The sequence below is a fragment of the Sulfitobacter sediminis genome (assembly GCF_040811725.1).
Classification (GTDB): domain Bacteria; phylum Pseudomonadota; class Alphaproteobacteria; order Rhodobacterales; family Rhodobacteraceae; genus Sulfitobacter; species Sulfitobacter sediminis.
In genome coordinates this window covers 389850-443043 of the sequence record NZ_JBFNXX010000001.1, presented here as the reverse complement: position 1 = coordinate 443043, position 53194 = coordinate 389850, and the positions used below count along the sequence as shown (strand labels likewise).

Here is a 53194-nt window from a genome sequence, read left to right as displayed (position 1 = left end):
TGACCGGCCTCGACCAGCGCGTCGAGGACGGGAACGGAGAAATCGGGTGTGCCCATGAAGACGAGGCGCATCGGGTCGGGTTCCTTAAGGCGGGGTGGGCGATGCGCCCACCTTACGTAAGGTGGAGGTGTCCTCCACCCTCAGGCGTTCAGTTTCCGCGCGCGGCGCAGCAGCATGTCGCGCTTTGTCTTGCTCAGGTTGTCGAAATACATGCGCCCGTTCAGGTGATCAATCTGGTGCTGCACGCTGGTCGCCTCGAGCCCCACGAAATCGCGGCGGGTGATCACGCCGTTTTCGTCGAGATAGCGCACCGTGACCGCGCGGGGACGGGTGATTTTCGCCGAGACGCCGGGAAGGCAGGGGCTGGCCTCCTCGTGCACGTTCGGCTTGGCGGAGCTTTCGAGGATTTCGGGGTTGGCGAGGCGGATGCGCTTGTCGCGGTCGGTCGAGGCATCGACCACCGCAAGCCGCATCATAACGCCGATCTGGGGCGCGGCGAGGCCGACGCCGGGCATGGCATCCATCGTGTCGATCATGTCTGCCCAAATCGCGTGCACCTCCTCGGTGATCTCCTCGACCGGCCCGGCGGCCGTGCGCAGGCGCTTGTCGGGCCAGCGAAGGATCGGACGGACGGTCATGCGGCCTCGTAATCGGCGATCAGGCTGGCGCGCGTCTCGGGATCGAGATGGTCGAAGGTGACGATCCCGTCGAGGTGGTCGAGTTCGTGCTGGACGCAGACGGCGGCGAAACCGTCGAAGCCCTGCACGTGGCGGGCGCCATCGAGACCGGTCCAGACCATCCGCACCCGTGCGGGGCGGCTGACCTCGGCGCTGACGCCGGGAATGCTGAGGCAGCCCTCGGTCATCGTGGCGCGCTCGTCGCTGACCTCTTGCAGTACCGGGTTGATGCAGACCAAAGGAGCGGGCGCGCCTTCCTTCCAGGTGGTGTCCATGACGAAGAGGCGTTGCATCGCGCCAACCTGCGGTGCGGCAAGGCCGCGGCCGGGGGCGTCGTACATGGTCTCAAGCATGTCTGCGGCAAGCTTTTCGATTTCGGGTGTGATCCCGTCTACCGGGGCGCAGACCTGCGCAAGGCGCGGGTCGGGCCATTTCAGGATCGGCAGAAGGCTCATCCGCGCGCCAGTTCCCGCTTGAGCTTGACCATCTTGCGGGTCATCAACTGGCGCTTCAGTGGCTTGAGGTAGTCGATGAAGAGCTTACCGTCGAGGTGGTCGATCTCGTGCTGGACGCAGGTGGCCCAGAGACCGTCGAAGGTTTCGGACTGCGGATTGCCCTTCTGGTCCATCCATTCGACATCGACGACCTTGGGGCGCGTCACGTCGGCATAGAGATCGGGCAGCGACAGGCAGCCTTCCTCGTACGTGTTCTGTTCGTCGGAGGCCGCCTTGATCACCGGATTGAACATCACCAGTGGGCGGGGGCTTTCTCCCTCTTCCTTCACGCAATCGAGTACGATCAAACGGTTGAGCACACCGACCTGCGGCGCGGCAAGCCCGATGCCCGGTGCCTCGTACATGGTCTTGAGCATATCGTCGGCCAGCACGCGCAGGTCATCGGTCAGGTCGTCGACCGGTGCGGCGACCTTCTTGAGGCGCGGGTCAGGGTGCAGAAGGATATTGCGTTTCATGCGCCCGATGTAGGTGATGCCCCTGCCCCTTGCAAGCGAGGGCTTGCGGCTGGGACGTATCCCGCTAGCTTGTCGCGCAAGACCGGAAGGAGCATCCTATGAGTTTTGACGAGATCATCGACCGCCGCGGCACCCATTGCGCCAAGTGGGACAAGATGGAGCTGCTTTACGGCGTGCCCGCCGACACGGGCATCGCGATGTGGGTGGCGGACATGGATTTCCGGCCGCCGCAGGTCGTGCAGGATGCGCTTCAGAAGATGCTCGATCACGGGGTCTACGGGTATTTCGGGGATGACAGCGCCTATCTGGACGCGATCCGCTGGTGGATGGAGAACCGCCATGGCTGGAAGGTCGAACCGGAGTGGATATTTACCACGCATGGCTTGGTGAACGGGACGGCGCTGTGCGTCGATACCTACACCGACCCGGGCGACGGTATTGTCCTCTTCACACCGGTCTACCATGCCTTTGCCAAGGTCATTAACGCGGCGGGCCGTAAAGTTGTGGAATGCGAGATGCCCAACGTGGATGGACGCTACGAGATGGATTTCGACGCCTGGGACCCGCAGATGACCGGGGCGGAGAAGATGGTGATCCTCTGTTCGCCCCATAATCCCGGAGGTCGGGTCTGGAGCCGCGCGGAATTGCAGGGTGTGGCGGATTTTGCGAAGCGGCATGATCTGATCCTGGTGTCGGATGAGATTCACCATGACCTTGTCATGCCGGGGCACAGCCACACCCCAATGGCGTTGATCGATGGGATCGAGGACCGGCTGATCATGATGACGGCCACCACTAAGACCTTCAACATCGCGGGCAGCCATTCGGGCAACGTGATCATCCCCGACCCCGATCTGCGGGCGAAATTCGGCGCGCGGATGATGGCGCTGGGGCTGTCGCCGAATTCCTTCGGCCTCTTCATGGCGACAGCGGCTTATTCGCCGGAAGGGGCGGCCTGGGTCGATGAACTGGTGCAGTACCTTGATGGGAACCGCAAGCTGTTCGACCAGGCGGTGAACGCGATACCGGGCCTTGCGTCGATGAACCTTGAGGCCACGTACCTTGCCTGGGTGGATTTCGCGGGCACGGGCATGGCGAAGGATGAATTCACGCGCCGGGTTGAGAAAGACGCCTGCATCGCGGTCAACCATGGCCCGACCTTCGGCAAGGGGGGAGAAAGCTTTCTGCGGTTCAACATCGCGACGCCGCGGGCACGGGTGGAGGAAGCCTGCAACAGGCTGACGGACGCCTTCAGGGACCTGCAGTAACCGCGAGTCAGCCTTTCGAAAGGTCTTGCGCCAGCATCAGCGCGTTGCCATCCGGATCGTAGAAGGTGGCGAGACTGACCATGCCTTCCATCGTCTGCGTTTCGCCGTCGAAGGACACGCCTTCGGCCTCGAGTGCCGCGCGCGCAGCGTGGATGTCTGGCGTGCCAAAGACCGGGACGGAATTGCCCGGCTGCGGCTCTCCCTGTTCGCCGAGTCCAAGGACCACGCCCTCGGTTTTCGTGTTGAGCTCGCTCCAACCGACCTCGTCGAGGTGATGCCTCAAGGTGAAACCGAGCATCCGGTTGTACCATTCGGCACTGGCGTGCCGGTCCCTGACCGAAAGTGCGATGGTGATCTGATCATCGAGGGTGACTACGGCCATGGCACTTTCCTTATCGATTTAAAATATATAGACTATATTTTATGGACATAAAGCTTCTTGTCAAGATTAGCGCAAGGGCCTGGTCGCTGGATATCCTGGCGCAGATGTATCGCGGCGTGCCGGGCCGTCAGGCTGCGCTGCTTTCGGCGACGCAGGCCGGGCGCACCGCTTTTTCGAAAAGCCTTGCGCATCTTGTCGAACTGGGGCTGGTGGAACGCAATCCGGGCCACGGGCACCCTTTGCGACCGGAATATCGGCTGACCGATACGGGCAAGATTGCAGCAGCGATGGCGGACAGGGTGTTGCAGGTGCCCGTGCCTGCTCCTCAGGTGGGTCTGCTGCGTCGTGCGTGGACGCTGCCCGTGCTCGCGGTTAGCGGCAGGCCGAAGTTCTTTTCTGAAATCAAGGTATCCCTGCCCGCGATCACGGACCGTGCGCTCTCGCAGTCGCTGAAAAGTCTGCAAGGGCTGGAATGGCTGCGACGCGATGTTCTGCCTGAGGTCCACCCGCCCCGCGCGATCTACCAAGCTGTCAGCACTGGCGCCGACATCAGTGCTGCCCTTGAAGTAGGACAGATGTAGACGGTTTTCACCTCAAAGGTCAGCGCGCGTCAGTGATCAGCCCGGCAGGCGCATTGTCATCCTGCTCGAAGTCGAGCGGCACACCGTCAGCCACGGCCGTGGCGCGCTTGAATTCGTAGTGCATCTCCCCTGCCTCCTCCTCGCTTGCCACGATAAGGCACTGAAAGAGATGTCGCGCACCGTCGTAAAGATCGACAAGGCCGCGCAGGTGCGGTGCATCTTCGGCGGAGACGGAGAAGCCGGTTTTCGTCATCCTGAGCACCGGAAATATCTGTCCGTCGATATCGAGACGCAGCCGCGACGCCTTGCGCAGGTGTTCCAATCGCGCTGCATCGAGCCCCGCCTGGATTTCTTTTGAAAAGATCGCTTCCATAAGTCTCTTTACCCCTTGTCAGTCTAACTGGCCTAAATGTGGACAAAATCAAGCATTTTTCTTGACGGGGTTTCATGTGCGCCTGTGCAGGGGTGCTGCGCCCCTGCTTCTATGGGCAGTTCGTAACGGTCAGGCTAAACAGCCATCAAAAGAAGGAAGGAGAACAGCATGGGCCTTTTGGTGGACGGCGAATGGAAGAACCAGTGGTACGACACCAAGTCGACCGGTGGGAAATTCGAGCGCTCTGCGGCTAAGTTCCGTAACTGGATCACGGCGGATGGCAGCGCGGGGCCCTCTGGCGAAGGTGGGTTCAAGGCGGAAAGCGGACGCTACCACCTCTATATCAGCTACGCCTGCCCCTGGGCGCATCGCACGCTGATCTTTCGCCAAATCAAGGACCTCTCCGACCACATCACGGTCTCGGCGGTGCATCCCGATATGCTGGACGACGGATGGAGCTTTGACGATGATTTCCCGGGCGCCACAGGCGACACGCTCTTCGGCCTTCCGTTTCTGCGGGACGTCTACACCAAGGCCGATCCGAAATTCTCTGGCCGAGTGACGGTGCCGGTCCTTTGGGACAAGGCACAGGGCACCATCGTTTCGAACGAAAGCTCAGAAATCATCCGGATGCTCAACGGTGCCTTCGATGCCCTGACAGGCAACACCGCGGACTTCTGGCCCGAGGAACTACACGACGCCATCGAACCGGTTAACGAGCGCATCTACGATACATTCAATAACGGCGTTTACCGGGCGGGGTTTGCCACCACTCAGGAGGCCTATGACGAGGCGATCGTGCCGCTGTTCGACAGCCTCGACTGGCTTGAGGAACGGCTTGGCCGGAACCGTTACCTGATGGGAGAGCGTATCACCGAAGCCGACTGGCGGCTCTTTCCGACGCTGATCCGCTTCGATCCGGTCTACCATCAGCATTTCAAATGCAACCGAAGGCGGATCATCGACTACCCGAACCTCTGGGCCTATACGCGTGAGCTATACCAATGGCCAGGCGTGTCGGAGACCGTGCACTTCGATCATTTCATCCGCCACTATCACTACAGCCACGACAGCATCAATCCGAACCGGATCATCCCCATCGGGCCCGAGATCGACTACGCCGAACCGCACCGCCGGGACGCCCTTTAGTGCAGGTGCGCGCCGTAGTGCTCGACCATCGCCGCGAGATCCTCGGGTGGCGTGCTTGACGGCAGGAAGGCGCGCGCGTTCGAGGAATGGGCAAAGATCGAACCGTCCGAGAAAAACGTCGTATTGGTAACGAAGATGACCCGCGCCTCCGGGTGCCGGTAATTGGCGTAGTCCGAGACGGCCAGCGCGGCGCCTTTCTCGAGCACGAGATCAAGGATGATGATATCTACCTCGTTTTGCGCCAGGTGGGCGATGGCCTCGGACTGGGTCCGCGCACAGGCGACGTCCATCATCTGTCGCTGCAGGTGGCGCTGCCAGATCGTGCCAAGCTCTGCCTTGCTTTCAACGATCAGCACACGGGGGCGCTGACGGGAAGGAGAGGCGGTGGCGTGAATTCGGGCAGACATGAGACCGTCGTCTGCTCAAGAGGTTAACAAAGCGTTAACGTGCCCGCTGATTGATTAACGACGCCGGACTCACTTGAAAAACTGGCGCATTTCCGCTTTGTCCGATCTGGCAATCCGGCGTGCTTCCGCCGATGCGCCGTATGGAGGGCGAAGTTGGGTAGCAAGGAAAAGCGCGATCACGGCGGCAATCTCGATGCCGCCATCGCCCGCCATGGCGGGACGCGCGCTGAGTGGATTGATTTGTCGACGGGCATCAACCCGGTCCCCTATGAAATGCCCCGGATACCGCCGCTGGCATGGACGGCCCTACCTGACAGCGCCGCATCTGCGCGGCTGGTCGAGACCGCACGCGCCTTCTGGAATGTGCCTGCGGATGCCGATGTTCTGCCGGTGCCCGGTGCCTCTGCTGCCATTGCGCAAATCCCGCGACTCGCCCCTGCCCGACGCGTGTCGATCCCCGGCCCGACTTATAACGAGCACGCGGCGAGCTTTGCCTTTGCGGGATGGGAGGTCGTGGATGGGATCGCGCAAGTGGAGGCCTCTGTAAGGGTGCATCCCAACAATCCAGACGGCCGCACCTGGGATTCAAATGAGTTGAAAGGCGACCTGCGGGTGATCGACGAAAGCTTCTGCGACGTGGTGCCCGAACGCTCGTTGATTGATCAGGCCAGCATTCCGGGCACGATCATCCTGAAAAGCTTCGGCAAGTTCTGGGGGCTTGCGGGCCTGCGCCTCGGCTTCGTCATCGGCGATCCGGACCTGACCGGGCGTCTCCGCGAGATGTTGGGGCCCTGGGCCGTTGCCGGACCTGCCCTGCACATCGGAACTGCCGCCCTTCGGGATGCCGCATGGGCCGCGGCGACACGTGAGAGACTGCAGAAGGATGCCGCACGTCTCGACGAAATGATGGAACGGGCCGGAGCAGGCGTGGTGGGTGGCACCACGCTTTTCAGGCTCTACGATGTCGACACCGCGAAAACATGGCAGGCTAAGCTCGCGGAAAAGCGTATCTGGAGCCGGGTCTTTCCCTACGATCCTACTTGGCTTCGGCTAGGCCTTCCTGACGGCGAAGGTTGGAGCCGTCTCAACGACGCTTTGGCATGAGCGCTGCATTCGTCCTCATCGCCGCGCTGCTGCTTGACGCGGCGCTGGGCGAACCCGGATGGCTCTGGCGCAGGATGAGCCATCCCGCCGTGCTGATGGGCCGCGTGATTGGCTGGGGGGATCGAAAGCTGAACACCGGCGGACGGCGCCGGCTCAAGGGGATTGCCTTTGTCCTGGCCATCGTGGTTTCCGCGGGCGGTTTGGGCGGCCTGTTGTCCGCTCTGGGAACGTTGGCGGAAATCGTGATCGTCGGCATCCTCTTGGCGCAGAAGTCGCTGGTGGAGCATGTCCGGGCCGTCGCGGACGGGCTTCGCCTTTCCCTGCCGCAAGGACGGCGCGCGGTGTCCTTGATCGTAAGCCGGGACACGGCTGCCATGACCGGCCCTGCGGTCGCCCGCTCCGCAATTGAAAGTGCCTCCGAGAACCTTTCTGACGGGGTGGTCGCCCCTGCCTTCTGGTTCCTGATCGGAGGATTGCCGGGCATCCTGATCTACAAGATCGTCAACACGGCGGACAGCATGATCGGTTACCGCACGGAACGACACGCAGACTTCGGCTGGGCCGCCGCTAGGCTGGACGATGTGCTGAACTATGTCCCTGCACGCCTCACGGCTGCGCTGATCGCCTTGCGTGGCGGTCAGCTGGGTGCCTGGGGCGCGATCCGCGCCGATGCGCGCCAGCACCGCTCCCCGAACGCGGGTTGGCCCGAAGCGGCGATGGCGCGGGCCATTGATGTAGCCCTTGCCGGGCCACGGGCCTACGATGGCCGGATGCAGGAATTCGCCTGGGTCAATCCAGCAGGAAGACGCGAGATCGGCCCGCCCGAGATCGACGCGGCAGCGAGTTATCTCTGGCGGACATGGCAGGCGATGCTAATCTTAATCCTCGCATTGAGCCTGATCGCTGGCTGGTGAACATGATGATGAAGTTCAGAATTCTTTTTGCGATGATCTGTGCGACAGCCGCGAGCCCCGGCTTTGCGGCTTGCGGGGGTCCGTTCGACGTATTCGTCGAAGGATTGAAGAAGGAAGCCGTCTCGACAGGTATCGCCCCGGAGACTGCGGAAGCGTTCTTTGCCGGTGTACGGCAGGACGAGGCCGTGCTGCGCGCGGATCGTCGGCAGGGGGTCTTTCAACTGCCCTTCGTCGATTTTGCGCGGCGGCTGATCTCGAACGACCGGATCGCGCGGGGGCGGGCGAACGCTGAGAGGTACGACGCCGTCTTTGACCGGGTCGAGCGAGAGTATGGTGTGGACCGTGGCGTTCTGCTTGCCTTCTGGGCGTTCGAGACCGACTACGGCGCCTTTCAGGGGGATTACAACACCGCCAATGCGCTGGTCACGCTTGCCCACGATTGCCGGAGGCCCGATCTGTTCCGGCCGCAGGTGCTGGCGGCGGTGGAGCTTTATGCGCAAGGCGGGTTCGATCCCCGGACCACGACCGGGGCCTGGGCCGGTGAAATCGGCATGGTGCAGATGCTGCCGCAGGATATCCTTGAGAATGGCATTGATGGCGATGGGGACGGTCAGGTTTCGCTGAAGACCTCTGCGCCGGATGCGCTGATGTCCGGGGGCAAGATTCTGCAACATCTTGGCTGGCGCGCGGGAGAGCCATGGCTGGCCGAGGTGCGCTTGCCGAATGGGTTCGACTGGGCGCTCACGGGACTGGAGGTGAGCAAGCCGGTGGAAGAGTGGCAGGCGCTGGGGGTCGAGGCGCGCAATGGGCCACTGGCCGGGGGGCTGGAGGCGTCGATACTGCTGCCGCAGGGGCGCGGGGGGCTCGCGTTCCTTGCCTATCCGAATTTCCGGGTCTTTTTCGAGTGGAACCAGAGCTTTACCTACGTTCTGACCGCAGCCTATTTCGCGACCCGGCTGAACGGCGCTCAGGTGTTCGATGCCGGATCGCCCGCGCCCGGTCTGGACGACGGACAGATGAAGGCACTGCAGACCAAACTTCAGGCCTTGGGGCATGATGTGGGCGGGATCGACGGGATCCTTGGTGCAGGGACGCGGGCGGCCGTGCGCGCCGAGCAGGCGCGGCTGGGATTGCCCGTGGACGGCTGGCCCACGGCAGAGCTTTTGTCGAGACTTTGAAGGGGAGGTGTTGAAATGCCATTGAAGAAAACCGCGGCACAAATGGTGGCCGCGGCACGCGCGCGGATCGAGGAGATCGAGACCGGGGACGCGATCGGAATGGTGGATGATCCGAATGTGCAGATCTTCGATCTGCGCGACCCGCGCGAGCGGGAGCGGAATGGATTCATTCCCGGCAGTTTCCATTGCCCGCGCGGGATGCTTGAATTCTGGGTCGATCCCGAGAGCCCCTATTTCAAGGAGGTCTTTGGGCAGGACAAAAAGTTTGTCTTTCACTGCGCTTCGGGCTGACGGTCGGCGATATCGGTGGCGACGCTGCAGGACATGGGGTTCGAGGCGGCGCATCTGAAGGACGGGTTCAGCGGCTGGGAAAAGGCAGGCGGGCCGGTTGAGCGGGTGGCGCCGAAATAGGGATTTGTTAACCGCGATATGCGGTAGTGGGTTTGCAGACTTGGGCGTTTTGGCTTATGTTTGCATTATCGGAATGATGTTTCGTTCAAGGACGTCACCTCAAATACAGACCCCGCAGAGGTACCACTCTGCGGGGCCACTCTTTTTTTCAGGGTATTATGCCCCGATCAAGAGCCGGATGATACCAAGCAGCAATGTCGCCACCGCGATCAGAACCATCCATTTTCGAAACGATTTTTCGTTCAAGTGTCATCACCTCCTGACACCGCAAAGGGTTGCGGCATGGATCAGATTGGCGGTGATTTCTCAAGAAGGTGTTAACCTTCTTTGCAGGGCGCGGAGGCTCAGGCCACCAGCGTTTCGGCCTTCTTCAAATCAACGGACACCAGCTGGCTTACACCCTGTTCGGCCATGGTGACACCGAACAAGCGGTCCATACGCGACATGGTCACCGCGTGGTGGGTGATGATCAGAAAACGCGTGTCGGTCTGGCGGCACATCTCGTCCAAGAGGTCGCAGAACCGGGTGACGTTGGCGTCGTCGAGCGGCGCGTCGACCTCGTCCAGCACGCAGATCGGCGCAGGGTTGGCGAGGAATACGGCAAAGATCAGGGCCATTGCGGTGAGCGTCTGTTCACCGCCTGACAGCAGGCTGAGCGTGCTGAGTTTCTTGCCCGGCGGCTGGCACATGATCTCAAGCCCGGCTTCAAGCGGGTCGTCGGATTCGACCATCACGAGGTTCGCCTCACCTCCGCCAAAGAGGTGGCGGAAGAGCATGGAGAAGTTGGAATTCACCTGCTCGAAGGCGGTCAGCAGACGCTCGCGGCCCTCGCGGTTGAGGCTGGCGATGCCAGAGCGGAGGGTGCGGATGGCTTCTTCGAGATCCGCCTTTTCAGCGACGAGGGTATCGTGCTCGGCCTGGACTTCCTTGGCGTCTTCCTCGGCCCGCAGGTTCACGGCACCCAGCGCGTCGCGCTGGCGCTTGAGGCGGTTGACGTCCGCCTCGAGCCGGTCGGCGCTTGGCATCTGGTCGGGGTTCACGTCAAGCGAGGTAAGCAGCTGGTTCGGGGTGAGCTGGCTGTCTTCGGCGATGCGGTCTGCGGCGGCGGATACGACTTCTTTCGCGGCTTCGGCGCGGGCTTCGGCGCGGGCGCGGGCCTCGCGCGCTTCGGAGGCGTCACGCTCTGCCTCGCGTTCGGCCAGCGTTGCCTCGCGCAGCGCGTTTTCGGCTTTGGACAGGGTGTCCGAGGCTGCCGCTTTGCGGGATTCGGCCTTGGCGATCTCTGTCCCAAGCTCCGCGCGTTGGGCGGCGATCTCGGCAGGGGCGGCGCTGGCGGCTTCAAGCTCGGCCTCCGATGCCGCCTTGCGCTCGACCAGTTCGGCGCTGCGTTTCTCGGCCGTTTCCAAGCGGTGACGCCAGCCGCTGATTTCCTTTGTCACTTCCTGCGCCCGCTTCGTGCGCGCCTCGCCCTCGCGGCGCAATTCGTCATGGGCTGAGCGGCGGGACATCATGGTGATGCGCGCGGCCTCGACCGTCATGCGCAGATCTTCGATGCCTGCGCGGGCCTCGTCCAGATCGCCCAACTCCGCCAAAGCACGCTCGGCCTCGAGCACGCGGCCACGGGCGACCATGGCCTCTTCCTCGTGGCGCTTCACGGCAAGGCCAAGGCTTTCCAGACGCCCTTCGGCAAGGTTGCGGTCGGCTTCCATGCGGCTGAGCGCGCGGCCCGCGTCGGCCACGGCGCGATCCGCCTCGCGGCGCGCTTCTCTGGCGCGTTTGTCGGCCTCGGTCCGTTCGGCCAGCAGCCGGGTGAGGCGATCATGGGCGTCGCGTGCGGCTTCGGCGCGCTGGCTGGCCTGCTCCAACGCCTGCTTGAGCACTTCGAGGCGGTTGAGTTGTTGCAGGCGCAGGGCGGCGGCAGAGGGCGCATCCTCGGCCCAGGCGCGGTAGCCGTCCCAGCGCCAGAGATCACCTTCGAGCGACACCAGCCGCTGACCGGGCAGAAGGGCGGATTGCAGGGCGGCGCCTTCGTCGGCATCGACAAGGCCGATCTGGCTCATCCGGCGGGCCAGCACATCGGGGACGGAGACGTGATGGGTCAGCGGGGTCACGCCACTGGGCAGGGGCTGATCGCTGTCGTAGGCGGGCAGAACGGCCCAGCCGGAGGGGCCGTCCTCGTCCACCTGAGGCGCGCGCAGATCATCGGCGAGGGCCGCGCCGAGCGCTTTTTCGAACCCGTGCTCCACCTGCAGCCGGTCGAGGATCTGGCCGCCCTCGGCGGTGTCGCGTTCGACAAGCTTGGCCAGCGCAGCAACCTCGGCGCGCAGGGCGTTCATTTCGCCCTCGGCCTCGGAGCGTTCGGCGCGCACATCAGCTTCGCGCGCTTGGGTTTCGGCGCGGGCTTCCTCGGCGGTGATGAGGGCGGCTTCGGCTTCGGCGGCGGCGGCGACTGCGACGGCTTCGGTGCGTTTGGCCGCTTCGAAACCTTCGGCGGCTTCGGCAAGCTTCGCGCGGCTCTGGACGACCGCTTCCTGTGCCTTCTGCGCCTCTTCTTCGGATTTTGCCTGCGTCTTGCGGCTGTCTACCAGCAGACGTTCGGCAGAGCCGTGGCGGGCGGCAAGGCGGGCGACGTCCTCGGTCTGTTCGGAAAGGTCGGATTCCTGCTTTTGCAGAACGGCAGCGGCGTCGTGTGCGGCCTCGGAGGCAGCTTCGAGCGCTTCGGCGTGGCCTTCGCTGGCCTTGGCGAGTTCGCGGGCTTCCCATTCCAGCCGCTCGATGGTTTCGCCCGCGTCGCGGTTGAGACCGGTCTCGCGTTCGATGTCGCGGGTCAGCTGTGCGATGCGGCCCGTCAGGGTTTCGATGGTCTGCTGCGCCCGCGCTTCCTGATCGCTCAGTGTATCGCGCTGCACGACAAGGCGCTGGAGCACAGCGGCGGCGATCGCCTCTTCCTCTCGGAGGGGGGGAAGGGCCTCCTCGGCGGACTGGCGGAGCTTGGTGGCCTGTTGCACAACACCCTGGGCCTGCGCGGTTTCAGTGACGCGGTGACGAAGCTCTTCGTCTGCGCGGGCGCGGGCGTCGTCAGCCTCGCGCCAGCGGCGATAGAGCAGCATCCCCTCGCTGCGCCGCAGTTCCGTGCCGATTTCGCGGTAGCGGGCGGCCTGCCGGGCCTGTCGCGCCAGCTGGGCCAGTTGGCTGGCCAGCTGTTCGATCACGTCGTCGACACGTGCAAGGTTGGCCTCGGCGGCGTTCAGTTTGAGTTCCGCCTCGTGGCGGCGCTGGTAGAGACCGGAAATGCCTGCCGCCTCTTCGAGGATGCGGCGGCGGTTCTTGGGCTTGGCGTTGATCAGTTCGGCGATCTGGCCCTGCCGGACAAGTGCGGGGGAATGGGCCCCGGTGGAGGCATCGGCAAAGAGCATCTGCACATCGCGGGCGCGCACGTCCTTGCCGCCTGCCTTGTAAGCGCTGCCCACGTCGCGGGTGATGCGGCGGACGATTTCAAGCTGGTCGCTGTCATTGAAACCGGCGGGCGCGAGGCGGTCGGAGTTGTCGATGTGCAGCGCCACTTCGGCAAAGTTGCGGGCAGGCCGCGTAGCGGCACCGGCAAAGATCACGTCTTCCATCCCGCCGCCGCGCATGGCGGTGGGGCGGTTTTCGCCCATGACCCAGCGGAGCGCTTCCAGCAGGTTTGACTTGCCACAGCCGTTCGGCCCCACGACGCCCGTCAGACCATCGGCGATGATCAGGTCGGTGGGGTCCACGAAGCTTTTGAAGCCCGTCAGTCTGAGTTTGGAAAAGCGCACCTTTGCGGGGCTCCGATGATTCCTGCCTGAGGTTGAAAATGCGGGGGTGAGGGTCGGTGAGTCAAGCAATGACCACAAGGGGAGGGAGAATAGGGCGCTTTATCCACAAGATATTGAGGTTTTTTGGGGGAGGGTGTCAGCCGCAGTCGAGTTCGATGCGGACCTGGCCCACCTCCCTGATTTCGCTGCCACGGACGGGAACGCATTCGATGTCGACCGGTTCGATGACAAGGGGCGGCGGGCCCTTGCCGCAGTCGAGATGGGCTATGGCAAGCGCCTGATCGCCGGTAAGACGCACCACCTTGCAGCCGCTGATGGCCTCCATCGCCATGGCCGCGCGGCCCCGGATGGGGCCGAAGCGGGGGGGCGTATTGGGGGTTGATGCGCAACGCTTCGGCGCGGCGGCCCTGCACACGCACGTCGAAGGTGGAACCGGCGATGGTGACGCGGGTGGGGGCGGCCTGCCGGAAGGGCGGGCTGGGGGTGTTGCAAGCACCAAGGAGGAGCGTGCAGAGAAGGACCGGAGCGAGGGGGCGCATGAGCAGACGGTGGGCCGGGAAGGTTAAGGATTTGCTAAGCGGCACGGGCGGTTTTTGGCGTTCCTCTCCAAGCCGCAGCCGGCAACTTTTGGGCGATACGGGGTATGGATCGTCATTGCGGGCCTTGCGCTTTGGTCATATGATCTAACCAATTTCAGGAGAGACCATGCCCTTTCGCCCCGTGACATCGGAAAAGCTGTCGACCGCCGTGGTCCGCCAGATCGAGCAATTGATCCTGCGCGGCGTGCTGCGTCCGGGCGAGCGGTTGCCGCCTGAACGGGAACTCTCCGAACGGCTCGACGTGTCGCGCCCGTCGCTTCGCGAAGCGATTGCGCAATTGCAGGAGGCGGGGCTGCTGACCGCCCGGCCCGGTGCGGGGGTCTTCGTCGCCGATGTGCTGGGCAGCGCCTTTTCCCCGGCGCTGGTGCAGCTTTTCGCGCGGCACGAGGATGCGGTCTTTGACTACCTCTCTTTCCGCCGGGACATGGAGGGGCTGGCCGCCGAACGTGCGGCAAAATCGGCGTCGGACACCGATCTGGCGGTCGTGCAGACCGTGTTCGACAAGATGGAAGCGACCCATGCCAAGCGGAACCCTGAAGAAGAGGCGCAGCTCGATGCGCAGTTCCATATGGCGATCATCGAGGCGAGCCATAACGTCGTGATGCTGCACATGATGCGGTCGATGTACGAGCTTCTGCGCGAGGGCGTGTTCTATAACCGCCAGATCATGTTCAAACAGCGCACCAGCCGGGCGGCGCTGCTGGATCAGCACCGGGCGATCAACGCAGCGCTTCAGGCGCGGGATCCGGCAGGCGCACGTGCGGCGATCGAGGCGCATCTGGATTTCGTCGAAGCCTCGCTGGAGGACCAGCAAAGGGCGGAGCGGAACGAGGTGATCGCCCAGCAGCGGTTGCAGCACGAGACCGGGGGCTGAGCGGGGCGCCAAGAGTTTTGCAAAACTCTTGGCAATTCTCTTGCAAGAGCCTTGCGTCGCGCGTAGCAAAAAGGCCCCGGATGATCCGAGGCCTTTTCGACATTTCCAAAGAGCTTTGCCCTAGTGCAGCTTGGTATCGACCTGCGCAATCGCGTCGTCGATCAGCTTGTTGCTGTCGGCGGCGGTCATCTGCTTGGCGATCACCTCGCGCGCCGCAGCAACGGCGATCATCGCGGCCTGGTCACGCACTTCCTTGATCGCCGCAGCCTCGGCCGAACCGATCTGGTCCTCGGCGGCGGCCAGACGACGTGCGACGGATTTCTCAAGGTCGATCTTGGCCTGCTCGGCGGCGAGGCGCGCGTCTTCCTTGGCACCGGCGACGATACGCTCGGCCTGCTCCTGCACTTCTTTCTGCTTGCGCTCGTAGCTGGCCAGCAGGGTCTGTGCCTCTTCCCGCAGCTTGCGCGCCTCGTCGAGCTCGGACTTGATGTCGTCGGCGCGCTTGTCCAGCATCTTGCCGATCATGCCGGGCACCTTGAAGTAGAAGAGCACGGCGATGAACAGGATGAACGCCAGAAGCACCACGAAATCGGTGTTCTTGAGCGAGAAGAACGGGCCCTTCGCGGCAAGCGCAGGGGTTGCAAAGAATGCGGTCAGCGTGGCTGTCAGGATATAACGCATGGGCTTAACCTTTCATCCAGGCGGCGACGGCGGCGTCGATCGCCTTGGCATCGGCCTTGCCACCCAGGGCAGCGACGATCTCTTGCGCGGTGTCCTTGGCGACGACCTTCACGTTCTCCATGGCGGAGGCGCGGATTTCGGCAATCGCTTTTTCCGACTCAGCGGATTTCGCGGCGATCTCGGCGTCGGCCTTGGCGATGGCGGCGTCGAGGTCTTTCTTGATGTCGGCCTTCGCCTCGTCAACGATGCGCTGAGCCTCGGTGCGGGCGTCAGCGAGCGCCTTCTTGTAGGCGTCTTCCGCCTCGACCGCCTTGGCCTTGAGGTCCTCGGCAGCGGCGAGATCGTTCGTGATCGTCCCGGCCCGTTCGGCCAGAACGGCACCGATGCGCGGCAGGGCCACGCGCGACAGGATCAGGTAGATCGCGATCAGCGCCAGCACGAGCCAGAAAATCTGGTTTCCCCATGTGGAGAAATCGAGCTGCGGCATGCCTGCGCCGCTTTCGACCACGCCTTCGCTGTGTGTTGTTTCAGTTGCCATGTCGGCTTCTCCTTGGAAACGGGGGCCTTGCTGCGGACAGGGACAGCGCCCTGCCCGCCCGTAAGGATATCGTTACCGGAGGATTAGACGGCGAACATCAGCAGCAGTGCGACGAGGAAGGCGAAGATGCCCAGCGCTTCCGCGAACGCGATGCCGATGAAGAGGGTTGCCGTCTGGGATGCGGCGGCGGAGGGGTTGCGCAGAGCGCCCGCGAGGTAGTTGCCTGCCACGTTGCCCACCCCGATGGCGGCTGCGCCGGAACCGATTGCTGCCAGACCTGCGCCGATGTGTGCGAGTTCGCCTTCCATGTGAATTCTCCTTACGATTGGAAGTTGAGTATGCGGACGGGTTTGTAAGTCGCCCGAATTAGTGATGCGGATGCAGCGCGTCCTTGAGGTAGACGCACGTCAGAATGGTGAAAACGTATGCCTGGATGAAGGACACGAGGACCTCCAGACCGTACATTGCCGTGATGCCCAGAACCGCGACGGGGGACACGGCGGTTAGTGCCGCAAAGCCCGCGAATACCTTGATCACCGCGTGGCCCGCCATGACGTTACCTGCAAGACGGATGGAGTGGCTGACCGGACGCACGAAGTACGAGATCAGCTCGATGATGGCGAGGATCGGGCGCAGTGCCAGCGGTGCAGACGACACCCAGAAGAGGCTGAGGAACCCGGCGCCGTTCTTGACGAAGCCGAGGATCGTCACGGTCAGGAACACGGCAAGCGCCAGCACCACGGTCACCGCAAAGTGCGACGTGGGCGTGAAGGATGTCGGGATCAGCCCGAGGAAGTTGGCGCAGACAATGAACATGAACAGCGTCATGATGTAGGGGAAGTATTTCACCCCTTCCTTGCCGCAGATGTCCTCGACCATCTTGTAGATGAAGCCGTAAGCCAGTTCCGCGATGGATTGCATCCGTGTCGGAACGGTCGCCCGGCCCGAGCTGCCCAGCACCAGAAGCAGGAAGACCGCGATCACCGCGAGGAACATCCAGACGGTCGCGTTGGTCACCGTGTACCACGCCACCTCGGACCCGTCGCCGAAGAACGGCTTGACGATGAACTGATCCATTGGGTGGAAGACCAGACCGCCGCCTTCCCCTGCATCCTGTGGTGTCGCCATCTCAGGCTCCTTCGTCTGTGCCCCTGGTTTGGAGCGTCTTGTTCCCGGCCTCTTGGGCCAATTTCTTGTCCTGGATCTCTTGCGCGGAGCGGAGCATCGTCTTTACCCCGGCCGCAAGGCCCAGCATCGTAAACAGCACCATGAAGATCGGCAGCGTGCCAAACAGCACATCCAGTCCGTACCCCATGCCGAAACCGATCCCGAGACCGGCCACGAGTTCGATCACCATCCGCCAGGCCAGTTGCGCCTGTGAATAATGTTCTTCCTGATGGGGCTTGGGTTCCTTGCGCTGTTTCGCAGCGTTGATCCGTTCCTCAAGCTGGCGCAGGCGCTCTTGCTCAGACGGTTCGGTCACGGCCCATCCCTTTCAGGAATTTCAGGGCGTTTGCTACTTGGTGGTCTGCTCAGAGTCAACTGCGGCCGGAGGGTGCATAATAAATTGATCTAATTGACATTTCTTGCTCGACATTCCGATCAACAACGTGCCCATGCCCGCCGTTAGCGCTATTTTCAATATTCAACTTTCCGGTTGACTATTAACTTCGGCACTCCGCCACGGGCGGCTTTCTTCCAGCAACCAGTCCCTAAAGGCCCGCACCGGTTTGCGCCGCAGCGCCCCGTCCCCCCGCACGAGGTAATAGCCTCCCTCGCTGAAGCCCACGTCCGACACCCTGCGCAACCGTCCTGCCGCAACGTCGGAAGCGACCAATTCTTCAGAGACCAGCAAAATCCCCTGCCCCGCTAATGCTGCCTCTATCGCAAGCGTTGTCCGCAACCGCCAGCCCGCAACCGGCACAGCGTCCATGTCCTCCCACCCTGCCAGAGCGAACCAGCGACGCCACGTGTCATTCCGCCGGTCGCGCAGCAGCGGATAGCGCAGGATCTGTTCTGGCGTGAGCGTCGGCGTATCGCCCAAACCCGGTGCTGCATATGGATGCAGCGGCGCATCGCTCAGCAGCTCAGACCCCGGATAGGCCCCGCCGGGATGCACGAACCGGATCGCAAGGTCCGCCTCATAACGCGCCACGTCCGCCAGATGCCGAGATGCCTCAAGCCGCACCTCGATATCGGGGTGCGCCGCCGTAAACGCCCCAAGGCGCGGCATGACCCACTTGGTCGCGAATAGCGGCTCGGCATTGACCGTCACGGTGCCCTGCGGCGTCTCCGCCAGCCCGTCTGTGGCCGTAGCGATTGCGTCAAGCGCCGGTGAGACCTCCGCCAGATAGACCGCCCCATCGGGGGACAGCGCCACCCCGCGCGACAGCTCGCGGAACAACTGCACGCCAAGACGATCCTCCAGCCCGCGCACATGACGGCTGATCGAGGAATGGCTGACACCAAGTTCTTCGGCGGCCTTAGAAAAGCTCTGATGTCGGCCTGCAGCCTCAAAGGCGCGCAGAGCGTTGAGCGGGGGCAGGTTTCGATACATACAGTATTTGTGCGTTTTCTGCACACAAAGCGTCAAGTAATTGTCTTTGTGGGTTGAGGCCAGAGATGCCATCTTACTGAAAAAGCATCAGAAAGGATACAGAAATGGCTCATATCGAGCATAACGCGCCGTGGCGCGCCGGGATAGTATTTGCAAAAATCAGACAGATTGGGGTGACCCTCAAGCATCTCTTCAAGGCGCTGAAACCGTCCGGCACAATCGGCAGACCTCGTTTCAGCGCCCATATCGCCCGCGATATCGGCCTCACGCCACACGAACTGGAACTGCTGAACCATCGCTGGCCGTCCGAAGAGGCCAGACACCCAAGGCTCTGACACGCTTCCCCTGCCCGGTGACACGCGATACCCTTGATCCATGTCACGCAGTCTCGATCAGGTTTTCGCCGCCCTTTCCGACCCCACGCGGCGCCACATCCTTGCGATGTTGCTGGAGGACGACATGGCCGTCACCGACGTGGCCGAGCCCTTCGAGATGTCGCTCGCCGCGATATCAAAGCATCTCAATGTGCTGACCTCCGCTGGCCTGATCTCTCAGGAAAAGCGGGGGCGCGTGAAATGGTGCAAGCTGGAGCCCGACGCGCTGAGGGAGGCGTCGGTCTGGATGCAGGGGTTCGGACAGTTCGAACCTGTCAATCTCGATGCTTTCGAGCGGTTTCTGGCGGCGGAGTTGCCTTCGGCAGCCGAAGAGGGCTCCTGAAAGGCCTCCCCGCCGACGGTTTCGTCACAGAACGAATTGCACGATGGCCAGAACGATGACCACGAGGCCGACGAGGTAGATGATGCGATTCATGATGGTTCCTTTCCAATGTTGGAGAGGTAACGTCAAAATGTCGCAGGTGGTTCCCGGTTAAGTGTCAGACGCGCTTTGCCTCGTCATCGCGCAAGAGCATCAGCAGGGCGAGAACGGTCAGCGCCACGCCGCCGAGGACCAGCGCGCGGGGCACGCCGTTGCCCAGTACGATCTCCCAGACGATGACCCATGTGGGCACGAGGTAGGTATAGGCCATCACCTTGGCCGAAGGCAGGCGCAGGGTGGCGAATTGCAGCAGGACCACGGTGCAAGCGGTGGCAAAGAAGGCTGTGTAGAACAGCGCGACCCAGACGCGGGCGGGCAAGGCGACCCAGTCGATACGGGCAAGCTCCGGCCAGGTGTAGATCACCAGAAGGATGCCGCCCGCCACCACGGTGCCGAAGGTGAATGTCACGGCGGTTTCGCCCCGGTTCAGACGGCGCACCATGGGCGTGTAGATCGCGTGGCTGACACAGCCGAGGAAATAGATCGCCTCGCCCCGTCCGATGTCGAAGGCCAGCAGCGCGGAGAGATCGGCGCGGAAAATGACCCAGAGGGCACCGATGGCACCGATGATCAGCGCCGCGGCCATGCGGGCGGTGAGGATCTGGCGCAGCAGGACAAAAGCGAAGCCCGCAGCCATGAGGGGGACAAGGGTAAAGACCGCCGCCGCACTCACCGGCGGGGCGGTTTTGAGGCCCTCGAACATCAGGACGAAATAGATGCCAAAGAGCCCGCCGAGGATGGCGTAGCGCCAGGGGGCGGTGAAACTGCCCTTGCCGAAGCCGCCACGCATGCGGGCGAGAGCGCCTACAAAGACCGCCGCAAGCAGGAAGCGCAGCGCGGTGAAGGCGGCCGGGTCGATGTCATTGGCCATGATCGAGCCAAGCGAGAATGATCCCGCCACAAGGGCGGAAAAGGCGAGCATGGCAAGGTGGCCCAATGCGCCGGGGCTCACAAGAATCCCTCTTTGGCGTGATCCTTGAAGAATTTCAGCAGGGTTTGCACCTTGGTCGTGCGGTGCAGGTCGACATGGGTGACCAGCCAGAGGGGCGACATCCATTCCGGGCGCGGCGGGTGGACCTGCACAAGATCGGGGTGCCGGTTGCCTTCGGTTTCGGGCAGAAAGCCGATGCCTGCCCCCGATATGACAGCCGAGGTCTGGGCGATGGGGTCAGAGCTGCGAAAAGTGACGGAGGTCGAGGGTACGTTCTCGCGCAGCCAGATGTAGAAAGGGGCGCGGCTGTCGTCGCGCTCGGGTCCGATGAACCGGTGTTTGGGATAGTCCTGCGGACCTTGCGGCGAACCGTACTCATCGACGTAGTCACGGCTGGCATAGGCGGCGATGGGCATTTCCCAGAATGGCTGGACGACATTGTCCGGCTGATCCGGCGGGCCGCCTGCGCGGATCGCCACATGGGCCTCGGCGTATTCGAGCCGGAACAGGCGGTCGCCTGTGAGATAGCGGACAGTGACGTCCTTGTGCGCGCGCTGGAAGGCGGCAAGTACCGGGGTGATCTGGGCGGCCAGCGTCGAGAGCGAGGTCACGACGAGTTCGCCCGAAACCTCGGAGCCACGGCCCTTGATGCGCCCGGCCAGCTGGCTGAACTGGTCGTCGGTGGCCTGTGCCACGCGCAGCAGGTCCTCGCCCGCCTCGGTCGCGGTATAGCCGCGCGCGTGGCGTTGAAAGAGCTTGACGCCAAGACGCCCTTCGAGGGCGTCGATATGGCGGATGACCGTGGCATGGTGCACACCCAGAACCTCGGCTGCACCGCTGACCGTGCCAAGGCGCGCGACCTGATAGGCGGTCCTGATTTCGTCCCAGTTCTCGATGACGGCCTCCTGTGCATCAGCGAACATCAATTGCGCCATTTTGAGCGTTGCGTTCGCAAATGCAATAACCAAGTCGGGGCGCAGAGTTTTTGAAATCTTTCGTAATGGAGCACCCCATGAAAGTCCTGCGCATCGACAGTTCCGCCAATACCGAAACCTCCGTCACCCGCGACCTGACCGACAAGATCATCGCGTCCCTTGACGCCGAGACCGTGGTCACCCGTGACCTCGCCCGCAGCCCCCTGCCCCAGATCACCCACACCTGGGCTGTTGCCCGCGCCGTCCCCGCGGATGAGCGTACCGACGAGCAGCGCGCGGCGCTGGCCCAATCCGATGCGCTGATCGACGAGATCCGCGCCGCCGACACGCTGGTGATCGGTCTGCCGGTCTATAACTTCTCGGTGCCCGCATCGCTCAAGGCCTGGATCGACCTTGTCGCGCGGGCTGGCGAGACCTTCCGCTATACCGAGGCCGGTCCCGAAGGCCTGCTGAAGGGCAAGCGCGCGATCCTCGCGGTTGCCTCGGGCGGCACGCCGGTCGGGTCGGATTTCGACTATGCGACCACCTACATGCGGCATGTGCTGGGCTTTATCGGGATCACCGATGTGTCCATCGTGGCGGCGGACAAGCTGGCGCTTGACCCCGAGGCGACGATGAAAGAGGCGCACCGCCAGATCGACGAACTGAAGCTCGCCGCCTGATTTTTCTGGCCGCACGCGCGGCCATGGTCTTAGACTTCGGGCGATGGCTGGTCCGGTTTCACACAAGATAACGACGCGCGGCCCTTCGGGGCTGCGCGTTTTGCTTTCACAGTCGGTTTCTGTTGATCCGGGGGATGGCCCATGAAGGTCACCCGGAATACGCCCGAGCAATTGATCGTCGAGAACAATCCGCTGTGGCTGGCGATCTTCATCTCGCTTTTTGGGCTCACGTTCTTCGGAATCGGCATGGCGAACCTTGGAAGTGATCCCGGCATGGGTGCGCTTTTCGTGGCCTGCGGTCTGGGCATCGCGGTGGGGTTCAACATGATCTTCGTGAGGCGCACGCAGCTCATCCTCGACCGTTCCCGCGACCTGGTTGAGCTGCGTCGGCGGTCGTGGTCGGGATACAGCCTCATGACCTGGCAGCTGCGGTATCTGGAGCGCGCCGTGGTACAGACCTCCCGCTCGGGCGACAACGATACGCATCGTGCGGCGCTGGTGATCTCGGGCGGGATGGATGCGGGCACGCATCCGGTGACGCTGGTCTATTCCAGCGGGCGCGGGGCACGGCGGGCGGCGGAGGCCGTCAACGGCTGGCTTGAGGCGGCGAACTGACGATCCAGCCCGCGCCGGAAATTTGCAAATTTCCGATTTTCACGTTATAGTTGAAGTCGGCTTTGCCAGAGTTTTTTCAGATTTTTTTGAGAGGATTTTCCCGTGCTGGAACGACATATTCAGATGCTCATGGCCGCAACAGGTGATTATGCGGGGGGCATAGACGGCGCATTCGGTCCGGTGTCTACAGCCGCCATGCACAAGGTCGAGGCCCGCCACGACGCGGCCTATACCTTCGACCCCACCACAACCACCGATCACCGCCGCCGAACAGCCTGTGCCCAAGCCTGTCTCAACCAGCTTGGACACGACGCCGGACTTGTCGACGGTTGGATTGGCAACAATACGACCGAGGCACTTAACGCATTTCTTTTCAGGGTGACGAACGGCAAGGATGAAGTGATCGACCGCGAGCGGGAACAGGGGTTCACGCCACCGGCAAACATCCCGCGCCAGCGCGATGTGGCGCAGGTCTACGGGCGTCCGGGTGCGGAAATCGAAGCCAGGCTGACCACCATCGAGCTCCCCTTCAAGCTGAAGATCGACTGGAACCTGCGGGCCAGCGTCAACAAGATCAGGGTGCACCGTGACTGTGCCCAACAGCTCGAAGCAGCGCTGATAGAGGTCCGCAAGCACTACGGCGAAGACGATATGAACCGGCTGGGGATTGACCGCTATGCCGGAGCGTATAACCACCGCAAGATGCGGGGAAGCAACAACTGGTCAATGCATGCCTATGGCTGTGCGATAGATTTCTATGCCGAACCGAACGGATTGCGCGTGAAATGCCCGCAAGCGCTTTTTTGTAGTGCGGAGTACAAACCCTTCCTTGATATCATGGAAAGCCATGAATGGTTGCCGGCCATCAGGCTTTGGGGCAAGGACGCCATGCATTTCCAGCGCGCAAGGCTTTAGGCACGGCGGCATTGACACCGCACCGATGATCGCCTAAGCCGCGCGAAACCCCGGAAGCCATGTCTTCCGGTCCCATTGCCATGAGGCAGGGATCGCCCCCCGTCAGCGCGTTGCGCCCACGGGGGCAAATCGCGTTTGGCCCCGTTCAGTCAAGGGGTGAGCGTTTGTCTATTTGAGCGGGTCTTCTTATCTAGGAAGCATCCCGCAACCGAAACGAGAGAGGGGCATGCCCCATGTTTGAAAACCTGAGCGAACGCCTGTCCGGTGTCTTTGACCGCCTGACCAAGCAGGGCGCGCTGTCCGAGGACGACGTCAAGACCGCCCTGCGCGAGGTGCGCGTGGCGCTCTTGGAGGCTGACGTCTCGCTCCCCGTGGCGCGCGACTTCGTGAAGGCCGTGCAGGACAAGGCGACCGGCCAGGCGGTGACCAAGTCGGTCACGCCGGGCCAGCAGGTCGTCAAGATCGTGCACGACGCGCTGATCGACGTGCTCAAGGGCGAGGGCGAGCCCGGTGCGCTCAAGATCGACAACCCGCCTGCCCCGATCCTGATGGTGGGCCTGCAGGGCGGCGGCAAGACGACGACCACCGCCAAGCTTGCCAAGCGCCTGAAGGAGAAAGAGGGCAAGCGCGTGCTCATGGCCTCGCTCGACGTGAACCGTCCGGCGGCGATGGAGCAGCTGGCGATCCTCGGCCAGCAGATCGGCGTTGACACCCTGCCCATCGTCAAGGGCGAGGACCCGGTGGCAATCACCCTGCGCGCCAAGACGCAGGCGGGTCTGGGCGGCTATGACGTCTACATGCTGGATACAGCAGGCCGTCTTTCCATCGACGAAGAGCTGATGGCCCAGGTCGAGGCGGTGCGCGATGTCGTGAACCCGCGCGAGACGCTGCTGGTCGTCGATGGTCTGACCGGTCAGGACGCGGTGCACACGGCCGAGAATTTCGACGAACGCATCGGCATCACCGGCGTGGTTCTCACCCGGATGGACGGCGACGGGCGCGGCGGTGCTGCGCTGTCGATGCGGGCTGTGACCGGCAAGCCGATCAAGTTTGTGGGCCTGGGCGAAAAGATGGATGCGCTCGAAACCTTCGAGCCGGAGCGTATCGCGGGCCGCATCCTCGGCATGGGCGACATCGTCGCGCTGGTCGAGAAGGCGCAGGAAACCATCGAGGCCGAACAGGCCGAGAAGATGATGAAGCGCATGGTGAAGGGTCAGTTCAACATGAACGACCTCAAGATGCAGCTTGAACAGATGCTCAAGATGGGCGGCATGCAGGGCATGATGGGCATGATGCCCGGCATGGGCAAGATGGCCAAGCAGGTCGAGGACGCGGGGCTGGACGACAAGATCCTCAAACAGCAGATCGCGCTCATTCAGTCGATGACCAAGAAGGAACGTGCCAATCCCGCGCTTCTGCAGGCCAGCCGCAAGAAACGCATCGCGGCAGGCGCGGGCATGGAGGTCTCCGATCTCAACAAGCTCATGAAGATGCACCGGCAGATGTCGGACATGATGAAGAAGATGGGCAAGATGGGCAAAGGCGGCATGCTGAAACAGGCCATGAAGGGCATGTTCGGCAAGGGCGGCATGGATCCTGCCGCCATGGCGCAGGGCATGGATCCCAAGGCGCTGGAGGCGGCGGCCAAGCAGATGGGCGGCAAGCTGCCGGGTCTGGGCGGCGGCATGCAACTGCCCCCGGGTCTGAGCGGGTTTGGAAAGAAAAAGTAATGCCTCTGTCGCTGTCCATACCGACCCTTCGGACCGAACGGCTTGTCCTGCGCGCCCCTGAGGCGGCGGATTTCGAGCATGTCGCGGCGTTCTTCGCCGATGAGGTGCGGTCCACGGGGTTTGCGGGGCCTCTCGATCGCAACGAAGCCTGGCGCTGGTATGCCAGCATGATCGGTCATTGGGCCCTGCGGGGCTATGGCTTCTGGATCGTGGATACGAAAGATGGTGAAACCGTCGGGATGGTCGGATTGTGGTATCCTGACGGCTGGCCGGAACCAGAGCTTGGGTGGGTGATGTTCGCGGCCGGCGAAGGCAAGGGATACGCCTTCGAGGCTGCCGTCGAAGCGCGGCGGTACGCCTATGAAACCTTGGGCTTCCGGACGCTGAGCAGCAATATCTTTCCCGGCAACGAACGTTCGATCGCGCTTGCCGAGCGCATGGGCGCGTTCCACGAAAAGACTTATGAAAACGTGAGCCACGGAACGGAGCTGGTGTTCCGCCATCCCGAACCGGAGGTCGCCGCGTGAGCCCCATGCTCGACCCTATCCCGGTGCTCGACACCCAGCGCCTGACCCTGCGCGCGCCGAAGAAGAGCGATCTGCCGACGCTGACCGCTTTCTATGCGACCGAGCGCAGCCAAATGGTGGGCGGTCCTCGCGACGCGGATGGCAGCTTCAATGCGCTGGCGTCGCGGATCGGGCATTGGGCGCTGCACGGCCATGGCCTGTGGCATGTCGACGACCGCAATAGCGGCGATTTCCTGGGCTGGGTCGGCGTGCTGAACCCGCCAAGCTGGGACGAGCCGGAGCTGGCCTGGACGCTTTTTGCCCATGCCGAGGGCAAGGGGTACGCCTATGAGGCCGCCCGCGCCGCGCGCGCCTTCGCCGCGCAGGAATTCAAGCTGGACGGCATGATCAGCTATATCCGCCCTGACAACGCGCGCTCCCGCGCGCTCGCCGAAAAGCTTGGCGCACGGATCGAGCGCGACGGCGCGGTGATGGGCACCCCCTGCCACGTCTGGCGACACCCAAAGGAGGCCGCATGACCGATCCCGTCACCCTCGCCGCCGAGGTGCTGAAAGAGCACCGCGCCAGCATCGACCGGCTGGACGCCATTCTCGTCTATACGCTGGGCGAGCGGTTCAAGCACACGCAGGCCGTAGGGAAACTCAAGGCCACGCACGACCTTCCCCCGTCCGATCCGGCCCGCGAAGCGGCCCAGATCGCACGACTCGAAGATTTGGCGAAGGAAGCGGATCTCGATCCCGAATTCGCCAAGAAGTTTCTCAACTTCATCATCGCTGAAGTCATTCAGCACCACAAACAGCACCAATCGTAAGGTGGGTTTGAAACCCACCCTACCCAACCAAAAGGACTACACACCATGGCAATGAAAATTCGTCTCGCCCGCGGCGGCTCCAAGAAGCGCCCGTTCTACCGCATCGTCGCCGCCGACAGCCGCATGCCCCGCGACGGCCGCTTCATCGACAAGCTCGGCACGTACAACCCGCTCCTGCCGAAGGACAGCGAAGACCGCGTGAAGATGGACGTCGAAAAGGTGCAGGAGTGGATCGCGAAGGGCGCGCAGCCGACCGACCGCGTGCGCCGCATGCTGGAAGCCGCAGGTGCCCTGCCCAAGACCGAGCGGAACAACCCCAAGAAGGGCACCCCGGGCAAGAAGGCCCAGGACCGCGCCGAAGAGAAGGCCGCCAAGGCAGCCGCCGCAGCCGAGGCCGCCAACGCACCGGCAGAGGAAGCACCTGCCGAGGAAGCCGCAGCAGAAGAAGCCGCTTCCGAATAAGCGTCAAATCCCCCGGCGCATCACCCATAAGTCATTGTGGCGCGCCGGGGGGGCAACTCTGCTTCCGACAGGCTTCGCCCATGCTGCGACTGGTCATCCCGCTTGTTACCCTCCTCTTGGGCTTCGGCCTTGGCATCTGGTACGATCGTCACCAGATGGCGATTGAATGCGCCAATGGCGAAGGGGAATGGACGGGGACGATCTGCGTGGATTCGGAGCTTTTGCAATGAAGATGTTGCGCTCTCTGGGACGGCAGGTCTTGCTTTCACTTGTTGTGCTTTCGGCGGTTTTCGCGGCGGGGTTTCTTGCGGGTTCGTCCTCCAGCCTGTCTAAGATGCAGGCTGAATGCATGACGGCCGAGGGCAATTGGTCAGGCAGTTTCTGCACCGTCGCGGGGGCCTCGAAATGAGCGATCTCATTCCGGTCGGGGCAATTGCCGGGGCCTATGGTGTCCGGGGCGAGCTGCGGATCAAGAGCTATTGCGCGGTGCCCGAGGATATCGAGCGCTACAGCCCGCTCTGGTCCGAGGATCGCAGCCGCAAGTTCGTCGTCGCCATTCTGCGTCCCATCAAGAACGGGTTCGCCGCGCGCATCCCAGAGGTGGCGACCAAGGAAGAGGCCGACGCGCTGCGCGGCACCACGCTCTATGCCGAGCGCAGTCAGTTGCCGTCCTTGCCCGATGACGAGTTCTACCACGCGGACCTGATCGGGCTTGAGGTCTATGACACCGGCGGCGCGCATCTGGGTCGGGTGAAATCGGTGCAGAACCACGGGGCCGACGACCTGCTTGAGGTGCAACTGGCCGGGAGTTCAGTGACGGTATTTCTGCCCTTTACCAAGGCCGCCGTGCCCACGGTCGATCTTTCTGCGGGACGTATCGTCGCCGATCCGCCGCTGGGCACCCTGCCGGAGCAGGACAGCGCCTGATGCCCCGGCGCATCATCATTCACGCCGGATTTCACAAGACGGGCACTTCGACCCTTCAGGCCACGCTGCGCGAGAATCGCGCGGCGTTGAAGAAGCACGTGGCCCTGCGCCTGCGCTGGCATATGCGCGAGATCGTGGCGGCCAGCCGGGGCTATTCCACAGATCAGGACCCGCTGACGCTGATCAAGGTGCAGGCCCGCTTTGGCCGGATGATCAACGAACTGCCGGGCATGCCGCGCCGGACACTGATCATCTCGTCCGAAGAACTGTGCGGTCATCTGCCGGGACGGGGCAAGCTGGAGAGCTATGCGGCGGCGCCTGTGCTGCTTTATGCCTATTGGGAGATCGTCAAGACGCGCTTTCCCGAAGCGGATATCCTGATTTACCTCTCAACACGCAGCCCCGGTGCCTGGCTCGCGTCGGCCCATTGGGAGCATGTGAAGTCGTCGAACATGACGCTTGATTTCGATGCGTTCTGCGCCCGCTACGCGGGGGCTGCCGATCTGTCAGGCATGGTATCCGAAGTTGCCGCGCGCGTGCCAGCACCGGTGCATGCCCATGCACTGGAGGACTGCCGCGATCTGCCGCTGGGGCCGGCGCAGCCGCTTCTCGATCTGTGCGACATTCCTGCCGAGGACATGGCGGCGCTGACACCCTGCCCGCCGAAGAACAGCCGTCTCGATGCCGATGTTCTGACCGCGATGATCGAGGCGAACCGCAATCACAAGACCCCCGAGGCCCGCAACGCGGCCAAGGCGGACATCCTGAAAAAGGCCCGTCGCGCATGAAACCGCCCCGTTCCCATGGCCGCCAGTCGGTCAAGGCCAGCCTCAAGCCGCGCGAGCTGATGCAGGCGCAGCCGGATTACAGCGATGTCTGGCAGGCGCGGGTAATCACGCTTTTTCCCGAATTGTTTCCCGGTGTGCTGGGGGCCAGCCTGACGGGCCGCGCCTTGCAGGAAGGGCTGTGGCAATTGCACACCCATGACCTGCGCCAGTTTGGCATCGGCAAGAATCGCAATGTCGATGACACCCCTGCAGGGGGCGGTGCGGGGATGGTCATGCGTGCCGATGTGGTGGGGCCCGCCATCGAGGCGGCGCAGGCACATGCCCGGGGGCGCTGGCCGATCCTTTACATGTCGCCGCGCGGACGGCGGTTCGAACAGGCGATGGCGCGTGACCTTGCGGCTTGTCAGGGGGTGACCATGCTTTGCGGGCGCTTCGAAGGCGTGGATGAGCGCGTCATCGAACACTACGGCGTGACCGAGGTATCGCTGGGAGATTTCGTGATGACCGGGGGCGAGATTGCCGCCCAGGCGATGATCGACGCCACGGTGCGGCTTTTGCCGGGAGTTCTGGGCAACGCGGAGAGCACGGTCGAGGAAAGCCATGCGAACGGGCTGCTGGAGCATCCGCAGTACACACGCCCCGCCGTATGGGAGGGGCGTGAGATACCCCCCGTCCTGATGTCGGGCAATCACGGCGAGATCGAGAAATGGCGGCGCGCGCAATCTTTGGAGATTACGCGCGCGCGGCGGCCCGATCTGTTGGACGACGACGAATGAAGGGGAAGGCCCCGGCTCAGGTCCGGGGCGGATCGCCTAGCTGTCAGGCATGGGCCTTGAGATAACCGTAAATCTCGTCCTTGAGCGCCATGCGCTGCTTTCGCATCTCGGTCATGTGGTCGTCGCTGGTGGGCTCCACATCGGTTTCGGCCCGGTGCACCGCACGGTTAAGTTCGTGATAGCTGTCGGCAAGCTTGGCAAAATGCGCGTCGGACTGGCGCAGGGCGGACATCTGTTCGACCATATCGGGGAATTCCTCGGCCAGTTCGTGCGGGACGTGAGACATGTAGTGTTTCCTTCTTGGTTGTAGATAAAGTCAGCTCTTGCGCGCCTGCGGATGCAGGGAGGACGCAAGGATGTGGTCGGAATTGTTCAGCACCGCCTCGGCCTGGTGATAGATCAGCGGGTCGGGCGGCGTAGCGACTTTTGGGTCCTTGTCGGGGTAGTCGAGTTGCGACAAGAAGTGCCGCATGCAAGTGAGGCGCGCGCGTTTCTTGTCGTTCGACCGGATCACCGTCCAGGGGGCGTCGGCGGTGTCAGTGTAGAAGAACATCGCCTCTTTCGCCTCGGTGTAGTCGTCCCATTTGTCCAAGGATGCGCGGTCGATGGGCGACAGCTTCCAGCGCTTGAGCGGATCGGTTTCGCGGCTGGCGAAGCGGGCCTTCTGTTCGTCCTGCGTGACCGAGAACCAGTATTTGAAAAGCTTGATGCCCGAGCGCACAAGCATCCGTTCGAATTCGGGCGTCTGGCGCATGAATTCGAGGTATTCGGTGGGCTGGCAGAAATTCATCACCCGTTCCACGCCCGCGCGGTTGTACCAGGATCGGTCATAGAGAACGATTTCGCCCGCCGTGGGCAGGTGTTTGACGTAGCGCTGGAAATACCATTGGCCGCGCTCTTCCTCGGTGGGTTTGTTGAGCGCCACGACGCGGGCGCCACGGGGATTCAGGTGTTCGGTAAAGCGCTTGATCGTGCCGCCCTTGCCTGCCGCATCGCGTCCTTCGAAAAGCAGAACGAATTTCTGCCCGGTTTCCTGCACCCAGTGCTGCACCTTCAGCAATTCCACCTGAAGCGCCGATTTCTCGGCCTCGTAGGTCTTGCGGTCAAGCTTTTCGGCATAGGGGTATTCGCCCTGTTCGAAGCCGAGGATCGTAGATGTCTTTACGGGTTCAATCTCGACGGTTGCGCTTTTCGCTTGAGTGGCCATGCGGTTCCCTTTTCCTTCGTCCCCTATAAGCGCCATAAGCGTAAAAAGAGTGCGCCCGCGCGTCATTGACGTGGATCAAGCGTGCCCGGCAGACCAGGGAAAATCCGCCCTTGATCCCGGCCGCCGCACTGCCTATACCCCGCCCATCCGGAATCGCCTCTCGGTGGCTCCGGTGCTTTGCGTTTGACGCAAAGTTCCAAGCAATGACGGTGAACCCTTCGGTGGGCGGCGCGACCGGCCCGACAGACAGACCGAAGCTCTGATCGCGCAAAAAACTTCGTGGCGTACCACGAGCATCATAGGAGAGAGGTCAGATGAACCTGATCGCAGAACTGGAAGCGGAACAGATTGCCGAGCTGGGCAAGGAAATTCCCGATTTCCGCGCGGGCGACACCATCCGCGTCGGATACAAAGTGACCGAAGGCACACGCACCCGCGTGCAGAACTACGAAGGCGTGTGCATCGCGCGCAACAACGGGTCCGGCATCGCCGGGTCGTTCACCGTGCGCAAGATCAGCTTTGGTGAAGGGGTCGAGCGCGTGTTCCCCCTGCATTCCACCAACATCGACAGCATCACCGTCGTGCGCCGTGGCCGCGTGCGCCGCGCCAAGCTGTACTACCTGCGCTCGCGTCGCGGCAAATCCGCCCGTATCGTCGAGAACGCCAACTACAAGCCCAAGCAGGCCTGAGGAGAGACGAGATGAAAGCCGATACCCATCCCGATTATCACATCATCGACGTCAAGATGACCGATGGCACCGTGGTGCAGATGAAATCCACCTGGGGCAAGGAAGGCGACCAGCTGTCGCTTGACATCGACCCTTCGGTACACCCCGCCTGGACCGGCGGCTCCAGCCGCCTGATGGACACCGGCGGCCGCGTGTCGAAGTTCAAGAACAAGTACGCGGGTCTGTCGCTGTAATCAGCGAAAGCAACCCGAAAAAGAAAGGCGCAGTCGTCGGACTGCGCCTTTCTTTTTTTCTGGTAGCTCACCTCAGTCGGTTGCGGCAACAGCTCAAGCCGCAAGCAAGGCCGCTTGCTGGCGTTTAATGCTGGCCCGGACGGCGGGGCCGTAGGTGCCGGGATCGGTACGTAACCCGGGGAAGAGTTCGAACAGCTCCCACCGCGCGCGATCGTCGAGACCCGGCAGGCTGTAGCTTCCCGGCTGATAGCTTTCGGACCATGTGCCGCAGGACATCACCAGTTCGTGGGTGTCAAAAAGCAGGTGATAGTAGGTGACACTGTCCATCTCGCGCTTGACGATGGAATCGTGATTGACCAGGAAATCCGCCGCGGTGATCACCTCGTCTTCACCAAAATACATAGCGGCGCGATAGTCGTCGATCAGCATCCGGTGTTGGGGTGAAACGAGAAGGTTTTTGTCGTTCCCGATGCTGCCCGGGGCAAATTCAATCGGGGCAAAGGCGTCCTGCCCGACCACCGTCCGTGCGCCCTTCCATCGAAGATGGTTGGGGGCCATGATCGCGGGTCAACACCAGATCGCCTGGCATCAGGCTTTCGACAGGCCGAGGCCCGTAGGGTGTTTCGATCGCGGTGCCGTTGGCGAAGCAGATGATGCTCTCGATCTCCGAGAAGGTGACGGTCGTCCCATCCAGAAGCGTCGCCGTACCTGACTTGCCGCCCGCGTCGTCATCGGCATTGGTGATGACGACCGAGCCCACCTGAAGCTGGCCGTTGAAGTCGAGCGTGTCGCCTACCGTCTCGGCGCCTTCGCCGCCGGTGATGGTGATCGTGCCACCGCCCAGCTGGCTGGTGTCGATGAGGAAGGTATCGTCGCCGTCTCCGCCGGTCGCCGTATCTCCGACACCTGCATAGATCGTGTCGTTGCCGGAATCGCCGGAAAGCGTATCCGCGCCCTGCCCGCCGTAGATCGTGTCATTCCCGGTGCCGCCGCTGACGCTGTCGTCGCCCGCGCCGCTGTCGACAAAGTCGTTCCCGCCGCCCGCCTGTACCGTATCGTCGTTGCTGCCCAAGGGGACTGCGTCGAACTTGATGTCGGAAATGTAAACGGCCTGCTGCGTCGTGCCGCCGTTGTCGTAGGTGATCACGATCTGAGAGACGGGTCCCGCGATCTGGATCAGGGCGGAGGCCTCCACGCTTGCCGGGGTGTAGTTGGTCAGTCCCGCGGTGATCGTGTTGCCGCTGACGGTATGATTGCTGCCGCCGGTAATCGTGACCGGAACTTCGTTTCCGTTCTCGTCGTAGGCGCGAATCGTGACGACGTCGCGGAAATTGTTGGTCCCGTCGTTTAGTCCGTCGATATCGCTGATCCGGAAACGGACATTCTCGACCGAGTTTTCAAAGCCGGAACCGGTGTTGGCAGAAAAGTCGAAAGTGACGATGCTGTCGTCGGCGCTGCCGTTGGCAAAGAGGTATGCCGCCGAATTTGTTGCGAAGTTCTCGCCGGGTGCCGAATAGATTGCATCGGCACCGCCGCTGCGTTCTGCCGAGAATTGCTCGTTGGTCTGGACATCCGAATAGGAGACGTCGACCTGGATGCCTCCGGTGTTCTGAGTGACACCCGCGCGCAGGTCTTGCTCGTCGGCGTAGGCGGACCAGTTGAAGTCCAGAGGCGTGGGCGACACGAAAGAGCTGTCGACCATATCGTTGCCCGGATCGCCGGTGTAGGTATCGTCGATGACGTCGTCGCCGCCGGTCCCCTCGACGATCCCGTCGGATTCCACGTAGTCGGCATAGCTGAACGCCGCATCGCCCGCGCTGGCGTTGGGGACCGTGTCGTAGCCCGTGGTCTGGTAGCTGCGACCCGGAACGAGCGGGACTTCCGACAGCGTGTAATAACCGGTGTTCGGTCCCGCATTGACCCTGAAAGTGACAAGCTGGAAGGTCTGGCCGGTGACCTGGTCAACAAGCGTCCAGACCTCCTCGGCGTAGACCTGTCGGGGCGTTGTGTCGGTGACGCCATTAAGCGTCGTCGTGGCCGTCGCCGTTTCATTGGCGACGTCATCGAGGAAGAGACCATTGGTGCCCGTGGCGTTGTCGGTGATCGTCGCCGTCCCTTGGGGAACGGCGGGACCGCTATAGGTGGTAAACCCGCCGATGGTGTTGTTGATGACCCCCAAAGGGTCGAATTGGTAGATTTTGACGTCCATCGTTACAGCCACTTCTGCGGCAGGCATCTAACCCGAAGGCCATGCACCCGTTCCATTGTTTCCAATTCGAGATTAATTGTTGACTGTGGCGGGCGTTTGCGGCGAATGGGCTGATTTCACGGCAATTTGTGGCAAATTCTGGGCGCTTTTTCCGGGTCCAACACTAGGGCAATTCGTCCCTTTCGGACGAATTGCCGATTGTTCGCAGGCATTGGCAGTCTTTCCAAACACGCAATCCCAACATATAGTGGCGCCAATAACATCCTGCACCAAAAGCAGGTGGGGCGAAGGGACAGGCAATGGCGCATATTATCGTCGTCGGCAACGAAAAGGGCGGCGCGGGCAAATCCACCGTTTCCATGCATGTGGCGACCGCACTGGCGCGGATGGGCCACCGGGTCGGCTGTCTCGATCTCGACCTGCGGCAGCGCACGCTGGGGCGCTACATCGAGAATCGGCGCGGTTTTCTCAAGGAAAGCGGTCTCGATTTGCAAAGCCCGGCGCTCTTCGATCTGCCGGAGGTCGAGGCCGCCAGCCTGAAACCGGGTGAGAACGTCTATGACCACCGGCTCAGCGCCGCCGTCGCTGCGATGGAACCGGTCAATGACTTCATTCTCATTGACTGCCCCGGCTCGCACACCCGGCTAAGCCAGGTCGCGCATTCGCTTGCCGATACGCTGATCACGCCCCTGAACGACAGTTTCATCGACTTCGATCTTCTCGCGCATACCGATTCCACGGGCGAAAAGATCACCGGCCCCTCGGTCTATTCCGAGATGGTCTGGAGCGCGCGGCAGCTGCGCGCGCAGGCGGGGCTCGCCCCCATCGACTGGGTGGTTGTGCGCAACCGGATGGGCGCGCAGCGCATGGTGAACAAGGAAAAGATGGAACGCGCGATCAAGAACCTCGCCAAGCGGATCGGGTTTCGCATCGCACCGGGGTTCAACGAGCGGGTCATCTTTCGCGAACTGTTTCCCCGCGGTCTGACCCTGCTGGACCTCAAGGATATCGGGGTCAAGCAACTCAATATCTCGAACGTGGCCGCGCGCCAGGAACTGCGCGATCTCGTCAAGGCGCTGAATCTGCCCGGTGTGACGGTCGATTTCTGACCCTCGGTCCCCGCATCGCTAGGGGCGTAAGGTGGTGCGTTGCGCCACCCATCTTTGCCTGCGAAGCAACACGAGGTTCGACACGAAGAGCGCGCCCACGACGATGGCGCCACCGATCAGCGTGTAGCTGCCCGGGTGTTCCCGGACTACGAGCCAGGCCAGCACCGGCGCCAGCACGGACTCAAGCAGGACCAGCAAGCCCACCTCGGCGGACGTGATAAAGCGGGGTCCGATGGCCAGAAGGACCGAGCTGAAGAGAATGAAGCCGCCATGGGCGAGGACAAGCGGAGCCTGCCCGGAGGGGACGGAAAGGGGGGCCGCGAAAGGCCAGAGGACGGCAGCGGCGATCACGTAGGCCATGGCGACACCCGGGACCATCGACGTCGCCCGCGCATGCCGCGCCGCTGTCAGCGCCGCCGCAAACAGAGCGGAAACCGCAAGCGCCAAGAGATCGCCCGCAAGGCTTGCATTCTCGGTCTCGCCCGAGCCATAGGCGATGATTGCCAGACCCGGCACCACGGCAGCAATCGTGAGCAGCGTCCGGGTGCTGAAGGGTTCCGAGAGGAAGATGCGGCTGAAGATCGCCGCGAAAACCGGCAGCGAGGCGATGATGAAGACAACATTGGCAATCGACGTGAGGCTGACGGCGACAACGAAGAGCACACCGCTGCCCCCGACCCCCGCCATGTAGATCAGCCCATGGCGTCCGGTGCGCAGCACCGCGCGAAACGGGCCGGGCCCGGAGGTGGCGAGTATCCAGAGGCCCGACAGCCCGCCCGCCAGCAGCAGCCGCCAGAAGGCGATGGTCAGCGCATCGGCGTCGATCAGGCGCACAAAGAGAGAATCCGGCACCACGAAGAGGACGCCGAACAAGGTGATCAGAAGGCCCTTGGCTTGATCGTTCATGGGCTATCGGTGGCGTGAAATTGTGCTCAAGTAAAGCCGTCCGGTGCGGCAGAGGTCAGTTTGCCCAGCGCCCGGCGCAGGGCTGCAACCTCGTCCGGTTCAAGCTGGGCAAGCAGGTCCCTTTCGTATCGTTCCGCCACGGCGCGCAGCTCATGATAGGCGGCGCGACCCTGAACCGTCAGCGTCAGATGTTCGACCCGACGATCCCCCGCGTCCCGCTTGCGGGTAACGAAGCGCCGCTCGGCCAGCCGCTGCACCGCACGGCTGATCTTGGTCTTGTGCATTCGCGCCCGCGCGCCGATCTCGCTTGCGGTCAACTGGCCGTATAGGCCCAGATGGAACAGCACGCGCCATTCCGTGCGCAGCAAGCCGTAGCGTTCCTTGTAGATCTTCTGGAAGGCAAGCGAGGACACCTCGGCGGCCTGGTTGAGCATGTAGGGAAGGAAGGTTTCGAGGTCGAAATCTGTCTCGGCCATGGGATCGTTTGTTGTTAGTTACAAAATCAACTATTACAGATGCAACAGATTCTGAACAGAGCCAAAAGGGGATGTCCGATGAACCGTCAGTTGAACCTGTCCGACATGGTCAGCGCCTCAACACCCATGGGCACGCATGAGGGCTACATGCCCGGTTTCGGCAATGACTTTGAGACGGAGGCCCTGCCGGATGCGCTGCCACAGGGCATGAATTCGCCGCAGAAGTGCAACTACGGTCTTTATGGTGAGCAATTGTCGGGCACGGCGTTCACGGCTCCCAGCCACCAGAACGAACGGACATGGTGCTATCGCATCCGGCCCTCGGTGAAGCATTCAAGCCGCTATGAGCGGATCGATCTGCCCTACTGGAAGTCCGCGCCGCATATTCCGCAGGATGTCACCTCGCTCGGCCAGTACCGCTGGGACCCGGTGCCGCATTCCGAGGACGACCTGACGTGGCTCACCGGCATGCGCACGATGACCACGGCAGGGGATGTGAACACGCAGGTGGGCATGGCGAGCCACATCTACCTTGTCACGCAAAGCATGGTGGACAGCTATTTCTACTCGGCCGACAGCGAGTTGCTGGTGGTCCCGCAGGAGGGGCGCCTGCGGTTTTGCACCGAGCTTGGGATCATCGACCTTGAACCAAAGGAGATCGCCATCCTGCCGCGCGGCTTGCTCTACCGCGTCGAGGTGCTGGAAGGCCCCGCGCGCGGCTTTGTCTGCGAGAATTACGGCCAGAAGTTCGAGCTGCCGGGACGTGGTCCCATCGGGGCCAACTGCATGGCCAATCGGCGCGATTTCAAGACGCCCATCGCGGCGTTTGAAGACAAGGAGGTGCCCTCGACCGTCACGATCAAATGGTGCGGGCAATTCCATGAGACGCACATCGGCCATTCACCGCTCGACGTGGTCGCGTGGCACGGCAACTATGCCCCCTGCAAATACGACCTGCGCACCTATTGTCCCGTGGGCGCGATCCTCTTCGACCACCCCGACCCGTCTATCTTTACCGTGCTCACCGCGCCATCCGGCACGCCCGGCACGGCGAACATCGACTTTGTCCTTTTCCGCGAGCGCTGGATGGTGGCCGAGAACACCTTCCGCCCGCCGTGGTACCACAAGAACGTCATGTCCGAATTGATGGGCAACATCTACGGTCAGTACGACGCCAAGCCGCAGGGCTTCGTTCCCGGAGGCATGAGCCTGCACAACATGATGCTGCCGCACGGGCCGGACAAGAACGCTTTCGAGGGCGCGTCGAACGCCGATCTGAAGGCCGAGAAGCTCGACAACACCATGTCCTTCATGTTCGAAACCCGCTTCCCGCAGCACCTGACGGAATTCGCGGCTAAGGAAGCCCCGTTGCAAGACGATTATATCGACTGCTGGGAGAGCCTTGAGAAGAAGTTCGACGGGACACCGGGCGAGAAATAGACGAGCCCTTCACGTGGCAAGCCGGGTGGAGGACACCTCCACCTTACGTAAGGTGGGCGCATCGCCCACCCCTCATACAAGGAACACGGATGACATTGCTGACCTCTTGGGTGGAAAGCGCCAACTCGGCCTCTACCGATTTCCCGCTGAACAACCTGCCTTACGGCGTGTTTTCGACCAACAGTCTCGAAGCGCGCTGCGGGGTCGCCATCGGGGATCAGATCCTCGACATGGCAGCCCTCGAGGAAGCGGGCATCGTCGTGCTGGCCGAAGACCCGGTCTTTGACGTGCCCTACTGGAACGATGTGATGGAACTGGGGCCGGAGACGTGGGACGCGCTACGCAAGCGGCTTATCGAACTGCTGGCGGCAGATGCGCCCGAACAGGCGCAGGTCGCGCCGCATCTGGTGCCGTTGGCAGACGCCCGGTTGCACATGCCCTTCGTGGTCTCGGAATACACCGACTTCTATGCCGGCCGCCATCACGCCACCAATGTCGGCACCATGTTCCGGGGTGCCGAGAACGCCCTGCCGCCCAACTGGCTGCACATCCCCATCGGCTACAATGGCCGCGCTTCGACCGTCGTGGTTTCGGGGACCGATATCGCCCGGCCGAACGGGCAGCTCAAAGCCCCCGACGCCGATGTGCCGCACTTCGGCCCAAGCCAGCGTCTCGATATCGAACTTGAGATGGGGGCCATCGTCGGCACCTCGACCGAGATGGGACAGCCTGTCACCGCTGCGCAAGCGGATGAGATGATCTTCGGCTATGTCTTGCTGAACGACTGGTCCGCCCGCGATATTCAGGCCTGGGAATACCAGCCGCTCGGTCCTTTCCAGTCTAAAGCCTTCGCAACCACGATCAGCCCATGGATCGTCACGAAATACGCGCTTGAACCCTTCCGCACCGCAACGCCCGAACGCGACTTCGAACTGCTGCCGTACCTGCAGGAACCCGGCCCGATGCTCTACGACATCGACCTCAGCGTGATCATGGAGCCCGAAGGCGGCGAGCAGGAGCTCATCGCGCGGACGAACTACAGGGAGATGTATTATTCCTCCGCCCAGCAGCTTGCGCATCATTCCTCCTCGGGCTGCGCGATGAACGCGGGCGACCTGCTGGGGTCCGGCACCATCTCTGGCCCCGGGAAGAACCAGCGCGGCTGCCTACTGGAACTCACATGGGCGGGCAAGGAACCCCTCACGCTGAATGACGGATCGCACCGCAGCTTCCTCGAAGACGGCGATACGATGATCCTGACCGGTCACGCGCAGGGCGATGGTTTCCGCATCGGCTTTGGTGCCTGCGCGGGCAAGATCACGCCCGCCGTGGAATTCCCGTGACACGCCCCCGCTTCATCTTTCCAATACAACTCATTCCTCCCCATCCACCCGCGCAACCGATTGAAAGAACGTAAGATGGCCAAAGCTTTCGCATCCCAAGGCGACCTCACAGAAAAGAAGATCACCTTCGACGAGGTGGGCCGCGACCTCTGGGCCTTCACCGCCGAGGGCGATCCTAACTCCGGCGTGATCATCGGCGACGACTCGGTGATGATCGTCGAGGCGCAGGCGACGCCGCGTCTGGCGAACAAGGTGATCGAAAAGGTGCGCGAGGTCACGGACAAGCCGATCACCCATCTGGTGCTGACGCACTACCATGCGGTGCGGGTGCTTGGGGCCTCGGCGTATAACGCCGATCAGATCATCATGTCCGACATGGCGCGCGGGATGGTGGCCGAGCGCGGGCAGGAGGACTGGGACAGCGAATTCCAGCGTTTCCCCCGCCTTTTCGAAGGGCATGAGAGCATTCCGGGGCTGACCTGGCCCACCACGACGTTCAGCGACAGCATGACGGTCTACCTTGGCAACCGGCGGGTGGACATCAAGCACCTTGGCCGCGCCCATACGGCTGGCGACGCGGTGATCCATGTGCCGGACGAAAACGTGATGTTCACCGGCGACATCGTCGAGGATCATTCCGCCTGCTACTGCGGCGACGGCTATTTCGGTGACTGGGGCAATACGCTCGACGCCATCAGGGCCTATGACGTCGATGCCATCGCACCGGGACGCGGGGCGGCGCTGGTGGGCAAGGACGCGGTGGAGCGTGCCATCGAGAGCACGCGGGATTTCGTCAACTCCACCTATGCGCCTGCGGCCCGCGTGGCGGCGCGGGGCGGCGATCTGAAGGAAGCCTGGGACGCGGTGCGCGCCGCCTGCGATCCGAAGTTCGCGGATTACGCCATTTACGAGCACTGTCTGCCTTTCAACGTCTCGCGGGCCTACGACGAGGCGCGGGGCATCCTGCATCCGCGCATCTGGACGGATAAGCGCGATCTGGAGATGTGGGAGCAGTTGCAGGGATAGAACGAGAGCCGAAGATGACACCGATGGGCATCCTATCTTACGTGCTGAGCGCAATCGTCTTCGCGATGTGGGCGTTCTCGATGTTCCGTACGCTTTTCGCGATGCGCCGCCGTGCGTCGGAACGGACCGGCAAAGCACTGCCAGGCCCCATCGACACACTGACCGAATGGGGCATCTGGCTGCGCGATCCGGCTTACCGCAGCGAACGGCGACAGCTTTTGTTCATGATGGCCGCGATAATCGCGCTGAGCGTGCTTGTAAGCATCAACCTATCGGCCAAGACGTAAGGAGGTTTCCATGCCCTACGATTATGCCACTTTCCCCTACGTTGCCCCGCCCGGCCTGACCGCACCGGAAGCGCGCCATCCGGTCGTCATCGTAGGCGCAGGCCCTATCGGCCTTGCCATGGCCATCGACCTTGCACAACACGGCGTGAAATCCGTGGTGCTCGACGACAACAACGTGGTCTCCGTCGGCTCACGCGCGATTTGCTGGGCAAAGCGCACGCTGGAAATCTTCGACCGTCTGGGCGTGGGCGAGCGCATGCTGAGGAAGGGCGTGACCTGGAAGGTCGGTCGGCAGTTCCACGGCGACAAGGAGGTCTACAGCTTCGACCTGTTGCCCGAGCCGGGGCACAAGTATCCCGCCTTCATCAACCTGCAGCAATATTACGTCGAACAGTATCTTATCGAACAGGCGCAGGAGTTTCCCGACCTCATCGACCTGCGATTCTTGAACAAGGTCGCGGACCATATCGATCACGGCAGCTACGTCGAATTGACGGTCGAGACACCGGACGGCACCTATACGCTCGAAACGGAATACTACATCGCTTGCGAGGGAGCGGGATCGCCCACAAGGCAGCGTATGGGCCTTACCTTTGAGGGTCAGACCTTCGAGGAGCACTTCCTCATCGTCGATGTGGAGATGGAACAATCGCCGTTCGGCAATGACGACACGCCCGAGCGCTGGTTCTGGTTCGCACCGCCCTTTCACAAGGGGCAATCGGCGCTGCTGCACAAGCAGCCAGACAACATCTACCGCATCGACCTTCAACTGGGGCCCGAGACCGACCCCAAGGAAGAGGCGACCGAGGAAAAGGTGATCCCACGGATCAAGGCCATCGTCGGCGACCGGCCTTTCCGGCTGGACTGGATGAGCGTCTACAAATTCCGCTGCGCCAAGCTTGAGCGCTTTGTACACAACCGCGTGCTCTTTGTCGGGGACAGCGCCCATGTAGTAAGCCCCTTCGGCGCGCGCGGCGGAAACGGCGGTATCCAGGATGTCGATAACCTTGGCTGGAAGCTTGCCGCTGTGCTGCAGGGCGATGCGCCCGAGAGCCTTCTGGAAACCTACAGCGAAGAACGCACTCACGGATCGGCCGAGAACATCCTGAACTCGTCTCGTGCCACCAATTTCATGACCCCGAAATCCCCCATCGAGGCGCTCTTCCGCGACGAGGTGCTGAACCTCGCCGGCGAGCACCCTTTTGCCCGCAAACTGATCAACTCGGGTCGGCTGTCGCGGCCCTGTTCGCTGGCAGGGTTCCGCCTGCAGACCCCAGGTGACGCACCGCAACCGCCGGGCACACCGCTGATCGACGCGCCCCTGACAGGTCCCGACGGGCCGACCTGGCTGATCTCCGAGGTAAAGGGCCGTTTTACGCTGATGGGTTTCCAAGGCCATGACCTGCCCGAGATAGAGGGCGTGGCGCGCCTGCGGATCGGCGGCACGGCAGAGTATCCGTGCTTCGAAGATACCGAGGGGCTTGCAGCGGCGCGCTACGGCACCCGGCATGTCTATCTGATCAGACCCGACGCCCACGTGTGCGCGGCCTTCGACACGGTGGATGCGGATGCGATCCGCGCCGCACTGGCCCGCGCGATGGGGAGGGAGACATGATCCTCGAGGACAATCTTGGCGCCGATGGCGACGCCTTCTACAACGCCCTTATGGACGCTCACGAGGGTCTGAGCGAGGCGGACAGCCATGCGTTGAACGCACGGCTGGTACTGATCCTGGCAAACCAGATCGGCGAGATCGACACACTCCGCGCCTTGCTCGAAACAGCCCGCGCGGCGACAAAAACCGATAGCTGAGCCGCGCGCGCGAAACAGAATCACCGCCTGTTCAGGAAATCTGCGGCAGGCAACGGAGCACCTGCCCAGAAATTCCGACGCCATCCGTCAATTTTTTCTCGTTCATGTCTAGGACCTTGCAGTGCCCCGATACGGGAACGGCTTCGATAAGTCGGGGGCCATCCGAAAGGGCAAGGTTGTCCGTAAGCGACGCGCAAGACCGGCCAAACGGCGCGATCCGAAAAAAATCTGCAGCCTCTTCCTGTGCGGCGGTTCGGAACGGGCGCGAAGCACTGTCGCGGCAACCCGCGGCGGGTTCTCTAGCAGCATTCCCACGGCCGTCCTGATGTTGTCACTTTTGCGAGACACCCTTGACCTGTCGTCTCACTATGTTTGACTGTCGGCGATGCTTCGCCCGAAGCACAAAAATAACAGCGGCAAAGCCGCGTCACCTTAGGGCTGCAACCGATTGCAGCTGAGGACAACAGAGAGGAAGAACAATGACATTTCTGACACGTACCGGAAAGCCTTTGCCGCAGTCCATTCTGGATTCGGCCGAGGCGGCCAAGAAAGACCCCGTCAACCGCCGCGAGTTCCTGGCGCTGGCCAGCGCCTTCGGCGCGACGACCGCCACGGCCTATTCGATGATCGGTATGGCACCGCCCGCGCATGCGGCCGCGCATGCCAACAAGAAGATGGGCGGCACTGTCCGCATGCAGCAGGAGGTCCGCGCGCTCAAGGACCCGCGCACCTACGACTGGTCGCAGATCGCGAACTTCTCGCGCGGCTGGCTTGAGTATCTGGCCATCTACGAGAACGACGGCACCTTCTCTCCCGCGCTGCTGGAAAGCTGGGAAATCAACGACGACGCAACCGAATACACCCTGAATGTCCGCCAGGGCGTGAAGTGGAACGACGGTTCCGACTTCACCGCCGAGGACGTCGCGCGCAACATCGCGGGCTGGTGCGAGAAGGACGTTGAGGGCAACTCCATGGCCGGCCGTTTCGCGACGCTGATCGACGCGAATACCGGCAAGGCCATCGAAGGCGCGATCGAGGTCGTGGACAGCCATACGGTCAAACTGAACCTGCCGGCTTCCGACATCACGCTGATCGCTGGCATGGCGGACTATCCGGCGGCGATCACGCCTGCGGGTTTCAGCGCCGATACCATGCTCGAGAACCCCGTCGGCACCGGCCCCTACCTGCCTGAATCTCTTGAGGTCGGCGTCAAGGGCGTGCTGGTCAAGAACGCAAATCACACCTGGTGGGGCACGGACGTCTTTGGCGGACCCTACATCGACCGTCTGGAGTACATTGACTACGGCACGGACCCCTCTGCGTGGATCGCGGCGGCCGAAGCCGAAGAGGTCGATGCCTTCTATTCCATGGAAGGCGAGTATATCGACATCATGTCGACGCTGGACGGCTGGGTCGAGAACTCCATCGCGACCGCGGCAACCATCGTGATCCGCCCCAACCAGCTGGCCGAAGTCGACGGGATGAAGCCCTATGCGGACAAGCGTGTGCGTCAGGCGATCACCATGGCCGTGGACAACGAGGTGCTTCTTGAACTGGGTTATGCCGGCCGCGGCATCCCGGCGGAAAACCACCACGTCGGCCCGATGCACCCCGAGTATGCCGAGCTGCCGCCGCGCACGGTGGACCCGGCAGCGGCCAAGGCGCTGATGGAAGAAGCCGGCATGCTCGACTTCGAGCATGAGCTCTTCTCCATCGACGACGCCTGGCGCAAGGACACCACCGACGCGGTGGCCGCCCAGTTGCGCGATGCGGGGTTCAAGGTCAAGCGGACGATCCTGCCCGGCTCGACCTTCTGGAACGACTGGACGAAGTATTCCTTCAGCTCGACCAACTGGAACCACCGCCCGCTGGGTGTCCAGATCTGGGCGCTGGCCTATCGTTCCGGCGAAGCCTGGAACGAGTTCGGCTATGCCAACGAGGCCTTTGACAACCTGCTGACGCAGGCGCTGGCCACGGCGGATGTTGAAAAGCGCCGCGCACTGATGGCCGAAGGTGAGAAGATCCTTCAGGAAGACGGTGTGACGATCCAGCCTTACTGGCGGTCTCTTTACAACCACACCAAGGAAGGGCTGGCAGGTGCCGAGCACCATATCAGCTTCGAATACCATCCCGCCCGCATGGCCTGGACCGGCGACGCATAAGAGACCTACTTGAGAAAATGAAAGGGGCCACGCATTGCGTGGCCCCTTTCTCTTGCAGTTCGAAAAAAGTCAGAGCATCCGTCCCACGGGTCTGCCCAACTGGCATCAACCTAAATCAGTCCCAACCTCCGCAGGCTGGCGTCAGGTGGGAAATGCACAGCTTTCTGCAAAAGCCCAATCAAGGCGTCTTTATCCCAACCGCTCCCCAACAGTTTCTTGCAGATTGGCTTCAGGGCCGCATGCATCCGCAAAACCAATTCGTTATCGCTGATTTCGGACCGGGAGATCCTGGCGAACCATGCTTCCTCCAGGATCAGGTCCTCGATCAGCGGGTCGATCACCGCGCCACCGCCGCCGGGATAGCGGTAGAAGCCTACGCCGCCGATCTTGCCAAGCCGCCCCTCCGCAACCATACGCGGAAGTATGGGAATAGGCCGTCCAGACTGACGGGCCAACACTTTTTCCAGTCCCAGCAAATCCTGCGCCTCGCAGGGCCCCATCGTGAACCCGGCAGCGACCAGCGCCTCATCAAGCTCCCATGGGTTTGTGTGGCGGAACATCAGCTCTTCACCCGCAAGCCAGAAGGCATCCTGCAAGGCGGTGACCGCCTCCGCTTCCGTCATGCCGCCGGGGCGAGGAAGCGGTGCTTTGCAATCACCGCCAGCAGGTCATTCAGCGACGAGCGAACGGTCTTGTTCGAGGTGTTCACCTCCGCCTCGGCCTTTGCATAGAGCGGCGTGCGCGCCTCAAGAAGGGCGCGCAGGTGCGCCATGGCAGCAGGGTTGCCCTGCATCGGGCGGTGATCCCCCTGGGCGCGCACCCGCTGCATGTGTTCGGGCGCACTGGTCCTTATCCAGACGGTGTGGAAACGCTCGAGCAGCCGTGCGTAGGTGTCTTCCTCGGCAACGATCCCGCCCGCGACGGCGAGGATGACCCGGTCGTGTCTTGCGCCGATCCTCTCGATCGCCTCAGCCTCCAGTTCCCGGAAACCGCTGTCGCCGTAGAAGGCCATGACCTCAGCCAGAGGCATGTCGGCATGGGTTTCGATATCGCGGTTCAACTCGACAAAGGGAATGCCAAGCGCCTCACCAGCCATCTTGCCCAGAGTGGACTTTCCCGCGCCGCGCAGGCCGATCAGGCAAATCCGCCCGGCGCGCAGCATTGCCGGGTTCTGGGGGGCAAGCAACCCGCGCACCTTGTACTGAACCTCCAGCGGGGCCTGCCGGAACAGCATTCCGATGCGCTGCACTTCATGCTCAAGCGGGATATCCTCGGCCAGCAGCGCCTCGACCCGCGTCTCAAGCGCCTCGGCGACCCGCTGCAGCAGCAGCACAGAGATATTGCCCTCCCCCGCTTCGAGTTGAGCAAGATACCGCGGAGATACGCCTGACATCTCGGAAAGCACGCGGCGTGACAGGCCGCGTTTTTTGCGTGTCTCGGCGACCCGGCTGGCAAGTCGCGCGATCAGCTCCGTACCGCCTTCAGTGGCTTTTGGACTATCCAGCAATGTGTTCATCCTTCGCGAGCCTCCGAAACCGTCCTGCCTTGCACCGCAAGTGTCCCATCACGCCGCACGGATACGGGGTTCGACAATTCGGCGCAGGTCGTCGGGGACCACCTGGCTCTTGAACTGGTCCGCGATGGTGAAGACACAGGTGAACAGCCCGTCGAAACAGAGCGTGCCGTCCTGGTACCCGCGCACCGCGAAGGTGATCGACTTCGTCCCCAGCTTGACCGGAAAGGTCTCGCAGATCAGCTTGTGGCGGGGTGTGACGGGGCTGCGGAAGTCCATCTCCATCCGCACGAAAGGCGTGCCGACGTTGCGGTCCAGTTCCAGCTGAAACCAGCCGTCGCCGTCGAGATGCGCCTCCCACCAGCCGTTGATCGCGTCGAGCGCGAAATAGGGCAGCCGCGCGGTATAGGCGATTTTTGCCGGGTCGCAGTCCCCCCAGGTGACGTTGATCTCGTGCTGGTAGGGATCGCTCATCAGTAGGTCTCGACGTGGTAGCGGCCTTCTTCGCGCATCACGTCGCGCAGGTTGCGCCACTGCTGGCCGATGGATTCCGCGATGTTGGTGAAAGCACGTTCGACACCCTCCTCCATCTCCTTCAGACCGCAGATGTAGATATGCGTCTTGGGGTCTTCGAGCATCTCGGCCACGATGTCTTCTTCCACGCGCATCCGGTCCTGGACGTATTCCTTGTCCTGTCCGGGCATGCGGCTGAACACGAGGTGTTTCTGCAGCAGGCTGGACGGGACTTTGTTGAGGGGCCCGAAATAGGGCAGCGTATCCGGGGAACGTGCGCCGAAGAACATCACCATGCCGCCGTTCTTTTTCCCCACCGTGCGTTGCCGCGCCATGGTGAAAGAGCGCATCGGCGCGGAACCGGTGCCCGTGCAGATCATCAACAGCCGCGCATCGGGGTCCGAGGGCAGCAGGAAGGTGGCACCAAAGGGACCGGTGACCTTGACCTTGTCTCCCTTTTTCAGGTCGCAGACGTAGTTCGAACACAGCCCGCCCTCTTCGCGCTTCACGGTGAGCGAGACGTTGTGGTATCCCGGTCGCTCGCCGTCACGGGGCGAGGACACGGAATAGAGCCGGGGCAGATGCGCCTTGCCATCCGCGTCGGTGCCCGGCGCGATGATGCCCAGCGACTGGCCTTCCAGAACCGGAAAGGGCTTGCCCTGGAAATCGAGGATGATGTGACGGACGTCGCTGTCCGACTCTGCCGTGGTCAGGCGGTAGTTACCCTGCACCACAGCCTCGACCGGGTTACCAAGGTTATAGAGATTGACCGTCGCCTTGTTGGCACTTGCCGGCGCGCGGGATTTGCCGCCCGCCCCGCTGTGCGCCTCGGCCAGAAGCGCGCCAATGGGATCGACCTCTGCCGTTGCTTCGGTTCCCGCAGTCGCGGCGTCGGCCTGGACGATTTCGCCCTGCTCGGGGAGTTCAGTGAAAGCGTACTGCTGTTCCAGCGTGTAGGGCGTCTCGACCACCCGCCATTCGTCGATGGAACCCGTGGGGCAGACGGGAATGCAATCCATGCAGAAATTGCAGATGTCGGCATTCACCACGACGTTGTTGTCATCATGCTCGATCGCGCCTATCGGGCAGGTCATCTCGCAGGTGTAGCAGCGGATGCATATCTCGGGGTCGATCAGGTGCTGCTTGACAGGCTTGTTCATGCGGCACGGTCCCGCAGGATGATCTCGGGCAGCAGCATCGCGTCGACCAGCGCCGCACAAAGCCCCTGGCAGCCTTCGCATTCAACACAGGTGCTGTTCATCTTCGACAGGTCCTCGGCCAGCGCGCGACTGCGGGGGGCATGGGCGATCTTGCGGTTCAGTTGCATGGAATGCTCCTAAGTTCAGATGGTATTGACGCAAAACGCCCTGCCGCGCGGCACGCGGCAGGGCGACTGTATCACGCCATGTGCAGTTTCACGTACTCAAAATCGCCCGGCTTGTTGTCGATGCCGACCTTGGGTGCCGCGATCCAGGACGCGTATTTGCCGGGCTCGTAGCAAGGGACCATCAGCGACTGGATGAAATCGCCGTCCGCCTTGGTGGGCAGCCATTCGTCCTTGCGCTTGTTCCATTCGTCGGCCGAAATGATGTTGCCATCGGGGTCTACGGCCACGGTCGAGAACACGCCGATCTGGCGGTGGAAGCCCTCGTGCGGCAGCTTCAGCTCGAATTCGATCCCCTCCTTGGCGATCTGCTTGTTCCAGCGGCCCACGCCCCCGGCGGCATCGCGCACGTAGTCGTCGCGCAGGCGCATGTTGATCGCGGTCAGAGCAGGCACATCCTCGGTCAGGATCTTGCCGTCCTTGATGGTGGTCACCGGGTAGGTGTCGTTCTGCAGTTTGTGGTCGTCGTCGATCCGCTGCTCCATGTAGCGGCCCTTGATACCCGCGTTGAAGGCGTTGGCGGCGTTCGTCGACACCTCCTGCCCGAAGAGGTCGAGCGAGAGCGTGTAGTGCAGGTTCAGCTTTTTCTGGATCGTGGGCAGGTCGATGACACCCAGATCGCGGACCTTGCCCACATCGTAAGGGTCGGTGATACCCGCCTTGTTCATCGCCTCGCAGGTCGCCTGGATGGTGCGGCCGACGCCGGTTTCGCCCACGAACATGTGGTGCGCTTCCTCGGTCAGCATGAAGCGGCAGGTGCGCGACAGCGGGTCAAAGCCGGACTGGGCGAGCGATTCAAGCTGCATCTTGCCGTCGCGGTCGGTGAAATAGGTGAACATGAAGAAGGACAGCCAATCCGGCGTTTCCTCGTTGAAGGCGCCCAGCATCCGAGGTGCATCTTCCGACCCTGAGGACCGGACCAGCAATTCGTTCGCCTCTTCCCGGCCGTCACGCCCGAAGTACTTTTGCAGCAGGTAGACCATCGCCCAGAGGTGGCGGCCTTCTTCCACGTTCACCTGGAAGAGGTTGCGCATGTCATAAAGCGAGGGTGCGGTGAGGCCGAGGAACTTCTGCTGCTCGACCGAGCCCGGCTCTGTATCACCCTGAATCACGATCAGGCGCTTGAGCATGTTGCGGTATTCGCCCGGCACTTCCTGCCAGGCAAGCTCGCCCTTGTGCTCGCCCATGGGGATGCGGCGATCTTCCACGGCGGGGGCCAGCAACACGCCCCAGCGGTATTCCGGCATCTTCACGTAGTCGAACTTGGCCCAGCCCTTGGGGTCCACGCTGACGGCGGTGCGCAAGTAGACCATGCTTTCCTGGAAGTTCTGCGGGATCAGGTGGTTCCACCAGTTGATATAGCCAGGGTGCCATTTCTCCAGCGCTTTCAGCACCTTCTTGTCCTGGCTCAGGCCGACGTTGTTCGGGATTTGGGTGTCGTAGCTTACGTTGATCAGATCGAGCATTTCATTTCTCCCACAAGGGTGGAGGAGACCTCCACCTTACCAATGACATTTCGTAAGGTGGGCGTGTCGCCCACCCACCGTTCACACACGTTCCATGTTGTATTTGCCGCGCACGCCCGTGCCGTAGCGTTGCAGGGCACCTTCCGGACCCACCGCGTTGGGCCGGTTGAAAATCCAGTTCTGCCAGGCGGTGAGACGGCCAAAAATGCGCGTCTCCATCGTCTCGGGGCCCGCAAAGCGCAGGTTCGCCTCCATACCCGTCATCGCATCGGGGCTGAAGCTGGCGCGCTCTTCCATGAAGAGCCGCACTTCGTCTTCCCAATCGATATCGTCATAGGCGTAGGTTACAAGGCCCAGCTCTTCGGCCTCTTCGGCCTCGAGCGCCTCGCCGACGGAGGATTTCAGCTTTTCGACATGCTCCGGGCTGCCGAGGAAGCGCGTCTCGAGCCGCGTCAGATCGTTGCTCATCGGGTATGTCCCGAAATTCCCGTCGGTCATGGTGACGGTGGCCAAAGGACGGTTATCGCCGTCGAATTCCTCGAGCATCATGTAGCTGCGGTCCACCGCCCAGAGCAGTTCGGCCAGCGGTCCGGCAAAGCAGGACCCATGTTCGACAATCGCGACCAGCGAGCGCGAGGTCATGTCGATCCGCTTCAGCACCCGCTTCCAGTACTGCAGCACCTCATTGGCGAGCCAGTGGTCGCGGTTCTCCAGCAGCAGCGCCTCGTGGGCTGTAACCTTCTCGGGATCGCCCTGCGTCTGGAACTCGATCAGCCCAAGCTCCTTTTCGTTGTTGCGCAGGTGCAGGATCGCGTCGTCCAGCTCGCGCGCGCAGCGCAGCAGCCAGGCCTCGGCGCCTTGAGCGGTGAATGCGTCCATGTCCGCGGGCGCGTCCTCGTCCGGCCCCTTGATCGTGACCGTCGCGCGCTTCTCGTCCCGGTGCAGCGCGACTTCGACGGTGGAATATGTCACGCCATAGTCCGAGAAGCTCCGCGAAAGCGGTGTCAACTCGATCCCCTTCTCCACATCGGCCTTGTCAGATGTCTCGGCCAGTTCCTTTGCCCGCGCCGCAACCTGTTCGTCGAAGGTCGAGTTTGGAAAGACCTCGTCGACCAGTCGCCATTCCACCGCACGCTTACCGCGCACGCCTTCCTCGATTGAACAGAAGACATCCGCCAGATCGCGGCGCACCTTGCGCTTGTCGGTCACGCGGGTCAGGCCCCCGGTGCCGGGGAGCACCGCAAGAAGCGGCACTTCGGGCAGCGCCACCGAAGAGGTGGAATCATCGGTCAGCATGATGTGGTTACAGGCCAGCGCCAGCTCGTAGCCGCCGCCCGCGCAGGCTCCTTTGACGGCGCAGATGTAGTTCTGCCCGCTGTCGGCCAGTGCGGCCTCGAAGGTATTGCGGGTTTCGTTGGTGAACTTGCAGAAGTTCACCTTGTGGCTATGCGCGGCCCCGCCAAGCATGCGGATGTTGGCCCCCGCACAAAACACCTTGTCCTTGGCCGATTGCATGACGACGACCTTGACCTCGGGGTGCTCGAACCGCATGCGCTGCACGATGTCCGCAAGCTCGATATCAACGCCCAGATCATAGCTGTTCAGCTTCAGCTCGTAGCCTTCGAACAGCCCGCCCTTTTCATCCACGTCCATCGACAGCCAAGCAATGGGGCCATCGTAGTCGACCTTCCAGTGACGGTATTTCGCGGGGTCGGTCTGAAAGTCGATCATCTTGGACATATGTGGCTCCTTCACACGGGCGCTGACGTTGCGGTACTATAATTCATAGTTTTGCCAGCACCAGACCAATTAGGTCAGTATTTCGCAGCAAAATTTGCAATATATTGCACCATTATCGCTTAATCCCGCCCCGCACCCCTTCAACGGCTTTGGCAAGTGCCGCCGCATGCTGCCCCAGAATCGCTTTGTCGCGCGGCAACCGCCGGACATGCTCTTCAACCATATCACAGAGGCGCATCGCGGCCTTGGGGCGGTCCATCCGCAACTTCAGCCGCGCGTTCGCCAGCTGGATCAGCGCCTGTACCATTTCGCGTTCCTCCGTGCCCGGCGGGGTTCGCATCCAGACCGCCTCAAGCACCTCGTGGCATTCCCAGAAATACCCGGCCTCGAGATACGCAAGCCCGGCGCGAAAGGCGCTTGTGTCGGCCAGGGCGTCAACCGGGGTCTTTTCGGTCACGCTCGCCTTGATTGCGTCGAACCAGTCTTCGGCGTGTCGTGCGGTCTGACCCGGAACATAGGCGTGGGGCGGCATGAGTATGCCGTGCGTCATCTATGCGATTGCCACCGGCTCGCGTTCCAGCCGGTCCAGACGGGCGCAGAACTCCGCAATCGCGGCGCGCGTTTCTTCGGGATGTTCAAGATGGGGCGCATGCCCGCAGTCATCGAGAATAAGGGTTTCCACCGGTGAATAAATACGGTCCTCGATCTCGGCGATCTGCGCGAGCGTTCCATAAGGATCGTCCCGCCCCTGGATCGCCAGCACGGGAATGCGCCAGTGGTCGATCACATCGGCCACGTTCCAGTCCTCGAACTCTGGGTCGGTCCACGCCCCGTGCCAGCCGTGAAAGGCCACGTCCACATTGGTGTGATATTTTGCCAGCTTATCTTTCAACCGGCCTTCGTCAAAGGCCCGACCTGCCCCGCGGATCGTCTCGAGCCCCCCCGGCTCGGTAAAGAAATGCGGTGCTATCAGCACGAGGCCCCGCACCCGCAGGTCCGACACAGACCCGGCATATATGGCCGCGATGGTTGCCCCGTCCGAATGGCCCAGCAGGATGCAGTGTCCGATGCCCAAGGCGTCAAGCACACCGCCCAACACCTCCTCTGCCTCCCGCGTCATGTAGTCAAGCGGCCGCGGCAGCGCTACAGGATCAGAGCCACCGTAGCCCGCGCGCGAGTAGGCGACCACACCCAACCCGGTTTCGGCCGTCAGCTTCTCGGGAAAATCCTTCCACTGCGCGACAGAGCCCAGCCCCTCGTGCAACAAGACGATGGTCAGATCATCGCCCGGCGGCGGACCCCAGCAGGCGTATTCCAGCGCCTTGCCATCAACGGTGATGGGTTGCGCTGGCGCGGCTGACCATTCGGCAGGCATCAGGCGTCCTCCCGCAGCTTGAAGCGCTGGATCTTGCCCGTCGCGGTCTTGGGCAGTTCATCGACCACCTCGATCCAGCGGGGATATTTCCAAAGCCCGATCTTGGCCTTCACATGCGCCTTCAGTTCTTCCTTGAGCGCATCGTCGCCCTCGCCCGACTGGAGCACGACATAGGCCTTGGGCTTCTCAAGCCCTTCGTCGTCCCGGTGCGCAACCACCGCCGCTTCCAAGACTTGCGGGTGGCTGACCAGCGCGCCTTCGACTTCGAAGGGCGACAGCCAGATGCCAGAGACCTTGAACATGTCGTCGGTGCGCCCGCAATAGACCAGCCGCCCATCGCTGCGCCTTTCGTACTTGTCACCGGTTCGCGTCCAGATGCCTTCGAAGGTGCTGCGGCTCTTGTCGCGCTGGTTCCAGTAGCAGTTGGCGGCAGAGGCACCGCTGACCAGCAACTCACCAACCTCGCCTTCGGCGACGTCCTGCCCGTTTTCGTCCACCAGCCGCAGATTGTAGCCCGGTACGGCAACGCCCGAGGTGCCGTAGACGATATCGCCGGGACGGTTACTGAGGAAAATGTGCAGCATCTCGGTCGAGCCGACGCCATCCAGAATGCCCACACCGGTATACTTTTCCCAGCGCTTGCCCACGTCCTCCGGCAGCGCCTCACCTGCCGAGATACAGACGCGGAGCGATACGTCGGGCGCGCCGGTCTTGTCCATCTGCGCGACCATGGCGGCATAGAGCGTTGGCACCCCGCAGAAAACAGTCGGCTTGTGTGCGGCGATCGTATCGATCATCCCCGGCGGGGTCGGTCGCCCCGTGAAAAGCACGCTCGATGCCCCCACTGACAGGGGAAAGGTCATCTCGTTGCCAAGGCCGTAGGCGAAAAAGAACTTGGCCGCCGAGAGCACCACGTCATCCTCGCGGATGCCCAGCACCTGCGCGC

The 53194-nt window shown here is 62.5% G+C and carries 65 protein-coding genes and 1 pseudogene (2 of these 66 only partly in view); 33 read left to right on the top strand and 33 right to left on the bottom strand.

All coding sequences use genetic code 11. The annotated features are described in order from the left end of the window. The 4 genes from fmt to def (AB2B41_RS02230) all read right to left on the bottom strand — a co-directional run. A protein-coding gene (gene fmt, locus AB2B41_RS02245) for a methionyl-tRNA formyltransferase (protein WP_367876108.1) crosses the window boundary here: on the bottom strand, positions 1 to 71 show its 5' end (the start). 844 nt of this gene lie to the left of the window's left edge; the window shows 71 of its 915 coding nt (coding positions 1-71); the start codon lies at positions 69 to 71; its stop codon lies off the left edge, out of view. A 69-nt stretch (positions 72 to 140) separates the two neighbouring features. Continuing rightward, a complete protein-coding gene (gene def, locus AB2B41_RS02240; RefSeq protein WP_367876107.1) occupies positions 141 to 638 on the bottom strand; it encodes a peptide deformylase in 498 nt (165 codons plus the stop codon). After that, the gene (gene def / locus AB2B41_RS02235; protein ID WP_367876106.1) at positions 635 to 1132 is read right to left on the bottom strand and encodes a peptide deformylase; all 498 of its coding nucleotides are present in this window, start codon (positions 1130 to 1132) and stop codon (positions 635 to 637) included. The genes def (AB2B41_RS02240) and def (AB2B41_RS02235) overlap by 4 nt, the downstream gene beginning before the upstream one ends. Further along, positions 1129 to 1647, bottom strand: a complete 519-nt coding sequence (gene def / locus AB2B41_RS02230; RefSeq protein WP_367876105.1) for a peptide deformylase — start codon at positions 1645 to 1647, stop codon at positions 1129 to 1131. The genes def (AB2B41_RS02235) and def (AB2B41_RS02230) overlap by 4 nt, the downstream gene beginning before the upstream one ends. Positions 1648 to 1745: 98 nt before the next feature. On the opposite strand from def (AB2B41_RS02230), the gene AB2B41_RS02225 reads away from it, so the two are divergent. Next, complete coding sequence (locus AB2B41_RS02225) at positions 1746 to 2915, top strand: MalY/PatB family protein (protein ID WP_367876104.1); 1170 nt, start codon at positions 1746 to 1748, stop codon at positions 2913 to 2915. Positions 2916 to 2922: 7 nt separating this feature from the next. On the opposite strand, the gene AB2B41_RS02220 is transcribed toward AB2B41_RS02225, so the two are convergent. Further along, positions 2923 to 3297, bottom strand: coding sequence for a VOC family protein (locus AB2B41_RS02220; protein WP_367876103.1), 375 nt, complete (start codon positions 3295 to 3297; stop codon positions 2923 to 2925). 41 nt (positions 3298 to 3338) lie between these two features. Between AB2B41_RS02220 and AB2B41_RS02215 the strand changes: the two genes are divergently transcribed. Next, the gene (locus AB2B41_RS02215; protein WP_367876102.1) at positions 3339 to 3878 is read left to right on the top strand and encodes a winged helix-turn-helix transcriptional regulator; all 540 of its coding nucleotides are present in this window, start codon (positions 3339 to 3341) and stop codon (positions 3876 to 3878) included. Positions 3879 to 3897: 19 nt separating this feature from the next. Here the strand turns inward: AB2B41_RS02215 and AB2B41_RS02210 are convergent, their stop codons facing one another. Continuing rightward, on the bottom strand, positions 3898 to 4251 hold the full coding sequence (locus AB2B41_RS02210; protein WP_367876101.1) for a hypothetical protein: 354 nt from the start codon (positions 4249 to 4251) through the stop codon (positions 3898 to 3900). Between the two features lie 168 nt (positions 4252 to 4419). On the opposite strand from AB2B41_RS02210, the gene AB2B41_RS02205 reads away from it, so the two are divergent. After that, positions 4420 to 5400 carry a glutathione S-transferase family protein gene (locus AB2B41_RS02205; RefSeq protein WP_367876100.1) on the top strand — a complete coding sequence of 327 codons (981 nt, stop codon included), beginning with the start codon at positions 4420 to 4422 and terminating at the stop codon, positions 5398 to 5400. Here the strand turns inward: AB2B41_RS02205 and AB2B41_RS02200 are convergent. Beyond that, complete coding sequence (locus tag AB2B41_RS02200; RefSeq protein WP_367876099.1) at positions 5397 to 5807, bottom strand: response regulator; 411 nt, start codon at positions 5805 to 5807, stop codon at positions 5397 to 5399. The two genes, AB2B41_RS02205 and AB2B41_RS02200, sit on opposite strands and share 4 nt — an antisense overlap. A 153-nt stretch (positions 5808 to 5960) precedes the next feature. Here AB2B41_RS02200 and cobD point away from each other — a divergent pair, with 153 nt between their 5' ends. The 4 genes and pseudogenes from cobD (at position 5961) to AB2B41_RS02180 (ending at position 9414) form a co-directional block, all read left to right on the top strand. Next, positions 5961 to 6911 (top strand): threonine-phosphate decarboxylase CobD, encoded by a 951-nt coding sequence (cobD, locus tag AB2B41_RS02195; RefSeq protein WP_367876098.1) that lies wholly within the window; start codon positions 5961 to 5963, stop codon positions 6909 to 6911. Further along, positions 6908 to 7825 carry an adenosylcobinamide-phosphate synthase CbiB gene (gene cbiB, locus AB2B41_RS02190; RefSeq protein WP_367876097.1) on the top strand — a complete coding sequence of 306 codons (918 nt, stop codon included), beginning with the start codon at positions 6908 to 6910 and terminating at the stop codon, positions 7823 to 7825. The genes cobD and cbiB overlap by 4 nt, the downstream gene beginning before the upstream one ends. An 8-nt stretch (positions 7826 to 7833) precedes the next feature. Beyond that, positions 7834 to 9003 carry a lytic murein transglycosylase gene (locus AB2B41_RS02185; RefSeq protein ID WP_367876096.1) on the top strand — a complete coding sequence of 390 codons (1170 nt, stop codon included), beginning with the start codon at positions 7834 to 7836 and terminating at the stop codon, positions 9001 to 9003. Positions 9004 to 9018: 15 nt separating this feature from the next. After that, positions 9019 to 9414, top strand: a pseudogene (locus AB2B41_RS02180) (rhodanese-like domain-containing protein). A gap of 344 nt (positions 9415 to 9758) precedes the next feature. Here AB2B41_RS02180 and smc read toward each other — a convergent pair. Together smc and AB2B41_RS02170 are read right to left on the bottom strand one after the other, a co-directional pair. Then, positions 9759 to 13214, bottom strand: coding sequence for a chromosome segregation protein SMC (gene smc / locus AB2B41_RS02175; protein ID WP_367876095.1), 3456 nt, complete (start codon positions 13212 to 13214; stop codon positions 9759 to 9761). A gap of 136 nt (positions 13215 to 13350) precedes the next feature. Next, positions 13351 to 13515 (bottom strand): hypothetical protein, encoded by a 165-nt coding sequence (locus AB2B41_RS02170; protein ID WP_367876094.1) that lies wholly within the window; start codon positions 13513 to 13515, stop codon positions 13351 to 13353. A gap of 1 nt (position 13516) precedes the next feature. Between AB2B41_RS02170 and AB2B41_RS02165 the strand changes: the two genes are divergently transcribed. Together AB2B41_RS02165 and AB2B41_RS02160 are read left to right on the top strand one after the other, a co-directional pair. After that, entirely contained in the window at positions 13517 to 13780 is a 264-nt protein-coding gene (locus tag AB2B41_RS02165) for a hypothetical protein (RefSeq protein ID WP_367876093.1), read from the top strand. Positions 13781 to 13919: 139 nt separating this feature from the next. Next, on the top strand, positions 13920 to 14687 hold the full coding sequence (locus AB2B41_RS02160) for a FadR/GntR family transcriptional regulator (protein ID WP_367876092.1): 768 nt from the start codon (positions 13920 to 13922) through the stop codon (positions 14685 to 14687). 120 nt (positions 14688 to 14807) lie between these two features. On the opposite strand, the gene AB2B41_RS02155 is transcribed toward AB2B41_RS02160, so the two are convergent. The 6 genes from AB2B41_RS02155 to AB2B41_RS02130 form a co-directional block, all read right to left on the bottom strand. Continuing rightward, complete coding sequence (locus tag AB2B41_RS02155) at positions 14808 to 15368, bottom strand: F0F1 ATP synthase subunit B (RefSeq protein ID WP_367876091.1); 561 nt, start codon at positions 15366 to 15368, stop codon at positions 14808 to 14810. A gap of 4 nt (positions 15369 to 15372) precedes the next feature. Then, positions 15373 to 15906: a F0F1 ATP synthase subunit B' gene (locus AB2B41_RS02150; protein WP_367876090.1), complete on the bottom strand. Its 534-nt coding sequence runs from the start codon at positions 15904 to 15906 to the stop codon at positions 15373 to 15375. A gap of 83 nt (positions 15907 to 15989) precedes the next feature. Next, the gene (locus AB2B41_RS02145; protein WP_011567586.1) at positions 15990 to 16214 is read right to left on the bottom strand and encodes a F0F1 ATP synthase subunit C; all 225 of its coding nucleotides are present in this window, start codon (positions 16212 to 16214) and stop codon (positions 15990 to 15992) included. 58 nt (positions 16215 to 16272) lie between these two features. Further along, positions 16273 to 17034, bottom strand: a complete 762-nt coding sequence (locus AB2B41_RS02140; RefSeq protein ID WP_367876089.1) for a F0F1 ATP synthase subunit A — start codon at positions 17032 to 17034, stop codon at positions 16273 to 16275. 1 nt (position 17035) lies between these two features. After that, the gene (locus AB2B41_RS02135; protein WP_367876088.1) at positions 17036 to 17389 is read right to left on the bottom strand and encodes an AtpZ/AtpI family protein; all 354 of its coding nucleotides are present in this window, start codon (positions 17387 to 17389) and stop codon (positions 17036 to 17038) included. Positions 17390 to 17551: 162 nt separating this feature from the next. After that, a complete protein-coding gene (locus tag AB2B41_RS02130) occupies positions 17552 to 18463 on the bottom strand; it encodes a LysR substrate-binding domain-containing protein (RefSeq protein WP_367876087.1) in 912 nt (303 codons plus the stop codon). 104 nt (positions 18464 to 18567) lie between these two features. Here AB2B41_RS02130 and AB2B41_RS02125 point away from each other — a divergent pair, with 104 nt between their 5' ends. Then, a complete protein-coding gene (locus AB2B41_RS02125; protein ID WP_367876086.1) occupies positions 18568 to 18798 on the top strand; it encodes a hypothetical protein in 231 nt (76 codons plus the stop codon). Positions 18799 to 18838: 40 nt separating this feature from the next. After that, positions 18839 to 19180, top strand: coding sequence for an ArsR/SmtB family transcription factor (locus AB2B41_RS02120; protein WP_367876085.1), 342 nt, complete (start codon positions 18839 to 18841; stop codon positions 19178 to 19180). Positions 19181 to 19337: 157 nt separating this feature from the next. On the opposite strand, the gene AB2B41_RS02115 is transcribed toward AB2B41_RS02120, so the two are convergent. Further along, the gene (locus AB2B41_RS02115) at positions 19338 to 20231 is read right to left on the bottom strand and encodes a DMT family transporter (protein WP_367876084.1); all 894 of its coding nucleotides are present in this window, start codon (positions 20229 to 20231) and stop codon (positions 19338 to 19340) included. Beyond that, on the bottom strand, positions 20228 to 21106 hold the full coding sequence (locus tag AB2B41_RS02110; RefSeq protein ID WP_367876170.1) for a LysR family transcriptional regulator: 879 nt from the start codon (positions 21104 to 21106) through the stop codon (positions 20228 to 20230). The genes AB2B41_RS02115 and AB2B41_RS02110 overlap by 4 nt, the downstream gene beginning before the upstream one ends. A 116-nt stretch (positions 21107 to 21222) precedes the next feature. Here AB2B41_RS02110 and AB2B41_RS02105 point away from each other — a divergent pair, with 116 nt between their 5' ends. The 12 genes from AB2B41_RS02105 (at position 21223) to trmD (ending at position 29358) form a co-directional block, all read left to right on the top strand. Beyond that, positions 21223 to 21807 (top strand): FMN-dependent NADH-azoreductase, encoded by a 585-nt coding sequence (locus AB2B41_RS02105; protein ID WP_367876083.1) that lies wholly within the window; start codon positions 21223 to 21225, stop codon positions 21805 to 21807. A gap of 141 nt (positions 21808 to 21948) precedes the next feature. After that, positions 21949 to 22422, top strand: coding sequence for a hypothetical protein (locus AB2B41_RS02100; RefSeq protein ID WP_367876082.1), 474 nt, complete (start codon positions 21949 to 21951; stop codon positions 22420 to 22422). A 102-nt stretch (positions 22423 to 22524) separates the two neighbouring features. Next, entirely contained in the window at positions 22525 to 23337 is an 813-nt protein-coding gene (locus AB2B41_RS02095) for a M15 family metallopeptidase (protein ID WP_367876081.1), read from the top strand. A gap of 233 nt (positions 23338 to 23570) precedes the next feature. Next, complete coding sequence (gene ffh, locus AB2B41_RS02090) at positions 23571 to 25067, top strand: signal recognition particle protein (protein WP_367876080.1); 1497 nt, start codon at positions 23571 to 23573, stop codon at positions 25065 to 25067. After that, entirely contained in the window at positions 25067 to 25594 is a 528-nt protein-coding gene (locus AB2B41_RS02085; RefSeq protein WP_367876079.1) for a GNAT family N-acetyltransferase, read from the top strand. Before ffh ends, AB2B41_RS02085 begins: the two co-directional genes overlap by 1 nt. Positions 25595 to 25599: 5 nt before the next feature. Further along, positions 25600 to 26112 carry a GNAT family N-acetyltransferase gene (locus AB2B41_RS02080; RefSeq protein WP_367876078.1) on the top strand — a complete coding sequence of 171 codons (513 nt, stop codon included), beginning with the start codon at positions 25600 to 25602 and terminating at the stop codon, positions 26110 to 26112. Further along, positions 26109 to 26405, top strand: coding sequence for a chorismate mutase (locus AB2B41_RS02075; protein WP_367876077.1), 297 nt, complete (start codon positions 26109 to 26111; stop codon positions 26403 to 26405). The genes AB2B41_RS02080 and AB2B41_RS02075 overlap by 4 nt, the downstream gene beginning before the upstream one ends. Positions 26406 to 26450: 45 nt before the next feature. Then, the gene (gene rpsP, locus AB2B41_RS02070; protein ID WP_367876076.1) at positions 26451 to 26867 is read left to right on the top strand and encodes a 30S ribosomal protein S16; all 417 of its coding nucleotides are present in this window, start codon (positions 26451 to 26453) and stop codon (positions 26865 to 26867) included. 80 nt (positions 26868 to 26947) lie between these two features. After that, a complete protein-coding gene (locus AB2B41_RS02065) occupies positions 26948 to 27097 on the top strand; it encodes a hypothetical protein (protein ID WP_367876075.1) in 150 nt (49 codons plus the stop codon). A gap of 175 nt (positions 27098 to 27272) precedes the next feature. Beyond that, positions 27273 to 27794: a ribosome maturation factor RimM gene (gene rimM / locus AB2B41_RS02060; protein ID WP_367876074.1), complete on the top strand. Its 522-nt coding sequence runs from the start codon at positions 27273 to 27275 to the stop codon at positions 27792 to 27794. Further along, positions 27794 to 28582, top strand: coding sequence for a hypothetical protein (locus AB2B41_RS02055; RefSeq protein ID WP_367876073.1), 789 nt, complete (start codon positions 27794 to 27796; stop codon positions 28580 to 28582). Before rimM ends, AB2B41_RS02055 begins: the two co-directional genes overlap by 1 nt. Then, on the top strand, positions 28579 to 29358 hold the full coding sequence (gene trmD, locus AB2B41_RS02050) for a tRNA (guanosine(37)-N1)-methyltransferase TrmD (RefSeq protein WP_367876072.1): 780 nt from the start codon (positions 28579 to 28581) through the stop codon (positions 29356 to 29358). The genes AB2B41_RS02055 and trmD overlap by 4 nt, the downstream gene beginning before the upstream one ends. A gap of 43 nt (positions 29359 to 29401) precedes the next feature. Here trmD and AB2B41_RS02045 read toward each other — a convergent pair whose 3' ends face one another. Together AB2B41_RS02045 and ppk2 are read right to left on the bottom strand one after the other, a co-directional pair. Next, positions 29402 to 29644 (bottom strand): HP1242/YdcH family protein, encoded by a 243-nt coding sequence (locus AB2B41_RS02045; protein WP_367876071.1) that lies wholly within the window; start codon positions 29642 to 29644, stop codon positions 29402 to 29404. A gap of 30 nt (positions 29645 to 29674) precedes the next feature. Next, a complete protein-coding gene (gene ppk2 / locus AB2B41_RS02040) occupies positions 29675 to 30565 on the bottom strand; it encodes a polyphosphate kinase 2 (RefSeq protein WP_367876070.1) in 891 nt (296 codons plus the stop codon). A 314-nt stretch (positions 30566 to 30879) separates the two neighbouring features. Between ppk2 and rplS the strand changes: the two genes are divergently transcribed. Both rplS and rpmE read left to right on the top strand, forming a co-directional pair. Further along, the gene (rplS, locus tag AB2B41_RS02035) at positions 30880 to 31254 is read left to right on the top strand and encodes a 50S ribosomal protein L19 (protein ID WP_367876069.1); all 375 of its coding nucleotides are present in this window, start codon (positions 30880 to 30882) and stop codon (positions 31252 to 31254) included. An 11-nt stretch (positions 31255 to 31265) separates the two neighbouring features. After that, positions 31266 to 31487 (top strand): 50S ribosomal protein L31, encoded by a 222-nt coding sequence (gene rpmE, locus AB2B41_RS02030; RefSeq protein WP_367876068.1) that lies wholly within the window; start codon positions 31266 to 31268, stop codon positions 31485 to 31487. Between the two features lie 93 nt (positions 31488 to 31580). On the opposite strand, the gene AB2B41_RS02025 is transcribed toward rpmE, so the two are convergent. Together AB2B41_RS02025 and AB2B41_RS02020 are read right to left on the bottom strand one after the other, a co-directional pair. Continuing rightward, the gene (locus tag AB2B41_RS02025; protein ID WP_367876067.1) at positions 31581 to 32045 is read right to left on the bottom strand and encodes a Hint domain-containing protein; all 465 of its coding nucleotides are present in this window, start codon (positions 32043 to 32045) and stop codon (positions 31581 to 31583) included. Next, complete coding sequence (locus AB2B41_RS02020; RefSeq protein WP_367876066.1) at positions 31975 to 33696, bottom strand: Hint domain-containing protein; 1722 nt, start codon at positions 33694 to 33696, stop codon at positions 31975 to 31977. Before AB2B41_RS02020 ends, AB2B41_RS02025 begins: the two co-directional genes overlap by 71 nt. Positions 33697 to 33995: 299 nt before the next feature. Here AB2B41_RS02020 and AB2B41_RS02015 point away from each other — a divergent pair, with 299 nt between their 5' ends. Beyond that, positions 33996 to 34805 (top strand): division plane positioning ATPase MipZ, encoded by an 810-nt coding sequence (locus AB2B41_RS02015; protein WP_367876065.1) that lies wholly within the window; start codon positions 33996 to 33998, stop codon positions 34803 to 34805. 18 nt (positions 34806 to 34823) lie between these two features. Here AB2B41_RS02015 and AB2B41_RS02010 read toward each other — a convergent pair whose 3' ends face one another. Continuing rightward, positions 34824 to 35711: a DMT family transporter gene (locus AB2B41_RS02010; protein ID WP_367876064.1), complete on the bottom strand. Its 888-nt coding sequence runs from the start codon at positions 35709 to 35711 to the stop codon at positions 34824 to 34826. A gap of 26 nt (positions 35712 to 35737) precedes the next feature. Then, entirely contained in the window at positions 35738 to 36187 is a 450-nt protein-coding gene (locus AB2B41_RS02005; RefSeq protein WP_367876063.1) for a MarR family winged helix-turn-helix transcriptional regulator, read from the bottom strand. Between the two features lie 78 nt (positions 36188 to 36265). Between AB2B41_RS02005 and hmgA the strand changes: the two genes are divergently transcribed. The 7 genes from hmgA to AB2B41_RS01970 all read left to right on the top strand — a co-directional run bounded on the left by hmgA (position 36266) and on the right by AB2B41_RS01970 (position 44257). After that, positions 36266 to 37627 carry a homogentisate 1,2-dioxygenase gene (gene hmgA / locus AB2B41_RS02000; protein ID WP_367876062.1) on the top strand — a complete coding sequence of 454 codons (1362 nt, stop codon included), beginning with the start codon at positions 36266 to 36268 and terminating at the stop codon, positions 37625 to 37627. An 89-nt stretch (positions 37628 to 37716) separates the two neighbouring features. Continuing rightward, positions 37717 to 38970, top strand: coding sequence for a fumarylacetoacetase (gene fahA, locus AB2B41_RS01995; RefSeq protein WP_367876061.1), 1254 nt, complete (start codon positions 37717 to 37719; stop codon positions 38968 to 38970). Positions 38971 to 39045: 75 nt separating this feature from the next. Next, entirely contained in the window at positions 39046 to 39996 is a 951-nt protein-coding gene (locus AB2B41_RS01990; RefSeq protein WP_367876060.1) for an MBL fold metallo-hydrolase, read from the top strand. A 23-nt stretch (positions 39997 to 40019) separates the two neighbouring features. Continuing rightward, a complete protein-coding gene (locus AB2B41_RS01985; protein ID WP_367876059.1) occupies positions 40020 to 40283 on the top strand; it encodes a hypothetical protein in 264 nt (87 codons plus the stop codon). A 10-nt stretch (positions 40284 to 40293) separates the two neighbouring features. Further along, on the top strand, positions 40294 to 41898 hold the full coding sequence (locus AB2B41_RS01980) for an FAD-dependent oxidoreductase (protein WP_367876058.1): 1605 nt from the start codon (positions 40294 to 40296) through the stop codon (positions 41896 to 41898). After that, positions 41895 to 42095, top strand: coding sequence for a DUF2783 domain-containing protein (locus AB2B41_RS01975; RefSeq protein WP_367876057.1), 201 nt, complete (start codon positions 41895 to 41897; stop codon positions 42093 to 42095). Before AB2B41_RS01980 ends, AB2B41_RS01975 begins: the two co-directional genes overlap by 4 nt. Before the next feature lie 479 nt (positions 42096 to 42574). Then, positions 42575 to 44257, top strand: a complete 1683-nt coding sequence (locus tag AB2B41_RS01970) for an ABC transporter substrate-binding protein (RefSeq protein WP_367876056.1) — start codon at positions 42575 to 42577, stop codon at positions 44255 to 44257. Positions 44258 to 44367: 110 nt separating this feature from the next. On the opposite strand, the gene AB2B41_RS01965 is transcribed toward AB2B41_RS01970, so the two are convergent. The 10 genes from AB2B41_RS01965 to AB2B41_RS01920 form a co-directional block, all read right to left on the bottom strand. Beyond that, on the bottom strand, positions 44368 to 44880 hold the full coding sequence (locus tag AB2B41_RS01965; RefSeq protein WP_367876055.1) for a 3-hydroxyacyl-CoA dehydrogenase family protein: 513 nt from the start codon (positions 44878 to 44880) through the stop codon (positions 44368 to 44370). After that, positions 44877 to 45773: a helix-turn-helix transcriptional regulator gene (locus tag AB2B41_RS01960; RefSeq protein ID WP_367876054.1), complete on the bottom strand. Its 897-nt coding sequence runs from the start codon at positions 45771 to 45773 to the stop codon at positions 44877 to 44879. Before AB2B41_RS01960 ends, AB2B41_RS01965 begins: the two co-directional genes overlap by 4 nt. A gap of 48 nt (positions 45774 to 45821) precedes the next feature. Continuing rightward, the gene (locus AB2B41_RS01955) at positions 45822 to 46244 is read right to left on the bottom strand and encodes an acyl-CoA thioesterase (RefSeq protein WP_367876053.1); all 423 of its coding nucleotides are present in this window, start codon (positions 46242 to 46244) and stop codon (positions 45822 to 45824) included. After that, positions 46244 to 47443: a benzoyl-CoA 2,3-epoxidase subunit BoxA gene (gene boxA, locus AB2B41_RS01950; RefSeq protein ID WP_367876052.1), complete on the bottom strand. Its 1200-nt coding sequence runs from the start codon at positions 47441 to 47443 to the stop codon at positions 46244 to 46246. The genes AB2B41_RS01955 and boxA overlap by 1 nt, the downstream gene beginning before the upstream one ends. Beyond that, the gene (locus AB2B41_RS01945) at positions 47440 to 47610 is read right to left on the bottom strand and encodes a hypothetical protein (RefSeq protein WP_367876051.1); all 171 of its coding nucleotides are present in this window, start codon (positions 47608 to 47610) and stop codon (positions 47440 to 47442) included. The genes boxA and AB2B41_RS01945 overlap by 4 nt, the downstream gene beginning before the upstream one ends. A gap of 71 nt (positions 47611 to 47681) precedes the next feature. Next, positions 47682 to 49133 (bottom strand): benzoyl-CoA 2,3-epoxidase subunit BoxB, encoded by a 1452-nt coding sequence (gene boxB / locus AB2B41_RS01940; RefSeq protein WP_367876050.1) that lies wholly within the window; start codon positions 49131 to 49133, stop codon positions 47682 to 47684. Between the two features lie 81 nt (positions 49134 to 49214). Continuing rightward, positions 49215 to 50873, bottom strand: a complete 1659-nt coding sequence (gene boxC, locus AB2B41_RS01935) for a 2,3-epoxybenzoyl-CoA dihydrolase (RefSeq protein WP_367876049.1) — start codon at positions 50871 to 50873, stop codon at positions 49215 to 49217. Positions 50874 to 50985: 112 nt separating this feature from the next. Beyond that, a complete protein-coding gene (locus AB2B41_RS01930) occupies positions 50986 to 51423 on the bottom strand; it encodes a DUF309 domain-containing protein (protein ID WP_367876048.1) in 438 nt (145 codons plus the stop codon). Continuing rightward, entirely contained in the window at positions 51424 to 52248 is an 825-nt protein-coding gene (locus AB2B41_RS01925) for an alpha/beta fold hydrolase (protein ID WP_367876047.1), read from the bottom strand. Next, on the bottom strand, positions 52248 to 53194 hold the 3' portion of the coding sequence (locus tag AB2B41_RS01920) for a benzoate-CoA ligase family protein (protein ID WP_367876046.1). It continues 592 nt past the right edge of the window; only the last 947 of its 1539 coding nucleotides appear in the window; its start codon lies beyond the right edge, outside the window; its stop codon occupies positions 52248 to 52250. Before AB2B41_RS01920 ends, AB2B41_RS01925 begins: the two co-directional genes overlap by 1 nt.

Bases quoted from the DNA above. Each gene is read 5' to 3' on its own strand.
- rplS (WP_367876069.1), top strand. From the start codon at position 30,880: ATGAACCTGATCGCAGAACTGGAAGCGGAACAGATTGCCGAGCTGGGC.
- AB2B41_RS01955 (WP_367876053.1), bottom strand. From the start codon at position 46,244: ATGAGCGATCCCTACCAGCACGAGATCAACGTCACCTGGGGGGACTGC.
- AB2B41_RS02125 (WP_367876086.1), top strand. From the start codon at position 18,568: ATGGCTCATATCGAGCATAACGCGCCGTGGCGCGCCGGGATAGTATTT.
- AB2B41_RS02075 (WP_367876077.1), top strand. From the start codon at position 26,109: ATGACCGATCCCGTCACCCTCGCCGCCGAGGTGCTGAAAGAGCACCGC.
- AB2B41_RS02010 (WP_367876064.1), bottom strand. From the start codon at position 35,711: ATGAACGATCAAGCCAAGGGCCTTCTGATCACCTTGTTCGGCGTCCTC.
- AB2B41_RS02225 (WP_367876104.1), top strand. From the start codon at position 1,746: ATGAGTTTTGACGAGATCATCGACCGCCGCGGCACCCATTGCGCCAAG.
- AB2B41_RS02150 (WP_367876090.1), bottom strand. From the start codon at position 15,906: ATGGCAACTGAAACAACACACAGCGAAGGCGTGGTCGAAAGCGGCGCA.
- AB2B41_RS02200 (WP_367876099.1), bottom strand. From the start codon at position 5,807: ATGTCTGCCCGAATTCACGCCACCGCCTCTCCTTCCCGTCAGCGCCCC.
- AB2B41_RS01930 (WP_367876048.1), bottom strand. From the start codon at position 51,423: ATGACGCACGGCATACTCATGCCGCCCCACGCCTATGTTCCGGGTCAG.
- rpsP (WP_367876076.1), top strand. From the start codon at position 26,451: ATGGCAATGAAAATTCGTCTCGCCCGCGGCGGCTCCAAGAAGCGCCCG.
- AB2B41_RS02210 (WP_367876101.1), bottom strand. From the start codon at position 4,251: ATGGAAGCGATCTTTTCAAAAGAAATCCAGGCGGGGCTCGATGCAGCG.
- rimM (WP_367876074.1), top strand. From the start codon at position 27,273: ATGAGCGATCTCATTCCGGTCGGGGCAATTGCCGGGGCCTATGGTGTC.
- AB2B41_RS01960 (WP_367876054.1), bottom strand. From the start codon at position 45,773: ATGAACACATTGCTGGATAGTCCAAAAGCCACTGAAGGCGGTACGGAG.
- AB2B41_RS02100 (WP_367876082.1), top strand. From the start codon at position 21,949: ATGAAGGTCACCCGGAATACGCCCGAGCAATTGATCGTCGAGAACAAT.
- AB2B41_RS01945 (WP_367876051.1), bottom strand. From the start codon at position 47,610: ATGCAACTGAACCGCAAGATCGCCCATGCCCCCCGCAGTCGCGCGCTG.
- cbiB (WP_367876097.1), top strand. From the start codon at position 6,908: ATGAGCGCTGCATTCGTCCTCATCGCCGCGCTGCTGCTTGACGCGGCG.
- AB2B41_RS01985 (WP_367876059.1), top strand. From the start codon at position 40,020: ATGGGCATCCTATCTTACGTGCTGAGCGCAATCGTCTTCGCGATGTGG.
- ppk2 (WP_367876070.1), bottom strand. From the start codon at position 30,565: ATGGCCACTCAAGCGAAAAGCGCAACCGTCGAGATTGAACCCGTAAAG.
- AB2B41_RS01980 (WP_367876058.1), top strand. From the start codon at position 40,294: ATGCCCTACGATTATGCCACTTTCCCCTACGTTGCCCCGCCCGGCCTG.
- trmD (WP_367876072.1), top strand. From the start codon at position 28,579: ATGAAACCGCCCCGTTCCCATGGCCGCCAGTCGGTCAAGGCCAGCCTC.
- AB2B41_RS02080 (WP_367876078.1), top strand. From the start codon at position 25,600: ATGCTCGACCCTATCCCGGTGCTCGACACCCAGCGCCTGACCCTGCGC.
- AB2B41_RS02155 (WP_367876091.1), bottom strand. From the start codon at position 15,368: ATGCGTTATATCCTGACAGCCACGCTGACCGCATTCTTTGCAACCCCT.
- AB2B41_RS02045 (WP_367876071.1), bottom strand. From the start codon at position 29,644: ATGTCTCACGTCCCGCACGAACTGGCCGAGGAATTCCCCGATATGGTC.
- AB2B41_RS02145 (WP_011567586.1), bottom strand. From the start codon at position 16,214: ATGGAAGGCGAACTCGCACACATCGGCGCAGGTCTGGCAGCAATCGGT.
- ffh (WP_367876080.1), top strand. From the start codon at position 23,571: ATGTTTGAAAACCTGAGCGAACGCCTGTCCGGTGTCTTTGACCGCCTG.
- def (WP_367876105.1), bottom strand. From the start codon at position 1,647: ATGAAACGCAATATCCTTCTGCACCCTGACCCGCGCCTCAAGAAGGTC.
- AB2B41_RS02220 (WP_367876103.1), bottom strand. From the start codon at position 3,297: ATGGCCGTAGTCACCCTCGATGATCAGATCACCATCGCACTTTCGGTC.
- AB2B41_RS01990 (WP_367876060.1), top strand. From the start codon at position 39,046: ATGGCCAAAGCTTTCGCATCCCAAGGCGACCTCACAGAAAAGAAGATC.
- fahA (WP_367876061.1), top strand. From the start codon at position 37,717: ATGACATTGCTGACCTCTTGGGTGGAAAGCGCCAACTCGGCCTCTACC.
- AB2B41_RS01975 (WP_367876057.1), top strand. From the start codon at position 41,895: ATGATCCTCGAGGACAATCTTGGCGCCGATGGCGACGCCTTCTACAAC.
- rpmE (WP_367876068.1), top strand. From the start codon at position 31,266: ATGAAAGCCGATACCCATCCCGATTATCACATCATCGACGTCAAGATG.
- AB2B41_RS01925 (WP_367876047.1), bottom strand. From the start codon at position 52,248: ATGCCTGCCGAATGGTCAGCCGCGCCAGCGCAACCCATCACCGTTGAT.
- AB2B41_RS02085 (WP_367876079.1), top strand. From the start codon at position 25,067: ATGCCTCTGTCGCTGTCCATACCGACCCTTCGGACCGAACGGCTTGTC.
- AB2B41_RS02065 (WP_367876075.1), top strand. From the start codon at position 26,948: ATGCTGCGACTGGTCATCCCGCTTGTTACCCTCCTCTTGGGCTTCGGC.
- boxB (WP_367876050.1), bottom strand. From the start codon at position 49,133: ATGCTCGATCTGATCAACGTAAGCTACGACACCCAAATCCCGAACAAC.
- AB2B41_RS02025 (WP_367876067.1), bottom strand. From the start codon at position 32,045: ATGGCCCCCAACCATCTTCGATGGAAGGGCGCACGGACGGTGGTCGGG.
- AB2B41_RS02120 (WP_367876085.1), top strand. From the start codon at position 18,839: ATGTCACGCAGTCTCGATCAGGTTTTCGCCGCCCTTTCCGACCCCACG.
- AB2B41_RS01965 (WP_367876055.1), bottom strand. From the start codon at position 44,880: ATGACGGAAGCGGAGGCGGTCACCGCCTTGCAGGATGCCTTCTGGCTT.
- def (WP_367876107.1), bottom strand. From the start codon at position 638: ATGACCGTCCGTCCGATCCTTCGCTGGCCCGACAAGCGCCTGCGCACG.
- AB2B41_RS02005 (WP_367876063.1), bottom strand. From the start codon at position 36,187: ATGGCCGAGACAGATTTCGACCTCGAAACCTTCCTTCCCTACATGCTC.
- AB2B41_RS02205 (WP_367876100.1), top strand. From the start codon at position 4,420: ATGGGCCTTTTGGTGGACGGCGAATGGAAGAACCAGTGGTACGACACC.
- AB2B41_RS02160 (WP_367876092.1), top strand. From the start codon at position 13,920: ATGCCCTTTCGCCCCGTGACATCGGAAAAGCTGTCGACCGCCGTGGTC.
- AB2B41_RS02215 (WP_367876102.1), top strand. From the start codon at position 3,339: ATGGACATAAAGCTTCTTGTCAAGATTAGCGCAAGGGCCTGGTCGCTG.
- boxA (WP_367876052.1), bottom strand. From the start codon at position 47,443: ATGAACAAGCCTGTCAAGCAGCACCTGATCGACCCCGAGATATGCATC.
- AB2B41_RS02105 (WP_367876083.1), top strand. From the start codon at position 21,223: ATGAAAGTCCTGCGCATCGACAGTTCCGCCAATACCGAAACCTCCGTC.
- AB2B41_RS02140 (WP_367876089.1), bottom strand. From the start codon at position 17,034: ATGGCGACACCACAGGATGCAGGGGAAGGCGGCGGTCTGGTCTTCCAC.
- AB2B41_RS02015 (WP_367876065.1), top strand. From the start codon at position 33,996: ATGGCGCATATTATCGTCGTCGGCAACGAAAAGGGCGGCGCGGGCAAA.
- AB2B41_RS01970 (WP_367876056.1), top strand. From the start codon at position 42,575: ATGACATTTCTGACACGTACCGGAAAGCCTTTGCCGCAGTCCATTCTG.
- AB2B41_RS02185 (WP_367876096.1), top strand. From the start codon at position 7,834: ATGAAGTTCAGAATTCTTTTTGCGATGATCTGTGCGACAGCCGCGAGC.
- boxC (WP_367876049.1), bottom strand. From the start codon at position 50,873: ATGTCCAAGATGATCGACTTTCAGACCGACCCCGCGAAATACCGTCAC.
- hmgA (WP_367876062.1), top strand. From the start codon at position 36,266: ATGAACCGTCAGTTGAACCTGTCCGACATGGTCAGCGCCTCAACACCC.
- AB2B41_RS02020 (WP_367876066.1), bottom strand. From the start codon at position 33,696: ATGGACGTCAAAATCTACCAATTCGACCCTTTGGGGGTCATCAACAAC.
- AB2B41_RS02130 (WP_367876087.1), bottom strand. From the start codon at position 18,463: ATGTATCGAAACCTGCCCCCGCTCAACGCTCTGCGCGCCTTTGAGGCT.
- AB2B41_RS02055 (WP_367876073.1), top strand. From the start codon at position 27,794: ATGCCCCGGCGCATCATCATTCACGCCGGATTTCACAAGACGGGCACT.
- def (WP_367876106.1), bottom strand. From the start codon at position 1,132: ATGAGCCTTCTGCCGATCCTGAAATGGCCCGACCCGCGCCTTGCGCAG.